55 protein-coding genes and 1 pseudogene (2 of these 56 only partly in view) are annotated in these 56,638 nt (G+C 64.1%); 47 read left to right on the top strand and 9 right to left on the bottom strand.

Annotation, left to right across the window (positions count from 1 at the left end):
- The 7 genes from E8M79_RS00530 to E8M79_RS00500 all read left to right on the top strand — a co-directional run.
- A protein-coding gene (locus E8M79_RS00530) for a Gfo/Idh/MocA family oxidoreductase (RefSeq protein ID WP_137149978.1) crosses the window boundary here: on the top strand, positions 1-995 show its 3' portion. It extends 160 nt beyond the left edge of the window; only the last 995 of its 1,155 coding nucleotides appear in the window; the start codon falls outside the window, past its left edge; it ends in the stop codon at positions 993-995.
- Between the two features lie 14 nt (positions 996-1,009).
- Positions 1,010-1,897: a sugar ABC transporter permease gene (locus E8M79_RS00525; RefSeq protein WP_137149977.1), complete on the top strand. Its 888-nt coding sequence runs from the start codon at positions 1,010-1,012 to the stop codon at positions 1,895-1,897.
- A 92-nt stretch (positions 1,898-1,989) separates the two neighbouring features.
- On the top strand, positions 1,990-2,832 hold the full coding sequence (locus E8M79_RS00520) for a carbohydrate ABC transporter permease (RefSeq protein WP_137150828.1): 843 nt from the start codon (positions 1,990-1,992) through the stop codon (positions 2,830-2,832).
- A gap of 83 nt (positions 2,833-2,915) precedes the next feature.
- Positions 2,916-4,133, top strand: a complete 1,218-nt coding sequence (locus E8M79_RS00515; protein ID WP_137149976.1) for an extracellular solute-binding protein — start codon at positions 2,916-2,918, stop codon at positions 4,131-4,133.
- Positions 4,134-4,251: 118 nt separating this feature from the next.
- Entirely contained in the window at positions 4,252-5,328 is a 1,077-nt protein-coding gene (gene ugpC, locus E8M79_RS00510; protein WP_137149975.1) for a sn-glycerol-3-phosphate ABC transporter ATP-binding protein UgpC, read from the top strand.
- A 32-nt stretch (positions 5,329-5,360) separates the two neighbouring features.
- Complete coding sequence (locus E8M79_RS00505; RefSeq protein ID WP_137149974.1) at positions 5,361-6,227, top strand: MurR/RpiR family transcriptional regulator; 867 nt, start codon at positions 5,361-5,363, stop codon at positions 6,225-6,227.
- A 115-nt stretch (positions 6,228-6,342) separates the two neighbouring features.
- On the top strand, positions 6,343-8,355 hold the full coding sequence (locus E8M79_RS00500) for a family 20 glycosylhydrolase (RefSeq protein ID WP_137149973.1): 2,013 nt from the start codon (positions 6,343-6,345) through the stop codon (positions 8,353-8,355).
- Positions 8,356-8,447: 92 nt separating this feature from the next.
- Here the strand turns inward: E8M79_RS00500 and E8M79_RS00495 are convergent, their stop codons facing one another.
- Positions 8,448-9,908, bottom strand: coding sequence for a M81 family metallopeptidase (locus E8M79_RS00495; protein ID WP_137149972.1), 1,461 nt, complete (start codon positions 9,906-9,908; stop codon positions 8,448-8,450).
- Between the two features lie 184 nt (positions 9,909-10,092).
- On the opposite strand from E8M79_RS00495, the gene E8M79_RS00490 reads away from it, so the two are divergent.
- The 16 genes from E8M79_RS00490 to E8M79_RS00415 all read left to right on the top strand — a co-directional run bounded on the left by E8M79_RS00490 (position 10,093) and on the right by E8M79_RS00415 (position 26,009).
- Positions 10,093-10,476 carry a RidA family protein gene (locus E8M79_RS00490; RefSeq protein ID WP_137149971.1) on the top strand — a complete coding sequence of 128 codons (384 nt, stop codon included), beginning with the start codon at positions 10,093-10,095 and terminating at the stop codon, positions 10,474-10,476.
- A gap of 1 nt (position 10,477) precedes the next feature.
- On the top strand, positions 10,478-11,254 hold the full coding sequence (locus E8M79_RS00485; RefSeq protein ID WP_137149970.1) for an SDR family oxidoreductase: 777 nt from the start codon (positions 10,478-10,480) through the stop codon (positions 11,252-11,254).
- The gene (locus tag E8M79_RS00480; protein ID WP_137149969.1) at positions 11,251-12,312 is read left to right on the top strand and encodes a D-TA family PLP-dependent enzyme; all 1,062 of its coding nucleotides are present in this window, start codon (positions 11,251-11,253) and stop codon (positions 12,310-12,312) included. Before E8M79_RS00485 ends, E8M79_RS00480 begins: the two co-directional genes overlap by 4 nt.
- A 30-nt stretch (positions 12,313-12,342) precedes the next feature.
- Complete coding sequence (locus tag E8M79_RS00475; RefSeq protein ID WP_137149968.1) at positions 12,343-12,912, top strand: DNA-3-methyladenine glycosylase; 570 nt, start codon at positions 12,343-12,345, stop codon at positions 12,910-12,912.
- Between the two features lie 69 nt (positions 12,913-12,981).
- Positions 12,982-14,814 carry a DNA helicase RecQ gene (recQ, locus tag E8M79_RS00470; protein ID WP_248304891.1) on the top strand — a complete coding sequence of 611 codons (1,833 nt, stop codon included), beginning with the start codon at positions 12,982-12,984 and terminating at the stop codon, positions 14,812-14,814.
- Complete coding sequence (locus E8M79_RS00465) at positions 14,811-15,809, top strand: heparan-alpha-glucosaminide N-acetyltransferase (protein WP_137149966.1); 999 nt, start codon at positions 14,811-14,813, stop codon at positions 15,807-15,809. Before recQ ends, E8M79_RS00465 begins: the two co-directional genes overlap by 4 nt.
- Before the next feature lie 154 nt (positions 15,810-15,963).
- Positions 15,964-17,820, top strand: a complete 1,857-nt coding sequence (locus E8M79_RS00460) for an ABC transporter ATP-binding protein (protein ID WP_137149965.1) — start codon at positions 15,964-15,966, stop codon at positions 17,818-17,820.
- Positions 17,817-19,715 carry an ABC transporter ATP-binding protein gene (locus E8M79_RS00455; RefSeq protein WP_137149964.1) on the top strand — a complete coding sequence of 633 codons (1,899 nt, stop codon included), beginning with the start codon at positions 17,817-17,819 and terminating at the stop codon, positions 19,713-19,715. Before E8M79_RS00460 ends, E8M79_RS00455 begins: the two co-directional genes overlap by 4 nt.
- A 194-nt stretch (positions 19,716-19,909) precedes the next feature.
- Positions 19,910-21,214, top strand: a complete 1,305-nt coding sequence (locus E8M79_RS00450; protein WP_137149963.1) for a hypothetical protein — start codon at positions 19,910-19,912, stop codon at positions 21,212-21,214.
- Positions 21,215-21,322: 108 nt separating this feature from the next.
- The gene (locus E8M79_RS00445) at positions 21,323-22,054 is read left to right on the top strand and encodes a TSUP family transporter (protein ID WP_248304890.1); all 732 of its coding nucleotides are present in this window, start codon (positions 21,323-21,325) and stop codon (positions 22,052-22,054) included.
- 32 nt (positions 22,055-22,086) lie between these two features.
- Positions 22,087-22,998 carry a LysR family transcriptional regulator gene (locus E8M79_RS00440; protein ID WP_171015647.1) on the top strand — a complete coding sequence of 304 codons (912 nt, stop codon included), beginning with the start codon at positions 22,087-22,089 and terminating at the stop codon, positions 22,996-22,998.
- A 66-nt stretch (positions 22,999-23,064) separates the two neighbouring features.
- A complete protein-coding gene (locus E8M79_RS18510) occupies positions 23,065-23,448 on the top strand; it encodes a hypothetical protein (RefSeq protein WP_137149960.1) in 384 nt (127 codons plus the stop codon).
- Positions 23,449-23,497: 49 nt separating this feature from the next.
- Entirely contained in the window at positions 23,498-24,409 is a 912-nt protein-coding gene (locus tag E8M79_RS00430; RefSeq protein WP_248304846.1) for a copper uptake system-associated protein, read from the top strand.
- Positions 24,409-24,996, top strand: a complete 588-nt coding sequence (locus E8M79_RS00425) for an SCO family protein (RefSeq protein WP_137149959.1) — start codon at positions 24,409-24,411, stop codon at positions 24,994-24,996. Before E8M79_RS00430 ends, E8M79_RS00425 begins: the two co-directional genes overlap by 1 nt.
- Before the next feature lie 132 nt (positions 24,997-25,128).
- The gene (locus tag E8M79_RS00420) at positions 25,129-25,527 is read left to right on the top strand and encodes a VOC family protein (RefSeq protein WP_137149958.1); all 399 of its coding nucleotides are present in this window, start codon (positions 25,129-25,131) and stop codon (positions 25,525-25,527) included.
- Between the two features lie 14 nt (positions 25,528-25,541).
- Complete coding sequence (locus E8M79_RS00415) at positions 25,542-26,009, top strand: GNAT family N-acetyltransferase (RefSeq protein ID WP_137149957.1); 468 nt, start codon at positions 25,542-25,544, stop codon at positions 26,007-26,009.
- Here E8M79_RS00415 and E8M79_RS00410 read toward each other — a convergent pair.
- From E8M79_RS00410 to E8M79_RS00400, 3 genes are read right to left on the bottom strand one after another with little or no spacing between them, the layout of a single operon-like run.
- The gene (locus tag E8M79_RS00410) at positions 26,006-27,541 is read right to left on the bottom strand and encodes a hypothetical protein (RefSeq protein WP_137149956.1); all 1,536 of its coding nucleotides are present in this window, start codon (positions 27,539-27,541) and stop codon (positions 26,006-26,008) included. The genes E8M79_RS00415 and E8M79_RS00410 overlap by 4 nt on opposite strands.
- A 4-nt stretch (positions 27,542-27,545) precedes the next feature.
- On the bottom strand, positions 27,546-28,484 hold the full coding sequence (locus tag E8M79_RS00405) for a DUF6384 family protein (protein ID WP_137149955.1): 939 nt from the start codon (positions 28,482-28,484) through the stop codon (positions 27,546-27,548).
- A 30-nt stretch (positions 28,485-28,514) separates the two neighbouring features.
- Entirely contained in the window at positions 28,515-29,741 is a 1,227-nt protein-coding gene (locus E8M79_RS00400; RefSeq protein WP_137149954.1) for a cell surface protein, read from the bottom strand.
- Between the two features lie 205 nt (positions 29,742-29,946).
- On the opposite strand from E8M79_RS00400, the gene E8M79_RS00395 reads away from it, so the two are divergent.
- From E8M79_RS00395 to E8M79_RS00330, 15 genes and pseudogenes are all read left to right on the top strand, one after another.
- Entirely contained in the window at positions 29,947-30,429 is a 483-nt protein-coding gene (locus E8M79_RS00395; RefSeq protein ID WP_137149953.1) for an SRPBCC domain-containing protein, read from the top strand.
- A 104-nt stretch (positions 30,430-30,533) separates the two neighbouring features.
- The gene (locus tag E8M79_RS18635) at positions 30,534-30,656 is read left to right on the top strand and encodes a hypothetical protein (RefSeq protein ID WP_282568091.1); all 123 of its coding nucleotides are present in this window, start codon (positions 30,534-30,536) and stop codon (positions 30,654-30,656) included.
- Between the two features lie 173 nt (positions 30,657-30,829).
- Positions 30,830-31,831: a BMP family ABC transporter substrate-binding protein gene (locus tag E8M79_RS00390; protein WP_137149952.1), complete on the top strand. Its 1,002-nt coding sequence runs from the start codon at positions 30,830-30,832 to the stop codon at positions 31,829-31,831.
- A gap of 22 nt (positions 31,832-31,853) precedes the next feature.
- A pseudogene (locus tag E8M79_RS00385) lies at positions 31,854-33,425 on the top strand (ABC transporter ATP-binding protein); the annotation flags it as partial.
- Between the two features lie 89 nt (positions 33,426-33,514).
- Positions 33,515-34,615 (top strand): ABC transporter permease, encoded by a 1,101-nt coding sequence (locus E8M79_RS00380; protein ID WP_137149950.1) that lies wholly within the window; start codon positions 33,515-33,517, stop codon positions 34,613-34,615.
- Complete coding sequence (locus E8M79_RS00375; RefSeq protein WP_137149949.1) at positions 34,615-35,586, top strand: ABC transporter permease; 972 nt, start codon at positions 34,615-34,617, stop codon at positions 35,584-35,586. Before E8M79_RS00380 ends, E8M79_RS00375 begins: the two co-directional genes overlap by 1 nt.
- A gap of 20 nt (positions 35,587-35,606) precedes the next feature.
- Positions 35,607-36,017 (top strand): cytidine deaminase, encoded by a 411-nt coding sequence (locus E8M79_RS00370; RefSeq protein ID WP_137149948.1) that lies wholly within the window; start codon positions 35,607-35,609, stop codon positions 36,015-36,017.
- Positions 36,014-36,808: a purine-nucleoside phosphorylase gene (locus E8M79_RS00365; protein WP_137149947.1), complete on the top strand. Its 795-nt coding sequence runs from the start codon at positions 36,014-36,016 to the stop codon at positions 36,806-36,808. Before E8M79_RS00370 ends, E8M79_RS00365 begins: the two co-directional genes overlap by 4 nt.
- A complete protein-coding gene (deoC, locus tag E8M79_RS00360) occupies positions 36,805-37,794 on the top strand; it encodes a deoxyribose-phosphate aldolase (protein WP_137149946.1) in 990 nt (329 codons plus the stop codon). Before E8M79_RS00365 ends, deoC begins: the two co-directional genes overlap by 4 nt.
- A gap of 183 nt (positions 37,795-37,977) precedes the next feature.
- Positions 37,978-40,344 (top strand): aldehyde dehydrogenase family protein, encoded by a 2,367-nt coding sequence (locus E8M79_RS00355; protein ID WP_137149945.1) that lies wholly within the window; start codon positions 37,978-37,980, stop codon positions 40,342-40,344.
- A 2-nt stretch (positions 40,345-40,346) separates the two neighbouring features.
- Positions 40,347-40,646 (top strand): hypothetical protein, encoded by a 300-nt coding sequence (locus E8M79_RS00350; protein ID WP_171015646.1) that lies wholly within the window; start codon positions 40,347-40,349, stop codon positions 40,644-40,646.
- Positions 40,647-41,981 carry a thymidine phosphorylase gene (gene deoA / locus E8M79_RS00345; RefSeq protein ID WP_137149944.1) on the top strand — a complete coding sequence of 445 codons (1,335 nt, stop codon included), beginning with the start codon at positions 40,647-40,649 and terminating at the stop codon, positions 41,979-41,981. It begins immediately after the preceding gene.
- A 3-nt stretch (positions 41,982-41,984) separates the two neighbouring features.
- Entirely contained in the window at positions 41,985-43,202 is a 1,218-nt protein-coding gene (locus E8M79_RS00340; RefSeq protein WP_137149943.1) for a phosphopentomutase, read from the top strand.
- A 15-nt stretch (positions 43,203-43,217) separates the two neighbouring features.
- Complete coding sequence (upp, locus tag E8M79_RS00335; protein WP_137149942.1) at positions 43,218-43,847, top strand: uracil phosphoribosyltransferase; 630 nt, start codon at positions 43,218-43,220, stop codon at positions 43,845-43,847.
- A gap of 92 nt (positions 43,848-43,939) precedes the next feature.
- Positions 43,940-44,335, top strand: a complete 396-nt coding sequence (locus E8M79_RS00330) for a VOC family protein (protein WP_137149941.1) — start codon at positions 43,940-43,942, stop codon at positions 44,333-44,335.
- 39 nt (positions 44,336-44,374) lie between these two features.
- Here the strand turns inward: E8M79_RS00330 and E8M79_RS00325 are convergent, their stop codons facing one another.
- From E8M79_RS00325 to E8M79_RS00310, 4 genes are all read right to left on the bottom strand, one after another.
- On the bottom strand, positions 44,375-44,995 hold the full coding sequence (locus tag E8M79_RS00325; RefSeq protein ID WP_137149940.1) for an HAD family phosphatase: 621 nt from the start codon (positions 44,993-44,995) through the stop codon (positions 44,375-44,377).
- A gap of 114 nt (positions 44,996-45,109) precedes the next feature.
- The gene (locus tag E8M79_RS00320; protein ID WP_171015645.1) at positions 45,110-45,682 is read right to left on the bottom strand and encodes a TadE/TadG family type IV pilus assembly protein; all 573 of its coding nucleotides are present in this window, start codon (positions 45,680-45,682) and stop codon (positions 45,110-45,112) included.
- Complete coding sequence (locus tag E8M79_RS00315; RefSeq protein ID WP_137149938.1) at positions 45,682-46,248, bottom strand: TadE/TadG family type IV pilus assembly protein; 567 nt, start codon at positions 46,246-46,248, stop codon at positions 45,682-45,684. Before E8M79_RS00315 ends, E8M79_RS00320 begins: the two co-directional genes overlap by 1 nt.
- Before the next feature lie 121 nt (positions 46,249-46,369).
- Positions 46,370-46,825: a pilus assembly protein N-terminal domain-containing protein gene (locus tag E8M79_RS00310; RefSeq protein ID WP_171015644.1), complete on the bottom strand. Its 456-nt coding sequence runs from the start codon at positions 46,823-46,825 to the stop codon at positions 46,370-46,372.
- Between the two features lie 392 nt (positions 46,826-47,217).
- On the opposite strand from E8M79_RS00310, the gene E8M79_RS00305 reads away from it, so the two are divergent.
- From E8M79_RS00305 to E8M79_RS00270, 8 genes are all read left to right on the top strand, one after another.
- The gene (locus tag E8M79_RS00305) at positions 47,218-47,400 is read left to right on the top strand and encodes a Flp family type IVb pilin (RefSeq protein ID WP_137149936.1); all 183 of its coding nucleotides are present in this window, start codon (positions 47,218-47,220) and stop codon (positions 47,398-47,400) included.
- Positions 47,401-47,517: 117 nt separating this feature from the next.
- On the top strand, positions 47,518-48,042 hold the full coding sequence (locus E8M79_RS00300) for a prepilin peptidase (protein WP_248304845.1): 525 nt from the start codon (positions 47,518-47,520) through the stop codon (positions 48,040-48,042).
- A gap of 167 nt (positions 48,043-48,209) precedes the next feature.
- On the top strand, positions 48,210-49,184 hold the full coding sequence (gene cpaB, locus E8M79_RS00295; protein ID WP_137149935.1) for a Flp pilus assembly protein CpaB: 975 nt from the start codon (positions 48,210-48,212) through the stop codon (positions 49,182-49,184).
- A 97-nt stretch (positions 49,185-49,281) separates the two neighbouring features.
- Positions 49,282-50,604, top strand: coding sequence for a type II and III secretion system protein family protein (locus tag E8M79_RS00290; protein ID WP_171015643.1), 1,323 nt, complete (start codon positions 49,282-49,284; stop codon positions 50,602-50,604).
- 119 nt (positions 50,605-50,723) lie between these two features.
- Positions 50,724-51,995, top strand: coding sequence for an AAA family ATPase (locus tag E8M79_RS00285; protein ID WP_137149933.1), 1,272 nt, complete (start codon positions 50,724-50,726; stop codon positions 51,993-51,995).
- A 34-nt stretch (positions 51,996-52,029) separates the two neighbouring features.
- Positions 52,030-53,523 (top strand): CpaF family protein, encoded by a 1,494-nt coding sequence (locus E8M79_RS00280; protein WP_205747849.1) that lies wholly within the window; start codon positions 52,030-52,032, stop codon positions 53,521-53,523.
- Entirely contained in the window at positions 53,524-54,501 is a 978-nt protein-coding gene (locus E8M79_RS00275) for a type II secretion system F family protein (RefSeq protein ID WP_137149932.1), read from the top strand.
- Between the two features lie 19 nt (positions 54,502-54,520).
- Positions 54,521-55,525 carry a type II secretion system F family protein gene (locus E8M79_RS00270; RefSeq protein ID WP_137149931.1) on the top strand — a complete coding sequence of 335 codons (1,005 nt, stop codon included), beginning with the start codon at positions 54,521-54,523 and terminating at the stop codon, positions 55,523-55,525.
- A 71-nt stretch (positions 55,526-55,596) separates the two neighbouring features.
- On the opposite strand, the gene E8M79_RS00265 is transcribed toward E8M79_RS00270, so the two are convergent.
- Positions 55,597-56,367 carry a tetratricopeptide repeat protein gene (locus E8M79_RS00265; protein WP_171015642.1) on the bottom strand — a complete coding sequence of 257 codons (771 nt, stop codon included), beginning with the start codon at positions 56,365-56,367 and terminating at the stop codon, positions 55,597-55,599.
- 196 nt (positions 56,368-56,563) lie between these two features.
- Here E8M79_RS00265 and E8M79_RS00260 point away from each other — a divergent pair, with 196 nt between their 5' ends.
- On the top strand, positions 56,564-56,638 hold the start of the coding sequence (locus tag E8M79_RS00260) for a leucyl aminopeptidase family protein (protein ID WP_137149929.1). 1,269 nt of this gene lie beyond the right edge of the window; only the first 75 of its 1,344 coding nucleotides appear in the window; it begins with the start codon at positions 56,564-56,566; its stop codon lies beyond the right edge, outside the window.

Below are 56,638 nucleotides of genomic sequence, written 5' to 3'. Positions count from 1 at the left end.
ACTCGCTTGAAGCCATGCTCGACAGCGAGCCTCTCGACCTGCTGATGGTGGGCTCGCCCAATCACCTCCATCTCGATCACATCCGCATTGGGCTCGAGCGCGGCCTCAAGATCTTCACCGAAAAGCCGGTGGTCACCTCGGTCGAGGACACCATGGCGCTGGCCAAGCTGATTGCTCAGTATGGGTCAGACAATGTGATGGTGGGCCTCGTGCTGCGCTATGCGCCGCTCTATGTCGATCTGCGCAAGGCCCAGGCGGAGGGTCACCTCGGCGACATCACCTCCATCGAGGCCTCCGAGCACATCCCGCCCTATCATGGCGCCTTCTTCATGCGCGACTGGCGCCGCTACGAGCGCTATTCGGGCAGTTTCATGCTCGAGAAGTGCTGCCACGATCTCGATCTCTACAATGGCGTCATGGGCTGCCGCCCGCAGTATGTGTCCAGCTTCGGCGGGCGCCGCACCTTCATTCCGGCCAATGCCCCGCAAAATGTCGGCATCAACGACATGGAAGTCTATCACCGCAAGCCCAGCGGCTGGCAGGGCAGCGACAAGGTGTTCGACAGCGATGGCGACATCATCGATTTCCAGACGGCCATGGTGCAGTACGAAAATGGCGCGGCGCTGACCTTCCACACCAATCTCAATGTCCCTGACGATTTCCGGCGCTTTGCCGTGATGGGCGCCAAGGGCATGGCCGAGGGTGACTTCATCCGCAATTTCCTGCGCGTCACCGACAGCCGCACCTCCGACCGCCTGGTCGATACCACCTACAAGATGAGCGAGCTCAGCCAGCACTATGGTGCCGACGAGCAGATGGCCGAGGATATCCTCAAGCATGTGCTGGAAGGCGTGCCGCTGCCGGTATCGGTCACCGATGCGCTCGAGGCGGGCCTGTTGGCGCTCACCATGGATCAGGCCATGCGCACCAAGACCGTCATCGACATGACCCCCATCTGGCAGCAGTTCGACAGCGCCCTCGGGCGAGCCGGCTGAAGGAGAACAGGCCCATGACCAGCAACAGAAGCGCCGTCCTTTTCGCTCTCGCACTGCTGGCTCCAGCGCTGATCTACATCCTGATCATCGTGGCCTATCCTCTGGTCGACACCATCATCCTGTCGTTCACCAATGCCGCCCTGCGCCCCACCTATGATTGGGTCGGCTGGGCCAATTACCAGCGCATCTTCACCGCCGGCAATTTCACCGAGGTGATCCTGCGCACCTTTGTGTGGACCTTCTTCTCAGTGGCCACCAAGATGATCATCGGCACGCTGGGTGCCACGCTGCTCAACGCCGCCATCCCCGGCCAGACCGTGTTCCGCATTCTCACCATGCCGCCCTGGATCGTGCCCATGGCCATCGGCATCTTCATGTGGGGCTGGATGTACAACGGCCAGTTCGGCATGATTTCCGGCCTGCTGCAGAATTTCGGCGTCATCTCCAAGCCATGGCCCATCCTGGCGCAGGGCAGCTCGGCCTTCTGGGCCACCATCGTCACCGACGTGTGGATCGGCGTGCCCATGGTCACCATCTATATGCTGGCCGCCATGCAATCGATCCCCAAGGATCTCTATGAGGCCGCCTGGACCGATGGCGCCAGCCGCGGCTACCGCTTCCGCCGCATCACGCTGCCCTTGCTGGTGCCGGCGTTGCTGACCATGAGCCTGCTCAGCATGATCGCCACTTTCAATTCCTTCGATATCATCTGGATCCTGACCCAGGGTGGTCCGTCCAACACCACCACCACCATGATCATCGACACCTACAAGACCGCCATTGGCAGCCGCAAATATGGCGAGGGCGCTGCCCGCGCCGTGGTCATCTGCATCTTCGTGTCGATCTTCTGCATCGTCTACTTCCGTGCCGTCCGGAAACTGTCGCAGGGAGAAGCCAAATGAGCCAACTGGCCCGCACCGCCGCCCCGGCCCTTGAAGCCACGCGCACGCCTGCCAAGCCGCTGGCCCGCATCAAGGCGCGCTCCACCAAGCCCATGATCGACCGCTACAAATGGTATGAAGTGGTGGCCATGTACTGCGGCATGGCCGTGTTCCTGTTCTTTGTGCTGGCGCCCTTCATCGAAGGCTTCCTGGTCTCGCTCAAGCCCTTGGCCCAGCTGTTCTCCACGCCCTACAGTTTCATCCCCAAGAACGGCTCTTTCGACTCCTACATCAACATGTGGACCTCGGTGCCGGCCCTGGGCATGCACATCTTCAATTCCTTCTTCATCTCCTCGGTGGTGACGCTGATCGTCATCGTCATCGTGGTGCCCGCGGCCTATGCCTTTGCCCGCTTCCAGTTCACCGGCTCGGCGCTGCTGCTGGGTGGCTTTCTGGCGGTCAACATGTTCTCGGGCGCCGTGCTGCTCATCCCGCTGCTGCGGCTGATGACCTCGCTGCGCCTGCTCAACACCTATTGGGCCATGATCGTGCCCGGCGCCGCCTTCCTCATCCCGTCCTCCATCTGGCTGCTGCGCACCTATATGATGCGCATTCCCCGCGAGCTGGACGAGGCCGCCTGGGTCGATGGCGCATCCCGTCTCTACACCCTGCGCCGGGTTATCCTGCCGCTGGCCATGCCGGGCATTGTGGTGGTCGCCATCATGACCTTCATCGGCGCCTATGCGCAGCAGTTCATCTTCGCGCTGACCTTCAACTCCAAGACCGAATTCATGCCGCTGCCGATCGGGCTGTTCGCCTTCTTCGGCAAGCAGGAGGTTCAGTGGAACGAGCTGATGGCAGCCTCATTTGTCGGAATCCTGCCGGTGATGATCGTGATCATCTTCCTGCAGCGCTATCTCGTCGCCGGTCTCACCGCCGGTGCCGTGAAGCAGTAAGCCTTTCGTGCATCCAGACTGGTGGCCACGGCTGCCGGTAGAGGGAAGTCGCTCTTCGGGGCGCAAATCAAGGGAGACTACCAATGAATACGACCAAAAAGCTGCTCCTGGCTTCGCTGACGGTCCTGGCCGGCAGCACCGGCCTGGCAACCGCATTGCAGGCCGCAGAAATCAGCTTCATCGTCTGTGGCGACACGGTTGATCCGCTCTACGTCGAGTACATCAAGGAGTGGGAAGCCGCTAACCCCGATTACCCCATCGTCCCCGAAGTCGTGGGCTGGGGTCAGTGCCAGGACAAGGTGACGACCCTTGCCGCCGCCGGCACCCCGGTTGGTCTGGCCTATGTCGGCTCGCGCACGCTCAAGCAGTTCGCCCTCAACGACCTCATCGTCCCCGTGCCGATGACCGACGAGGAAAAGGCTGCCTACTACAATTTCGTTCCCGAGACCGTGACCTTCGACGGCACCCAGTGGGGCGTTCCGGTGGCCTTCTCCACCAAGGCCCTGTTCTGGAACAAGGACCTGTTCAAGGCCGCCGGTCTTGATCCGGAAGTGCCGCCCAAGACCTGGGAAGAAAAGATCGCTTTCGCCAAGCAGATCACCGAAAAGACCGACGCTGCCGGCTATGGCCTGGTTGCCAAGTCCTTCGACAACACCATGCACCAGTTCCTCCATTGGGTTTACACCAATAGCGGCCAGGTCATCGATGCCGACGGCAATATCGTTCTCGACAGCCCGCAGAACCTGGCTGCCCTGACCGCCCTCAAGGACATCGTGCCCTTCTCCGAAGAAGGCCCGACCGCCTATGAGCAGAACGAAGTTCGCGCCATCTGGCTCGACGGTGGCGTTGCCATGATCGAAGCTTCCGCTGGCGCTGCCAATCGTGCTGAAGAAGCCGGCATGAACTGGGGCGTTGCCCCGCTGCCGACCGGTCCTGATGCCAAGGGTCCTGGCACCCTGCTGATCACCGACTCGCTGGCCGTCTTCAAGGGCACCGGTGTTGAGGACAAGGCGATCGAATTCGCCAAGTTCATCACCTCGCCCGAAAAGCAGTGGGCCTATGACGTCAGCCAGGGCCTGACCCCCCTGCGTCCCGTCCACTCCGACGAACTGGTTGCCGAAAAGCCCTACTGGAAGCCCTTCCTGGACGGCATTGAATTCGGTGGTCCCGAGCCCCTGCTGACCGACTATGTTGGCCTGCAGAACGTGATGATCGAAATGGTCCAGTCCGTCGTGACCGGCGCTGCCGAACCCGCCGCTGCCCTCACCAAGGCTGCTGGCGAACTCGAGCAGTACAAGTAAGTCTGACAGGCCGGGACCTCCCCCGACCACTCGGCCGCCGCTCCCAAGGGCGGCGGCCACCCCCCAACGCCTCAATGCCTGCCCGCGGGTATCAAGCCCCGCCGACCGGAGTACGACGATGTCCCAGCTCAGCCTCAAGCGCCTGGAGAAATCCTTCAACGAAGCCCGCATCATCAAGGGCATCGATCTGGATGTGTCCGAGGGCGAATTCGTGGTCTTCGTCGGCCCGTCCGGCTGCGGCAAGTCGACCCTGCTGCGCATGATTGCCGGCCTCGAAGATGTCTCGTCCGGCGAGATCGAGATCGGCGGCAAGGTGGTCAATGACCTCCCGCCCGTGCAGCGCGGCATTGCCATGGTGTTCCAGAGCTATGCGCTCTATCCGCACATGACGGTGTTTGAGAACATTGCCTTCCCCCTGCGCGTCGAGAAGCTCTCCACCGACGAGGTCAACACGCGCGTTCACGCGGCCGCCAAGGTTCTCCAGCTCGAGCCGCGCCTGCAGCATCGCCCCGGCCAGCTCTCGGGTGGTCAGCGCCAGCGCGTCGCCATCGGCCGCGCCATTGTGCGCCAGCCCAAGATTTTCCTGTTCGACGAGCCGCTGTCCAATCTGGATGCTGCGCTGCGCTCGGAGATGCGCATCGAGCTGATGGAGCTGCACAAGCGTCTTGGCTCGACCATGATCTACGTGACCCATGACCAGGTCGAGGCCATGACCATGGCCGACAAGATCGTCGTGCTCGACGCCGGCGAGATTTCCCAGGTCGGCTCGCCGCTCGAGCTCTACCACAAGCCCGACAATCTCTTCGTCGCCGGCTTCATCGGCAGCCCGAAGATGAATTTCATCAGCGCCACCGTCAAAGCCTCCGATGGCACCACCACCACGCTCGATCTGGGTGCCCTGGGCACCATTGCCCTGCCGCGCAAGGCCACGCTGCCCGTCGGCCAGACCGTGACCCTGGGCGTCCGCCCCGAGCATCTGCACCTGGGCGCCGGCGATTTCACGCTCAATGTCACGCCCAATATCGTTGAACATCTCGGCATTCACACCGTGGCCTATTCCACCCTGCCGGCGGGTGAGAACTTCATCGCCCTGTTCGAAGGGGCGCCCGACATCACCGAAGGCGTGGCCGCGCCGATCAGCTTCCGGCTCGATCAGGTCCATCTGTTCGACACCGCGGGCCTGGCGGTCTACTAACCACCGATCCGCGCGGTGGAGGAGATGTGGGCATGCTGGACATCGTTGGCCTGTTGCAGACGGAGAAGAACGAGTTCACGCGGTCTGAACGCGCGCTGACCGAAATCGTCCTGGCCGACGTCGACGCCGTCCTCAAGCTCTCCATCGTCGACCTGGCCGCCCAGGCCGAAGTCTCCCCGCCCACTGTCACCCGTTTCTGTCGCCGCCTCGGCTGCGACAGCTATGCCGATTTCAAGGTGCGCCTGGCGCAGTCCCGCTTTGTCGGTCAGCGCTATTTCGCGCCGGCCACGGGTCCGTCCAGCGTGCACGAGATTGCCCAGGGCGTCGTCAACGGCATTCAGTCGATCATCTACGAAACCTTTGATCACCTCGATTTCGCCGCCGTCGAGCGCGCGGCCGAAAGCCTGGTCAAATCCAGCTTTGTGCTGTCCTTCGGCTCGGGCGGCGCCTCGTCCATGATGGCGGGCGAGGTCGAGGCTCGCCTGTTCCGGCTCGGGCTCAAGGTGGCCTCCACCGACGATCACCAGCTGCAGATGATGCGCGCGGCGTCTGCGCCCTCGGGCACCGTCATTGTCGCCTTCTCGCTCTCGGGCAACAATGCTCAGCTCGCCAAGACCCTGGCCGTGGCCGGCGAATATGGCCTGACCCGCATCGTCATCACCCGCTCGGCCTCGCTGGTCTCGGCGCAGTCCGACATTCTCCTGCCGGTCAATTGGCACGAGAACACCGATATCCTGCGCCCCACCCCGGGCCGCTACGCCTTTCTCGCCACTGTCGACGTGCTGGCCCAGACCGTGGCAACCCGTCTCGGCCCCTCCGCCGTCGCCTCCATGCGCCGCATCAAGCACCAGCTCGTCGTCAATCGCGATGGCGAAGACGGCCAGCCCCTGGGGGACTAGCCCACCATACCTTCAGTCAGCCTTCCCGCCCCCTTGAGGGGAGGGATCGAGGGAGGGGGTCGACGAGTTTGCCCCGCAGCCCCACGCAGCCACCCATCAGCCCGAGAGACCATTCATGCCCATGTCCTTCTCCTTCGTCACCACCTGGTCTCCGGCCACCGCCGATGAGCCGCTCGGCTATGGCATTGAGCTGACCAATACCGGCGATACCCCGGTCAGCGGCTTCCAGCTCGGCTTCTCCGGCCCGGCCCGCATCGATCCCCATGCCACGCTCGAAAACGGCGTGCTGCTGCGGCGCCTCTCCAACCACAGCCTGATTGCCCCGCCCGAGGGCTTTGTGCTGGCCCCCGGCGAAACCTGGACGGCGATTGCCCGCGGCCTCTCCTATGGCCTGCGCCACTGGAGCGATGGTGCCAATGCGGCCTATGTCGTGCTTGCCGATGGCAGCATTGTCCCGCTGCCGACAGCGCCCACCCGCGGCAAGGGCAACAATGCCCCGCTGCTCAAGGGCGCTGTCCGCTTTCCCGTTCCGGCCAAGGCGCCGGTCGCCGTCTCCATCATTCCCTGGCCGCAGTCGGTCGCCACCACCGGCGCCCGCATTGCCCCGCCCGGCCTCGATCTCAAGCCGCAGGGGGATGACGCCGGTCGCGCCGCCGCCGCCTTTGCCGGTCTCGTCAACGATCTCTTCCCCGTCGAAGGCTTGGTGCGCACCGCGGCTGAAGCCGGCATGCCGGTGGCCATCACCCACAAGCCGGGCCTGGCGCCCGAGGCCTATGAACTCAGCTTTGCCGAGAACGCCGCCACCGTCGCCGCCACCACCCGCCAGGGCATGCTCTATGGGCTCATCACACTGGGGCAGATCCTGCGCGGCGCGCGCCTGCATCCGCAGACCTTTGTCTTCCCCACCGGTGGCCTGATCACCGACGCGCCCGGCTTTGCCTATCGCGGCAGCCATCTCGACGTGGCGCGCCAGTTCTACACCACCGCCGAAGTCAGCGGGTTCCTCAAGATCATGGCGTGGAACAAGCTCAACAAGTTCCATTGGCACTTAAGCGAAGACGAGGCCTGGCGCCTCGAGATTGATGCCTATCCGCAGCTCACCGAAATTGCCGCCTGGCGTGGCCACGGCAAGGCGCTGCCGCCGCTGCTCGGCTCCGGCCCACAACCGACCGGTGGCTATTACACCAAGGCGGCGGTGCGCCAGATCGTGGCGCTGGCCGATAGCCTGGGCATCGCCGTGATCCCCGAGATCGACATGCCGGGCCATTTCTATGCCGCGCTGCAGGCCATGCCCGAGCTGCGCGACCCACAAGAAACCGGTGAATACCAGTCGGTGCAGGGCTTCCCCAACAACAGCCTCAACCCGGCCCATGAGCCGGTCTATCGCTTCGTCGAGACCATTGTGGACGAAGTGCTGGAGCTGTTCCCGGCCGGCATCTTCCATCTGGGTGCCGACGAAGTGCCGCTGGCCGCCTGGTCCGGGTCGCCCTTGGCGCTCGACATGATCGAACGCCTCGGTGGCCCCGAGATGCGCCGCAAGCACGAGAAGCAGTTCAACCAGCTCGGCAACCATCACGGCGCCGACGAGATCGAGGGCTCGCCCACCGCGCTCATCCAGGCCGCCTTCATCCGCCGCGTGCACGACTATATCGCTTCCAAGGGCGCCATCACTGGCGGCTGGGAAGAGGCGGCCCATGGCGATGCCGTGGACAAGACCAAGGCTTTCGTCATCGGCTGGCGCAATGTCGAGATCAACGCGGCCCTGGCCGAACGCGGCTTTGACATCGTCGTCTCGCCCGGCCAGCGCTACTACCTCGACATGGCCAATGGCGTGCAATGGACCGAGCCGGGCGCCGGCTGGGCCGGTTGGTCCGGCCCGCAGGAGACTTATGAGTTCGAGGCCCGCGCCGGCTTCTCCGAACAGGGCCTCAAACACCTGCTCGGCATCCAGGCCTGCATCTGGAGCGAGTCCATGACCGACCGCGCCATTTTCGACCGCCTGGTCTTCCCGCGTCTCTCCGCCATCGCCGAAGCCGGCTGGACGCTGCCCGAGCGCAAGAGCTGGGATCGCTTCAAGGCGCTCGTCGGCACCATGCCCATTCTCTATGGCCACTGGGCGGCCGATTGACCATCAAAGACCCAATTGCGTGATGCAAAAAGGCCCCGTTCCAGAGCGGGGCCTTTTCTGTTGTCACCATGTCAGCACTTTGCGCCGAACCGTCAGTCCGAAAACGGTGACATGTGCATGGGCCAGATGTCCTTGCGCGCCTTGCGATAATTGGTCTCCGCAGGCCGGTTCGGATAGGGTTTTCCGGCCGAGCAATAGACGATCTCGGAGGCGATTCTGCTGAAGCTGTCATAGAAGTGGTTGGTCGATTTGATCAGCAGGATTTTGCGCGATGTCGGGTCAATCCCCATCGCGGAAAACAGTGATGGATCAAAGCTTTGCGCGCGTGTGGAGTTGAGGATCACATCGATCCCGTCAAAGCTGATCCAGGTCGCATCGCCAAAGGGTGCAAAGCTGTCGCCAAAGCGCATCTGCGCATCGCGCACCAGCCGCTTGACCGTCACCAGCCGGTCGATCGGATTGCCGGTGTTGGGCGCCGATTTGGCCCCAAAACGCAGTGGAATTTCAGCACCTTCCCCCGCCGCCATGCAGATTTGCACCGCAATGGGGTCCCAGATCGTGCCCACCGCCACGTCACTTATCCCCCGGTCCATCAGCTCTGCTAGAATGACCGTTGCATCGCCTGCCGTGCCGCCACCGGGATTGTCCCACACATCGGCGATCACCACCGGGCCCTTGGGTGCCGCCACCGCCATGTCCACGGCGGCTTTTTCGTCCACCTGGGGCACCATGAAGGTGCCACGCAGGGCAAACAACTCGCGGCCCAGCCGCTCGGCCAGCGCCGCGCCGGTCTCGGCATGGCCATCGGTGACGGCGATCACCTTGGTGCCCATTTCCGGCACGTCGCCGGCCATGAAGCCGTGGATCACCGACAGCGACAGCACATGCGGCTCGCTCTTTTCCAGCCCATAGAGCCGGTCGACAAAGCCCCGCATCGGCTGGCGCGAGGTGGGGAACACATCGATCATGCGGCAATCAAACACGCTCATCACCGGGGTGATCTCGCCCTTGAGCGCCCGCACTGCAATGGCCCAGAGATCGCGCGCCCGGTCGACAAAGTCGGTGTGGGGGAACTCTTTGAAAACAACAAAGAAATTGGCCGCCGCGACCCGCTTGGCGGTGAGGTGGCTATGCGGATCAAGCTCGGCGCAGACCAGCACATCGGGCCCCACAATGGCCCGCACGCGGCTCAACAGATCCCCCTCGGGGTCGTCATAGCCCTGCGCCACCATCGCGCCATGCAGGCCCAGCACCACGCCATCGACCGGCATCGCCGCCTGCAATTGGTGCAGAATATCGTCCCGCAGCTCTTCATAGGTCGTTCGCGCAATCAGCCCCGCCGGATCGGCCCAACTGGCGCTGCCCTCGATCAGCGTCCAGCCCAGTTCAGCGCAGACCGCGCGGCCCACGGTGATCGGCGCCGTGCACAGCGTCGGCGTTGCCGGATGCTCTCCGGGCCCGGCATGCAGCGAGGCCTCAAAGGCGCGCTTGTCGATCGCGATGGGGGAAAACGTATTGGTCTCGGTGGCCAAGGCGGCGGTAAAAACGCGCACGGGAGATCTCGCAGGAAGGGGGCATGCCAGTCAGGCGACTGCGCCGAGGTTAGCATGACGACATGGCAACGATCACGTAAGAAATTTTCACTGAAACTGAAAAACTGTCGACCTCTACCCAGTTTTCACGCCATATAATGCTCTCAAACGAAACTGGCTTTCAGAAACGACCCGGGAGTGCGTCATGTCCATCAAACGTTATGGTGCTGAAAAAACTGGCGCCGGCGGCCAGAACCTGCCCTTCGCCAGGGCCGTGGAAGCCGGCGGCTGGCTCTATGTCTCCGGCCAGGTCGCCATGAAGGACGGCGAGATCGTGCGCGGCGGCATCGTCGAAGAAACCCACCTCACCATCCAGAACATCATCGCCATCCTCACCGAGGCTGGCTACGGCCTCGAACACGTAGTGCGCTGCGGCGTCTGGCTGGACGATCCGCGCGATTTCTGGAGCTTCAATGGCGTCTACAAGAGCTATTTCGGCGAACATCCGCCGGCCCGCGCCTGCGTGCAGAGCCATATGATGGTCGACTGCAAGGTCGAGATCGAATGCGTTGCCTATAAGGGGCCGTGAGATGATCGCCTCGCCCTTCCGCCTGGACGGCAAGACCGTGCTGATCTCTGGCGCCGGCGGCGGCATTGGCCGGTCGCTGGTTGCTGCCTTCCGCGCAGCGGGCGCCAGTGTCATCGGCGCTGACCGCAGCGCCGATCTGTTGGAAGGCCTCGACCTGGCCGGCACGGTGCTGTTTGACCAGGCCGATGCCAAGGGCACGCGCAGCGCAGTCGAGCACCATCTCAAGCAGTTTGGCGCCCCCGATGCAGTGGTCTCCAATGCCGGCTTCACCCGCGCCGAAATCCTCGACCATCTCGACGACGACGTCTGGGCTTCCGAACTCGCCATCAACCTCAATGGCGCCTATGCCATGACGGACCCGCTCGTCGGCGCCATGGCGGCGCGGGGATCGGGCAGCCTGGTCTTTATCTCCTCGGTCAATGCCCTGGGCCATTATGGCAACCCCGCCTATTCGGCCGCCAAGGCCGGCCTCGTCGCCTATGCCAAGGCCATCGCGGTCGAGCGGGGCGGTCGCGGCGTGCGGGCCAATGTGATCTGCCCCGGCTCGGTGCGCACCCCCGCCTGGGACCATCGGCTTGCGGCCGACCCGACCCTGCTCGACAATGTGCTGCCGCATTATCCGCTGGGGCGCATGGTGCTGCCCATGGAAGTCGCCAATGCGGCGGTGTTCTATTGCTCCGATGCCGCTTCGGGCATAACCGGCACCGTGCTGCCGGTCGACGCTGGCCTCACGGCCGGCAATCTGGTGTTCGTTGACGAGGTCCTGAGGGGCAAATGACCGATATTTCTGCGCTCGATACCCCCGCCGTGCTGATCGACATCGACCGCGTCGAGGCCAATCTCGCCCGCACCCAGAGCTATGCCGATAGCCATGGCCTGAGGCTCCGCCCCCATATCAAGACCCACAAGCTGCCGCGCTTTGCCAAGCGGGCGATGGAACTGGGCGCCGTGGGCATCACCGCGCAGAAGCTGGGCGAGGCCGAAGTCTTCGCCGATGCCGGCATCACTGAAATCTTCCTGCCCTACAATATCATCGGCGCCGCCAAGCTGGCGCGGCTGCGGGCCCTGGCCGACCGGGTCAATATCAGCGTCACCGCCGACAGCGTCACCACGGTGGCCGGTCTGTCGGATGCTTTTGCCACGGCCAACAAGCCGCTGACGGTGCTGGTGGAATGCGACACCGGCATGGGCCGCTGCGGCGTGCAGACGCCCGAAGGCGCCGTTGCCCTGGCGCAATTGATCGCCGCCTCGCCCGGCCTGGTGTTTGGCGGGCTGATGACCTATCCGGCTGCCGGCCAGGTCGAAGCCAATGCCGCCTGGTTGGCCATGGCCAAGTCCGAGCTGATCCGCGCCGGCCTGCCGGCGGCGGTGATCTCCAATGGCGGCACGCCCGACCTCTGGCGCGCCCATGAGGTGACCGCAGCCACTGAGCATCGGCCGGGCACCTATATCTATATGGACCGCTTCCAGGTCGCCAAAGGCGTCGGTGGCTTCGCCGATTGCGCGCTGACCGTGCTGGCCACCGTGGTCAGCCGCCCCACCGAAGACCGCGCCATCATCGATGCCGGCTCCAAGGCGCTGACCAGCGACACGCTGGGCATGACCGGCTTCGGGCTGATCGAGGCCTATCCCGAGGCCGTCATCACCGGGCTCAGCGAAGAGCATGGCACCATCGATCTGTCCAAATGCGCCAACAGGCCCGTGATCGGCGAGACCCTGCGCATCATCCCCAACCACGCCTGCGTGGTCAGCAATCTGTTTGACACAGTGCACCTGATTTCGGGCGATCAATTGGTCGAGACCGTGAGCGTCGCCGCCCGAGGCCGGGTGGGGTGACGATGCCGGCGCGGACGCTATAGTGCGCCCATGCTGGCCCCGTCCTTTTTTGATCGCCCCGCCGAAGCCGTCGCGCCCGAGCTGATCGGGGCGACGCTGCTGGTCGATGGCGTCGGTGGCCTACTGGTCGAGCTGGAAGCCTATGACCAGGCCGATCCCGCCTCGCACAGTTTCCGTGGGCCGACCCCGCGCAATGCCGCCATGTTCGGCCCGCCCGGCCATGCCTATGTCTACAAGATCTATGGCATCCACTGGTGCCTCAATATCGTCTGCCAGACCGGCAGCGCCCTGTTGATCCGCGCTCTGGAGCCGACCCAGGGCCTCACCCAGATGCATGCGCGGCGCGGCGGCGTCAGCGACACCCAGCTCTGTTCGGGCCCGGGCAAATTGTGCCAGGCGCTGGCGGTGGATCGCCGGCATGATTCACTATCGCTGGTCGACCCGCCCTTTGCGCTGCAGGCGCCCTCGGCAAGGGCCATGGTCCACACCGGGCCGCGCATCGGCATCACCAAGGGTGTCGACACGCCCTGGCGCTTTGCTTTGGCGGGCTCGCGCTTTCTCAGCAAGCCCATACCAGCGGTGGAGAGGGGTCAGGGTTGATCCCATGCCGCCTTGCGGCGCACCCCGTGCCTGTGGTCCAAGAGCGGCGTGAGCACACTTGAATCGCGCATCGATCTGTTCGGCGCGGGGCCCGCGCTTCTGCCGCGCGACCCGCTGGCCGTGTTGCGCGAGGTCTTCGGCCACAAGAGCTTCCGTGGCCAGCAGGACCAGGTGGTGCGCCATCTGGTCGATGGCGGCGACGCCGTTGTGCTGTTCCCCACCGGCGCTGGCAAATCGATGTGCTACCAGATCCCCGCCATCTGCCGGCCGGGCGTGGGCATCGTCATTTCGCCGCTGATTGCCTTGATGCGCGACCAGGTCGAGGCCCTGCGCCAGGCCGGCGTCGCCGCTGCCGCGCTCAACTCCTCGCTCAATGCCGAAGAATCAGCCGAAGTGCGCCGGCAACTCCGCAATGGCGAGCTGGACCTGCTCTATGTGGCGCCCGAACGCGTGGCGACGCCCGGCTTTGCCAATATGCTGTCGGGCATCGACATTGCCCTGTTCGCCATCGACGAGGCGCATTGCGTCAGCCAATGGGGCCACGATTTCCGCCCTGAGTATCGCGAGCTGAGCAAGCTCACCGAACTCTTCCCCGGTGTGCCGCGCATTGCCCTGACTGCCACCGCCGATCCAACCACGCGCGAGGACATTATCGAGCGCCTGGGGCTCGAGACGGCCGAGGTGTTCACCACCAGTTTTGACCGCCCCAATATTTCCTATTCCATCGTCGAGCGCGACAAGGCCCGCGATCAGCTGCTGGCGTTTCTCGCCGCGCACAAGGGCAGCTCGGGCATCGTCTATTGTCTGAGCCGCGCCAAGGTGGAGGACACCGCCGAGTGGCTGTCCGCAAAGGGCATTCCCGCGCTGCCCTATCATGCCGGCATGAGCGCGGAGCGGCGCAACGCCAATCAGGACGCCTTCCTGCGCGAAGACAATATCTGCATGGTGGCCACGGTCGCCTTTGGCATGGGCATCGACAAGCCCGACGTGCGCTATGTCGCCCATATGGACCTGCCGGCCTCCATCGAGGCCTACTACCAGGAAACCGGCCGCGCCGGGCGCGACGGTCAGCCCGCCGACGCCTGGATGAGCTATGGCATGGCCGATGTGGTGCAGCGCCGCCGCATGATCGACGAGGGCAATGCCCCCGACGAGGTCAAGCGGCTCGAGCATGGCAAGCTCAATGCGCTGCTCGGCGTCTGCGAAACCGCCGAATGCCGCCGCAAGGCCATCCTCAACCACTTCGGCGAAGCCCATCCCGGCAATTGCGGCAATTGCGACACCTGCCGCTCGCCGGTGGAATCCTGGGACGGCACCGAGGCGGCCATCAAGGCGCTGGCCGCCATCTATCGCACCGGGATGCGCTTTGGCGCCGCCCATATCATCGATGTGCTGATGGGCAAGTCGACCGAAAAGGTCGAGCGCTTCGGCCACCACAACCAGAAGGTCTTTGGCGCTGGCGCTGACCTCGACGCCAAGGTCTGGCAGTCGGTGCTGCGCCAGCTCACCGCCTCTGGCCTCATCGTGGTCGACCATGCCAATCATGGTGCGCTGACGCTGGGGGAGGGGGCCCACGCCGTCTTCAAGCACGAGCGCCAGGTGATTCTGCGCAAGGACCGGCCCAAAAAGACCGTCGAGGTTCGCCGCTCGCTCGAGCGTGCTGCCAGCATACCGCCCCATGCCCTGCCGCTGTTCGAGGCGCTGCGCGAGGCGCGCACCCGCATCGCCAAGCAGCAGGGCGTGCCGCCCTATGTCATCTTCCACGACGCCACGCTGCGCGCTATGGCGCTGGCCGTGCCGCGCCATCCCCATGACATGCTGAACCTGCCCGGGGTCGGCCAGGCCAAGCTCGACCGCTATGGCGATGCCTTCCTCGCCGTCGTAGCCGAGGTCGCGGCGTGACGGACGCGACCGTGGGCGAGGTTCCTGCGCCCACACGGCCCCGCTTTGCGGTGATCGACATCGCCCGTGGCGGCGCCATCATCGCCATGATGGCCTATCATCTGTGCTGGGACCTGAGCTTTTTCCGCTTCATCGCGCCCGACGTCGGCTATGACCCCGAATGGGTGCTGTTCGCCCGCTCCATCCTGGCGGTGTTCCTGTTCCTGGTCGGCGTGGGCCTGGTGCTCGGCCATGGTCGCGGCATCCGCTGGCGGGCGTTCTGGCGGCGCTGGCTGTTCCTGCTGGCGGGCGCGCTGGCCATCACGCTGGGCACCTGGCTGGTCTTCCCGGACAGCTTTGTCTATTTCGGCGTGCTGCACGCCATCGCGCTGTTCAGCCTCCTGGCGCTGCCACTGCTGGCCGCGCCGCTGCTTGTGGTGGCGCTGGTCGCCGCCATTGTCATTGCACTGCCCTTCGTCTTCAGCGACGCGCTGTTCAACGACAAGCTGTTCTCCTGGCTCGGCTTCTGGCAGGTGCCGCCGCCGACCAATGATCTGGTGCCGGTGTTCCCCTGGTTCGGCGCGGTGCTGGTCGGCGTCATCGCTATGCGGCTGCTGCTGGCCAGCGCCTGGGCGGAGCGCTTGGCTTCCATTCGCCCCACCGGCCGCCTGCCGCGCCTTTTGGGCGCCATGGGGCGCTGGAGCCTTCTGATCTACCTGCTGCACCAGCCGATCCTCCTCGGCATCATCGCGCCGGCCGCGGCACTGCTCCATCCCGAGATCGCCATGCGGCAGAACGATTTCCTCGCCTCCTGCCAGTCGACCTGCGTCGACTCCGGCACCACGGCCGAGCTCTGCACCACCTATTGCCAGTGCGGGCTCGAAGGTGTGGAAGCCAATGATCTCTGGCATGCCATCTATTCGGGCATGGTTTCGGCCGATGAGCAGGCCAAGCTCGACGCCCGCAACCGCCAATGCTCGGCGCTGATCTATCCTGAGCTCAACGCACCGCAGTAAGCGGCCCGCAAACTTGCGTTTTTTGCTCAGAATCGGTCTTGAATGGTAGGGCGAATGGGCATTTTATAAGCACACTGCTGATTTGTCCGAACCGCTGTGACGCCTGCCGCACGGCCAGGTCGGACCCCACATTTTTTGACGTCTGGATACTGCCTTGACCCCCCACACGGCTGGCCGCGACCGTTCGCGCGGCGATGCAGGTGCACATCTGGCTGCTGCCCATGCGGGCAAGGGCCAACGTGCCCTGGTGCGGATTGCCATCTTTTCGCTGCGTCACCCCTGGCAGGCTTCGGCGGCCATTCTTGCCACCATCGTCGCCTCGGTGCTGCAGCTGCTCATTCCGCGGCTCCTGGGCCATGCGGTCGATCAGGCCCAGGGCATTCTGGCCGTCGGCGCCCCGGGGGCAGAACAGGCGCTGTTCTGGAGCGCCATGACGCTGCTGGTCGTGTCGGTGGCGCGCGGCTTCTTCACCCTGGTGCAGAACTATTATTCGGAGAGCGTCGGCCACCATGTCGGCTACGAGCTCCGGCTGGCCTTTTACGACAAGGTGCAAAAGCTCTCCTATTCCTACCACGACAAGATCCACACCGGCGACCTGATCACCGTGGGCCTGCTCGATCTGGACGGCGTGCGCATGTTCTTTGCCACCGGCCTGATCCGCGTCGTGCTGCTGTCGGTGCTGATCGGGGTCGGCGCCTATATGCTGCTGACCACCGATATCCTGCTGGGCCTCTTGGCGCTGAGCTTTGTGCCCTTCGTCGCCTGGCGCTCCTCGGTGGCGCAACTGACCCTGCGCGCCACCTGGATCGTGCTGCAGCAAAAGCTCTCCGCCCTCACCCGGGTGATGGAGGAGAACCTGGGCGGCATTCGCGTGGTTCGCGCCTTCTCCGGCCAGAAGTTCGAGCTCGACAAGTTCGATACCGCCTCGCGCGAGGCGCTGGCCCTCTCGCACGATCGCGTCGACATCCGCGTGCGCAACACCAGCGCCATGACGCTTTCCTTCTTCATCGCCATGGGCCTGGTGCTGTGGTTCGGTGGCACCAAGGTCATTGCCGGCGAGATGAGCGTGGGCACGCTGGCCAGCTTTCTCACCTTCATGACCATTCTGCAGATGCCGGTGCGCCAACTCGGGCTGATGGTCAATTCCTTCGCCCGCGCTTCCATCTGTGGCGATCGCCTGTTCGCCTTCTTCGACGAGCCGCTGGCCATCGACGACGCCCCCGGCGCCGCCGAGCTGGTGGTGACCAAGGGCACACTGCGCTTTGAGGATGTGCATTTCACCTATCCCGGCGCCACCCATCCCACGCTTGACGGCGTGAGCTTTGAGGCCCAGGCCGGCCAGACCATCGGCATCGTCGGCGCCCCCGGCGCCGGCAAGTCGACGCTAGCCCATCTCATTCCGCGCTTCTACGACATCGACGCCGGCCGCATCACCATCGACGGGCAGGATGTGAGCAAGGTGACGCTGCAGTCGCTGCGCCGCGCCGTCGCCGTGGTGCAGCAGGACAGTTTCCTCTTCACCACCACCATCGAGAACAACATCGCCTATGGCGATCCCTGGTCCAAGGAGACCAAGATCGAAAAGGCCGCCGAAAGCGCCCAGCTGCACAATTACATCATGGGCCTGCCTGCCGGTTATGACACCGTGGTGGGCGAACGCGGCGTCTCGCTCTCGGGCGGCCAGCGCCAGCGCCTCTCGATTGCGCGCAGCCTCGTGCTCAAGCCCGCCGTGATGGTCTTTGACGATTCCACGGCCGCTATCGACGCCGGCACCGAGCACCGCATCCGCAGCGCCATTCGCCGCTATGCCAAGGATCGGGTCACACTGGTGATCTCGCACCGGCTGAGCTCGCTGCTGCATGCCGATACCATTCTGTTCCTCGAAGACGGCAAGATCGTCGAACAGGGCAGCCATGAAGAGCTGCTGGCGCGGCGCGGACGCTATCGCGCGCTCTATGACCTGCAGACCCGCCCCAGCGAGGATATCGACATCGGGAGTGCCGCCCAATGAGCGTGATTGAAGACGAAGATCGCGACACCGCCGCATTCCCTGGCCAGCGGCCGCCGCGCGCCAGCGTGGGCAGCCACCGCATTGAAGAGGAAATCTTCGGCAAGGCCTATGATCCCAAGACGGTGCGCCGCATCTGGGCCTTTGTGCGCCCCTATCGGCTAAAGATCTACCTATCGGTGGCGGCGGTGCTGGTGTTTACCGCCACCCAGCTGGCCATTCCGCTGATCATCGGCCGCGCCATCGACAGCGGCATGACAGAGGGTGGCAACCTGACCAACATGCTCTGGGCCATCGGCGCCTTTGCCCTGGCGGTCCTGCTCAATTTCGGCGCCTCCTTCGTGCAGGAGACTGAAGTGGGCAAGGTGGCCGAGCATGTGCTGTTCGACATGCGCCGCGCCATGTTCGCCCAGCTGCAGCGTGTCTCGCTCAGCTTCATGGACAAGACCGAAGTGGGCCGGCTGATGAGCCGGCTGCAGGGCGACGTCAATTCCATGCAGGAGTTTCTGGAAACCTCGGTGATCTCGGTGGGCGATCTGGTGCTGCTGGTCGGCATCGTGGTGGTGCTGCTGACGCTCGATTTCCGCCTGGGCCTGTTGACCCTCTCCACCATGCCGATCCTGTTTGTCGTGCGCATCTTCTGGCTGCCGCCGGCCAAGCGCGCCTTCTGGGCGGCGCATGAAACCAATTCGATCACCAATGGCGCCATGGCCGAGGGCATCAATGGTGTGCGCACCGTGCAGAACCTGGATCGCCAGAAGGTCAATTTCGACCTGTTTGACGACAAGGCCTATGCCAATCTGCGCACCCAGCTGACCGGCTCGCGCTATGCCCAGGTCATGGTGCCCATCGTCGATAGCCTCACCGGCATTGCTATGGCGATCGTCGTGGTGGTGGGCGGCTCGCTGGTGCTCAATGGCAGCCTCGAGATCGGCGTCATCGTCGCGTTCCTGTTCTACATCCAGCGCTTCTTTGACCCCATCCGCTCGCTGACCATGCAGTATTCCATCATGCAGCGGGCCATGACCTCGGGGCGGCGCATCACCGAGGTGCTCGATATCCCCACCTCGATCACCGACAAGCCCAATGCCATCACGCTGACGCGCGACATGGATGGCTCGGTCGAGTTCCGCAATGTCAATTTCGCCTATGATCCGGACCGGCCGGTGCTGCGCAATGTCAGCTTCAAGGTCAAGCCGGGCGAGACCGTCGCGCTCGTCGGCCCCACCGGCTCGGGCAAGACCAGCGCCATGGCCCTGGTGCACCGCTTCTATGAGGTGCAGTCCGGCGCCGTCCTGGTAGGCGGGCATGACGTGCGCGACGTGACGCAGGAGTCCCTGGGCGAACAGGTCGCCATGGTGCTGCAGGAGGCTTTCCTCTTCACCGGCTCGGTGTTCGACAATATCCGCTACAACAAGACCTCGGCGACGCGCGAGGGCGTGATTGCTGCGGCCAAGGCCGTGGGGGCGCATGACTTCATCAGCCGCCTGCCGCAGGGCTATGACACCATTCTCGAGCAGCGCGGCTCCAACCTGTCCATCGGTCAGCGGCAGCTGCTCAGCTTCGCCCGCGCATTGGTGGCCGATGCCAAGATCCTTGTGCTCGACGAGGCCACGGCCAATATCGACAGCTACACCGAGCGGCAGATCCAGAAGGCCCTGCTCATCCTGCTTGAGGGCCGCACGGGCCTCGTGATCGCCCATCGCCTCGCCACCATCCGCGGCGCTGACCGCATCATCGTGCTGCAGAATGGCGAGATGATCGAGACCGGCAACCACGACGAGCTGATGGCTCAGGGCGGGCTCTATGCCAAGCTCTACAACATGAACTACGCCAGCTTCGACGATATTCCCGACGAGCTGGTGGCTCAGGCCAATGCGCGGGCATCCTCGACCTGATATCATCCGAACCGCACCGGCAGGGCCCGCAAACCGTCTCGCAGACGGACGCGGGCCATGCTAGAGCGTTTCCAGCAAAAGTGGACGCCACTTTTGCGGTTCGGAAACGTGACCAAACAAGACTCTAGAGCCGTTTCACCGATTCAGCGAAGCGGTGAAATGCTCTAGTCAGGTGTAAACCGGGAGATTTCGAGATGCGCCTTGCAGCCCTTGCCCTGATGAGCCTGTCGCTGGTGTCGCCGGCCCTGGCAGTCGACGCCATCACCTACAAGGGCACGCTGGGCAAACTCGATATCATCGCCGAACTGACCGCTCCCGGCGAGGGCGCCATGGCTGGCCGCTACAGCTACATCAACAAGGGCGCCGATATTCCGCTCACGGGCACCGACACGCCAGGCCTTCTGGCCGAGGAAGCGCCCTGCAGCGAGACCACCTGCATCCAGAACGAGGATGGCGTGGTGACCGACCCGCCGGTAGGCGCCCATTGGCAGATCGAGGCCAGCGCCGATGGCGCGACGATCACCGGTACCTGGCAGGCCGAGGGCAAGGCCGGCAAGACGCTCGATATCGTGCTGGAGCGCATCGGTCAGCGCACCCTGCCCGAGGGCACCGAGATCAGCGCCTATGGGCTCTACGACAGCGCGATCATGCTGACCTATGCCGGGCCGACGAGCTTTAACGCCGAGAGTGCGCCCTATGATTTCGCCAAGATGGACGTGCCGCTCACGGCCAGCGCCGACGAGGCCATCGAGGGTTCGAGCTTTCACTATGTGACCGACCCGCGCAGCAAGTTCGCCTTTCCGCGCATTGTCGCCCTGGCCGACGGCAGTTCGCCCGACCTGGCCAACCAGGCCTTGGCGCGCCGCCATGCCGAGGTCAATTTCTACGCCTTCGACTGTCTGTCCCAGATCTATGCCGGCTTTGGCGCCAACCAGTATAGCCTTGGCCTCGGGCCGGGCACGCTGGGCGATTATGACAGCGAACAGATCATCGTGTCCTATTTGTCGCCAAACGTGATGAGCTGGGTGCAGTCGGGCAGCACCTTCTGCGGCGGCGCCCACCCCAACAATCACAGCGACAGCTACAGTCTGGACGTGCGCACCGGCAAGACCTTCCCGATGGCCAAGGTGTTCAAGGACTGGACGGCGGTGTCGCGGACCACTGACTTTGAGAACACCACCGAGATCGACCAGGCCGCTGCCGCCGAGGCGCCGGAAGACTACTACTGGAGCGCCGGCCAGCCGCTGGTTGACTATGTTATTGCCAATCGCGTGCACGATACGGACGCGACGTTCGAAAGCGAATGCGGCATCGATGATCTGGTCGCCGGCAATCTGGTGATGCGCTTTGCGCCCGAGGAGCAGGTGATCTTTTCGATCGAGATGCTGCCGCATGTGATCTCGGCCTGCGGCGGGGACCTGCTCACCGTCAAGCTCAGCGACATCCCCGAGCTGCTCGCGCCCACCGCCGGCGACTATTTCCCCGGCCTCTCCCACTAGCTGTCACACCGTCGTCATATCCGGCACCCCGTCTTGCCGGATTGATGGTGGCGCCGACCGGCCCAGGGGTTCATGACTGCTCCGCAACAAGGAGTGGTGTGATTGGCTGTGTGGGTCGGCGTGGCGCTGGTGCTGGCGGTGTTCTTCACCTCCATGCTGTCGGGCATTTTCGGCATGGCGGGCGGGCTGGTGCTGCTGGCCGTGTTGCTGACCATCCTGCCGGTGGGCACGGCCATTGCCGTGCAGGGCGCCATCCAGATCGTCGCCAATGGCTCGCGCGCCTTCTTTTCGCGGGCCTATATCGACTGGCGCATTCTGGGCATGATCTGCCTGGGCCTGCTGACCGCGGCCATCATCCTGTTCATCATCCGCTACACGCCGGACTTGGCGACGGTGTGTATTGCCGTGGGCCTGATGCCCATATTGGTGTGGATCCCCAGGCACTGGCTGGAGCTCGACGCAAGCAAGCCGCTCCACGCCTTTGTCTGCGGCCTGTTGGGGGGCGGGCTCAACCTGGCGATTGGCGTCTCTGGACCAACGGTCGACATCTTCTTCATTCGCACCCAGATGGACCGTCGCAAGGTCATTGCCACCAAGGCGGCCACGCAAGTGCTCTCCCATGCGGCCAAGGTGGTGTTCTACTGGCAGGCCACCATGGTGCTGACGCCCTTCGAATGGGCCGCCGTTGCACTGGCCGCACCTTTCGCCATTGCCGGAACCAGCGCCGGTTACTGGTTGCTGCAGCGCCTGACCGATGTGCACTTCCGCGCGCTCACGCGCTGGCTTGTCACCGCCATCGGCATCTTCTATCTGGCGCGTGGCATATCCTTGCTGATTTGAGCGTGATCAGTATGGTGCCATCAGGAGACTGCATGACACCGTTCGACAGCGTAACCGCGCGCCTCATCCTGCTCTTGGCCGAAACCGGCTCGATCGGTCGCGCCGCCGAGCGCGAGGGCATCGCCTCGTCCGCGGTCAGCCGCCGCGTGTCGGACCTGGAAAGTCGGCTGGGCGTGGTGCTGTTTGATCGCTCGGCCCATGGCGTCAAGCTGACCACGGCCGGACAGGCCTATGCCGAAGGCTGCCGCACGGTGTTGCGCGCCATTGCCGATCTCGATGTGGTAATGGCCGATTTCGGCAGCGGCCAGCGCGGCGCCCTGCGCGTGGCCTGCACCAGCTCGGCCCTGACCGGGCGCCTGCCCGAACTCTTGGCCCGCTATGCCCAAAAACACGCCGGCATTGATCTCGACATCCAGGAGATGGGCGCGGCCAAGGCGCTGCTGGCGCTCGACGAGGGCCGGGCCGACGTCGCCATCGTCTCGGACAATTACGATTTCAGCCGCTTCGAAATCCGCCCCTTCGAGGACGACCGGGTCTGGGTGCTGGCGCCGCCAGACCATCCCCTGGCTGCCAGCATCGAGCCGCGCAAGGAAATCGCCTTCGCCACCGTGCTCGATCACGCCATCGTCGGTATCCACCATGCCGGCTCGCTCGATCGCCTGTTGGGCGATGCGGCGCGCGCCGCCGACAAGCATCTGGTCGAAACCCTGCGGGTCGAGAGCTTCCCGGCGCTGGTGCGCATGGTGGAAGCCGGCTTCGGTATCGGCTTCCTGCGGTCCACAAGCCTGCATCTGCTGGCCGGGACGGACCTGGTCTGCGCGCCGCTGGCCGAGCCCTGGGCGCTGCGCCAACTGCTGGTGGCGCGCCGCAAGTCGACGCCGCTGTCGGCCGCCATCAAGAGCTTCATCGTCCTGTGTGCCGATACCTATGTGCCCTCGGCCTAGGTGCCTGCCGCCAATTGCGACAATCCGGCCCTTTCCCCCACCCGCAAGCCAGACTATCAATGCGCCATGACAACGCGTGACAGCATAGCCAGACAGATCGGCACGGCCCTGGCCGTGCTCGCGCTCTATCTGCTTACCGTGCTGTCACCCATGCACCAGGCCCGGGCCAGCCAGCTGGCCTTTGAAGCGGTCGGCTATAGCACCACTGAACCCGGCTGGGCCCTGTGCAGCCAGACCGGCACCGGCGACCAGGACGGCGACGTCAACCTCGCCAAGTGCCCCGCGGCGGGCATTGGCAAGCCCGTGGCCGTTTCGCCGGGCCTCAATGCCTTTGTGCTCGACACGCGGACGCCGCTGGTTCTGGCCGCGCTCCCCTGGCGCGGGCCTGCCATGCTGCCCAGCGCCGCCGCCCCACCGGGCGGACCGCGCGGACCGCCGCCCCGGGCCTGACCGCCTGAGCCTCGGCTCGTCCCTTTCTTGCCCATTGTCGGAGATCATCGTGATCACTCTGTTTCGCGCCGCGCTTGCGGCCAGCCTGCTGTTTGTCGCCCCTGCCTTTGCCCATGACGGCGTTGTCCATCTCGGATCGCTGAACCTGGCGCATCCCTTCGCCCGCGCCACCCTGCCCAATGCTCCGGTGGCCGGCGGCTTCCTCGCCATCGAAAACACCGGCGCCGAGGCCGACCGCCTGGTCTCGGCGACCTCGCCGGCCGCCGCCGAGGTGCAGATCCATGAGATGGCCATGGAAGGCGAAGTCATGAAGATGCGCCAACTGTCCGATGGCCTCGAAGTCCCGGCCGGCCAGACGGTCGAGCTGGCCCCCGGTGGCTTCCACCTGATGTTCATGGGCCTCAAGCAGGCCTTTGTCGAAGGCGAGACCGTGCCGGTGACGCTGGTGTTTGAAAAGGCGGGCACTGTCGACGTTGAACTGGCCGTACAGGGCGTAGCCGCCGACGGCGCTGCCATGAACCACGATGCCATGAAGCATGACGCCGCCGGCCACGATGCCATGAACCATGGCGCGATGAACCACGACGCCATGGCCGCCCAGCCCGCTGACGATCTCGAGGCCATCACTGGCCTGCTCAAGGGCACCTTTGAAACCCCCGAAGCCCCGCTCGGCGTCGAGCCGGTGGTGATCTCGGGCGAATACGCCATTGCCGGCTGGGCCCAGGGCGAGGCCGGTGGCCGCGCGCTGCTGCGCAAGACCGCCCATGGCTGGGCCGTGCATCTGTGCGCCGGCGACGGCCTCAAGGATGCCGCCAATCTGGAGGCCATCGGCGTCCCCGCGGCTGATGCTGCAGCACTGGCCACCGCTCTTGCCGAGGCCGAAGCCAAGCTTGATCCAGCCCTGCTCGCCAAGTTCTCCAGCTTCGACGGCACGGTCATGGTCAATGAGGACCTGATCTGATGGCGCTGAAGTCCATCCGCATCTGGCTCTGGGGCGCGGTTGCCGCCCTGGGGCTGACGGCCATCACCGGGGCAATGCTGCTGCGCCAGCCTGACCAGGCCGGCTTTGGCAAGGGCGTCTATAGCCTGATCGACCAGACCGGCAAGCCCGTCGACCAGACCATGTTCGCTGGCCATCCCTCGGCGCTGTTCTTCGGCTTCACCCATTGCCCGGAGGTCTGCCCGACCACCATGGCCGAAATGGCCAGCTGGTTTGAGACCCTGGGAGCGGACGGGCAGGACCTGCGCGCCTATTTCGTCAGCATCGATCCGGAGCGCGATACGCCCCAGATCCTGGGTGACTATGTCAGCTGGGTCAGCGACCGCATCACCGGTGTCACCGGCACGCCCGAGGAGATCGCCAAGATCGCCAAGGCCTGGGGCATATACTACCAGAAGGTGCCGCTCGACGGCGCCGACTACACCATGGACCACACCGCCTCGGTGTTCCTGCTCGACGCCAAGGGCGAGTTCCAGGGCACCATCGCCTATCGCGAAGACCAGGCGACGGCGCTGCAGAAGCTGCGCAATCTGCTGGCCAAATCCTGATCGGGCGCCCGGTCCTGCCAAGGCGGGGTCGGGCGCTTTTTTGCCGGGACGGCAACAAATTCCTGCCCCGCAAGGGGTGACGCGACGCACGGCAATTGACTACCCTGCGCCCCAGCACACAGGAGCGTCGCCATGAAGCCATCGATTTCCATCATCACCATTGGCGTGGACGACCTCGAACGTGCCTTTGTGTTCTATCGCGCCCTGTTCGAGATCGATGACGAGCAGATCGGCGCCGGCGAGGACCATGTCGCCTTCTTCTTTGACGACGGTTTTTCCTTCGTGCTGTTCCCGCGCGAGCAGATCGCCCAGACCGCCGGCAAGGACGTGGCCATTGCTGGCACGCCCGGCTTCGTGCTGAGCCACCAGGCGGGCAGCCCCAATGAGGTCGATGAAATCCTGCGCAAGGTGCTCGCCGCCGGCGGCGCCATCATCACCGACGGCACCCAGTCCGAATGGGGCTATTCGGCCTATTTCGAGGACAGCGAAGGCAATGTCTGGGAACTGATGGCCCAGCCGCCCGCCAACTGAGCCGACCGCCTGCCATGACTGCGACCGCACAGACACACTGGCGCCAGGCCGGACCCGATGACGCCGCCGCCATCGCTGCGCTGGTGCGCGCCGCCTATGCCCGCTGGGTGCCGGTGATCGGCCGCGAACCCATGCCGGTGCGGGTGGACTATGCCGAGGCCCTGACGCGCCACCGCATTGATCTGCGCGAAGCCGGCGGGGCGTTGCTCGGGCTCATCGAGACGCTGCAGCATCCCGATCACCTGTGGATCGAGAACATCGCTGTCGCGCCGCAAAGCCAGGGCAGGGGCCATGGCCGCGCCCTCTTGGCGCATGCCGAGACTCTGGCGCGGGCTGACGGCTGCAAGGAGCTGCGCCTTTTGACCAATGCGGCCTTCGCCAGCAATGTGGCGCTCTACCAGAAATCCGGCTACAGCATCGACCGCAGCGAGCCGTTCCATCTGGGCGGCACCACGCTCTATCTCAGCAAGGGACTGACCTAGAACCCGCCACCGGTCTTGAAGCCGCCAGTCTTGCGGTTGCCGCTGGTGCCGCTGCGCGGGCGGGAGAAGCCGCCACCGCCGGTGCCGCCGCCCAGCCCGCCGCCAAAGCCACCGCCGGGCCGGTTGCCCGAGCCGCCGCCAATGCTGCTGTCCGGCCAGGTGAAGCCGCCGCCCTGTGGCCAGGGATTGCTGTTCTGCTGCCGGCCATTGTTGGGCAGGCCCACGCCGCCACCCCAGTCCGACGTGCCCGCGCTCCAGTTCTGGCTGCGCTGCCAGCGTTCCCAATAGCTGGCCGCCGTAATGCCGCCGCGCAGGAAGTCGTTGAGCAGATCGCCCACCAGACGGTCCTCGCGGAAGGTCGAGCGGGGATCATCAAAGCGCTGCTTCTTGAACTCCCATTGGATGTCCTCGAGCTCGCGCCGGCGAGCCGCCAGCGTCTTGAGCCGTTCCTTCTGCTCGCGGGTCTCTTCCTCTTCCTCGCGCACCCGGGCGCGGGCATCATCGATCTGGGCGACGATGGTATCGTCCTGGCTAGTGCGGGTGCGCCGCGCGTCGGCCAGCAGGGTCTGGATGTCTTCGCGGCCCAGCGCCGTGGCGAGATCGGCCAGGGCGCCCTCGAAAGCCGGGTTCTGCCCCTGCGACAGGTTGGCCAGCGACTTTGCTGCTGCGTCGCGCGCGTCCTCGCTGGCCACGATTTCAGCGTCGAGCGCATCAATGCGCTGCTGGGCCGCCATCATGGCCTCGCGCAGCGGCTTGCCGCCGGCCGCGTCGATCGCCTGGGTTTCCAGCTCATCCACCTCGGCCTCGGCAGCCTGGGCAATGGCGATCTGCCGCTCGGCATGCTCGCGCAGGCGCAGCGGGATCTCGTTGAGCATGGCAAAATTGGGCCGGGCCTTCTGGAAGCCGACCAGCCCGGCCACCAGCCCGTCGAGGTAGCGGATCAGATTGTTGGCGCGATAGTTGGAGGTGCCGTAGCCAGCCTCCCACAGATACATGAACAGCGGATCGTCGCGATAGGGCTTGCCCTTGCTGTCGCGGTCGGCCTCGGCCTGCTCGGTCTTGCGCATGGACTGGTTGGCCACTTCGCTGAGCGCAGTGGCGCTGTCGCGCTTGGCGGCAAAGGCCGGATCGCGCGCAATCGAGGCGCCCAGCCGCGCCGCCAGGGCCTTGAGTTCGGCCTGGGGCGTCTCGAACTGCTTGAGCGCTTCGGCGCGCGCGCCATTGAGCCGGGCGACGACCGCATCCTGCTCGGCCACCGCCTTTTCGGCCGCACTCAGATCCTTGGCGTGCGCCTTCAGCTGCGCCCGCGCCTTGGCCTCGGCGCTGGAAATCGCCCCGTCCAGCTCGCCCTGCACGGCGGGGTCGAGGCGGAACTGCGCCAATTGGCGGAACAGCTCGGCTTCGCCCTCGCGGATCTTGCTGATGCGTTCGGCCGAGCGCGCCAGGCGCTTGGAGATTTCGTCCTCCTCGCGGCGGATGTCGCGCATCGCCTCGTCGAGGCTGGCCAGGGCTTCGGGGCCGCGGATACTCATAGCTCTACCACCGCGTCACCGCTCCGCCGGAGACCGGCACATTGTATTCGACATCCAGGAAGCCGAAGGATTTGCGGCCGATCTCATTGTTCTCGATGATGCCATCGTCCTGCTTGTCGGCCACCACGGCGTCATAGACCGCCTCGGACACGCGCACGCCCCAGATGGCGACCGTTTCGGTCTGGCCGTTCTCTTCGTTCAGGATCGGCAGGCTCAGTACATTGCCGTCGGCATCGAGCGCTTCGACCACCAGATAGTAATTGGTGGCGTCAGTATTGATCTCGGGGAAGGTCCAGAATCCGGACTTCTCGCCCTGCCGGTTGACGATGCGCAGCGAATAGTCCTGCCGGATGCGGTCGCGCAGCGCCGTGAGGTCGGCGACGGCCTTTTCCGCCCCGGCGCGATTGCCTTCGGCAGCCAGCGCCTTTCCGCGCGTGCGGATGGCTTCGGCATCCACCACGCCCTGCTGCACCTTGGTCTCTTCGAAAATGGTCTGGTAGAGCCCGTCCATCTGCGCGGGCAGACCTTCGGCCAGCTCGAGCCGGGCCTGTTCGGCCTGGCCATGCTGATAGGGCTGCCAGACGCCGAAATAGCCAACCTGAAACACCAACAGGGCAATGACCGCCGCAGCCACCGGCCGGCCCCAGCGCTTGCGGCCCACATAGATGCGGGCCAGCGTGCGGCCCAGGCTGGGCGGGGGCGCATCATAGACGAAGCGGCTCTCGTTGAGCGCCGCCACCCCTTCGCGCAGGATGGTGTCGGGCACTTCGATGCCCTGCTGGCGATAGATGCCGCGCAACTTGTCGATCAGTTGCTGCTCCTTGGCGTCGCTGTCCAGCTCGCGCGTGGCCAGGCCCTGCTGGTGACGGAGGGTATCAACCACATCCATCGCCAGCATCACTTCGTCCAGCGGTGCAGCGGCTGGCGCTGTCACGTCACTCATGGTTGGCGTTCACCCGTCTGCGTCTTTCGCCTATTTGCCGGTCTCGAGCAGCAGCGCATTGCCTTCGGCGGCCAGCGCGGCCAGGCGCCGCTTGCCATCCTCGACGGCGTCGCGGATCTCGGCCGAATTCTTGGTCGAAGCCACGCGCATCTCATTGATGATCGTGCGGCTCTTTTCCTGGAAATTGACCACGGAATCGACCAGCTTCTTGACCGCATCGGCGCGCACGGTGGGGCCATAGCCGGCCCGCACGGCCTCCTCGGTCACCTTGTCGCCGATCTCGGACAGGGTTTCGAGGCTCTTGCTCATGCCCTCTTTCATGGCGTTGAGCGTCTCGGTGGATTCATGCAGGCCGAACATGCCGGTGAAGGACGCCGACAGCGCCGTCAGCACGGTCTCATTGGTGGAGAAGAACGAGATCGACTGCTGATAGACCCGCTCCTTGGCATTGGTGGTCTGCATCAGCCGGGCCATCACCACTTCGGAGGTGTTGTAGGAAATGGTCAGATTGTCCGACAGATCCTTGGCGATCTGGTAGCGCGCTTCCTCGTTCTGCATGGCACGCAGCTTTTCGTCGCGGTCCATTTCGAGGCGCGCCCGGTCTGCCGGCACGGTGCCGGCATAGGCCGAAACAGCGGCCGAAGCGGCTTGCAGGATGTTCTTCTTGTCATTGAGGCGCTGTTCGGCGGTCTGCAGCACCTCGAGCGCCATCACTTCGGCCTGCTTGAGGGCGCCGCGGAAATCGCGATAGGCCTCCAGGATCGTGTGCTCGCGATCAATCTGGTCCTTGGTGTCGGCAGTCACCGCCAGATAGGTGTCGCGGATCTTGTTGAAGCGCTGGGCGATGTCGCCGCGGCTGACCTTCATCCATACATTGGAGGCGCGTTCGAGCAGGTCGAGCTTGTTGTCGGCCAGCTGGTCGACCATGCCCTTGGCATCGTCGCGGATCGAATCGAAGCCCTTGGTGATCTCTTCGTAGCGCTCGCCGATCTTCATGGCGGCGATCTGTTCGCGCACCACTTCGTTGAAGGCGCTGGCCTGGCTCAGCGTGCGTCCGATCAGGATGACGCGCGTCTCGTCCAGCTCGGTGATCTGCTGCAGAAGGCCGGTAATAGGGGCTTCGCCCTGCTGTTCGGGCCAGATGCCCAGGTCGCGAATGGCGTTGACGGCCTTGTCGAGATACTGGAGCGGCCGTTCTGCCACTGCGGCAGCTGGCGCCATCTGCGTGGCTGTTGTGGTGACAACTTCATCGGCCATGTGTTCGCTCCCATTGATCAGCGCCCGCCAGGGCGCGCGTCTGTGTTACGCTAAAGATTGCTGCTGCGCTGCACCCTGACAATTGCAACGGTCTGCCCAGACAACTATTTAGCCCATATTGGTGCGAAAAAGCCGCACGTAAAGGGCAGCCGGCGCGGGGCGGCAGGTCTGTCGCCGCTAGGCCGGAAAAGCATGGAGCCTGTCGATGGATTTTGGTGGACGCTATATCATCGGGGCGCCGCGCGTGGCGGTCTGGGCCGCGCTCAACGAGACGGCCATGCTCAAGGCCGCCATCCCCGGTTGCCACCGTATCGACTGGACCGGGCCCGATACGCTGGAGCTCGAAATCAAGGTCAATCTCGGCGTGGTCCATCCCGTGTTCAAGGGTGACCTGACCCTGAGCAATATCGTCCCGGCGGAGCGCTATACGCTTTCGGGCAAGGGGCGCGGCGGCCTGCTGGGTCTGGCCGAAGGCGCAGCCGATATCGTCCTTTCCGACCATGGCGAGCAGACGCGCCTGGTGTTCAAGGCCGAGGGCGGCGCCTCCGGACAGCTGATCAAGCTGGGCAAGGCCATGATCGGCAATGCCGCGCAAAAGGTCATCGACGGCTTTTTCGAGCGCTTCGGCGCCGCCATGGGCGCCAGCGTGACGCCACTGCCGGCCGAGGCGGAGCAGGGCGCCGATTAACCTGGCCTTAACCACACCCTGATCGGCCGCAAACCGATCACAACAAAGGCTAAATCGGGGATGATTGGTCAGCCATCCCACCCGCGCATTTGAAACAAATTGTCATGACCAGCCAGACCCGCGACACCCTCGCCCTGTTCTCCATCGCTGCCGTCGCGATCTTGGTGGTGCTCTATGCCGACGTCGATCTCAGTGCGATATTCCTGCACCTGCTGGCGCGTTTCTAGCCGCGACAGGCCAGTTGTGACAAAGCCCGTGGAAATTTGACCAATCGGATAAAATTCCCCGATTCCCTCTTGCAGCCTCCGCATTTGCACGATTGTATCAATCGCTAGAGCACGCAGAGTGGGCGCCAAAGCCAGGCTTGAGCGCAGGCGTGTCACAAAGGGAGACGACCTCGATGACATTTTCTACCTTCACCAAGGCCATTGCCGGCGGCGTTGCGCTGAGCGCGATCCTTACCGGTGCCGCGCTCGCCGATCCCGCGCTGATCTATGACGGCGGCGGCAAGTTCGACAAATCCTTCAACGAAAGCGCCTACACCGGCGCCGAGAAGTACAAGGCCGAAACCGGCGGCAGCTATTCGGACCTCGAAATCACCGGCGACGCCCAGCGCGAACAGGCTATCCGCCAGTTTGCCACCAAGGGCTTCTCCCCCATTCTGGTCCCCGGCTTCTCCTGGGCAACGGCCCTGCAGACCGTGGCGCCGGAATTCCCCGATACTCATTTCGTGATCATCGACAGCGTCGTTGACCTGCCCAACGTGCGTTCGGTGGTGTTCAAGGAACAGGAGGGCTCCTACCTGGTGGGCATCCTGGCCGCCATGAAGTCGGAAACCGGCAAGATCGGCGTCGTGCCGGCCTTCAACTTCGAGCTGCTCGAGAAGTTCGCCTGCGGCTACAAGGAAGGCGCCAAGTCGGTCAATCCCGACATCGAAGTGCTCGAGACCTATGTCGGCGCTGGCTTTGAGGCCTTCAACGACCCGGCCAAGGCTTCCGAAGTGACCCGTTCGCAGCTCGACCAGGGTGTCGACGTGGTGTTCCAGGTGGCTGGCGGCGCTGGCGCCGGCGTGCTGCAGGCCGCTGCCGACGCTGGCAAGTTCGGCATCGGCGTGGACAGCAACCAGAACTACCTGCACCCCGGCAATGTGCTGACCTCGATGCTCAAGCGCGTCGACGTCGCCACCTACAATGCCTTCATGGATGAAAAGAACGGCACCTTCACCGCCGGCGTTATCACGCTGGGCCTGGCTGAAGCCGGCGTTGGCGCTGCCTTCGACGAGTTCAATGCCGACCTGATCACCCCCGAAATGAAGGCCGCCGTCGAAGCCGCCTCGGCCAAGATCGCCTCGGGCGAAATCGTCGTGCACGACTTCATGACGGACAAGGCCTGCCCGGTCTGATTGTAGACAGAACGCAGCCATAATGGCGACGCTCACCCCCAATCCGGAGCAGCGGCTGGCAACAGCCGCTGCTCTGCCCGCAGCCATCGAGCTTGATGGCATCAACAAGCATTTCGGCCCTGTCCATGCCAATCGCGACATCCACCTGACGGTGCAGCGCGGCACGGTGCACGGGATTGTCGGCGAAAACGGCGCCGGCAAGTCGACGTTGATGTCCATTCTCTATGGCTTCTACACAGCCGACAGCGGAACCATCCGCGTGGGCGGCAAGACCGTGACCATCACCGACAGTCGCCATGCGCTGGCGCTGGGTATTGGCATGGTGCACCAGCATTTCATGCTGGTGGACAATTTCACCGTCATCGAGAACATCGTGCTGGGCGCCGAGGATTCCGCGCTGCTCGGGCGCACCCTCTCCAAGGCCCGGGCGCAGCTCAAGCAGCTGGCGACCGACTACGGCCTGGAGGTTGATCCCGACGCGCTGATCGAGGACCTCTCGGTGGGTCAGCAGCAGCGCGTGGAAATCCTCAAGGCGCTCTATCGCGGCGCCGATATTCTCATTCTGGACGAGCCGACTGGCGTGTTGACTCCCGCCGAGGCCGATCACCTGTTCCGCATCCTGCGCAAGCTGCGCGATGAGGGCAAAACCATCATCCTGATCACGCACAAGCTGCGCGAGATCATGGCCATTACCGACCAGGTTTCGGTGATGCGCCAGGGCGCCATGGTCAAGACGCTGACTACCAGCGAGACGTCTCCGGGCGAACTGGCCGAACTCATGGTTGGCCGCCGCGTGCTGCTGCGCGTCGAAAAGGGCCCGGCCAACCCCGGCAAGGTCATGCTGGGCGTCGATAAGCTCGTGGTCACCGACGACATGGGCGTGCCTCGGGTCAAATCGGTGAGCTTTGAAGTGCGGGCCGGCGAGATCGTCGGCATTGCCGGCGTCGCCGGCAATGGTCAGTCCGAACTGCTCGAAGCCATTTCCGGCATGCGCGACCAGTCTTCCGGCCAGGTAATCGTCAATGGCCAGCCCGTCTCGGCCTTTGGCGACGATGGTGCGGCCCGGCTGCGCGAAGTGGGTCTCGCCCATGTGCCGGAAGACCGGCTGCGCATGGGTCTGGTGACCAATTTCTTTGAGTGGGAAAACGCCATTCTGGGCTACCAGAATGACTATGGTCAGGGCCTGGCGCTTGACGTCGGCAGGGCCAAGGCCGAGGCGCGCGAGCGCATTGCCCAGTATGACATCCGCCCGGCCAATACCGATCTCAAATCGGCAAATTTCTCCGGCGGCAACCAGCAGAAGATCGTGCTGGCGCGCGAGATGGAACGCAATCCCGACGTGCTGATCGTCGGCCAGCCCACCCGCGGCGTCGATATCGGCGCCATCGAATTCATCCACAACCAGATCATCAAGATGCGCGATGCCGGCAAGGCCATCCTGCTGGTCTCGGTGGAGCTGGACGAAATCCGCGCCCTGTCGGACCGTATCCTGGTGCTGTTTGACGGCGAGATCGTCGGCGAGGCCGATCCGGCAACCGCCGATGAGGGCGAACTGGGCCTGCTGATGGCCGGCGTCCACGACCGCCCCGATGCGCAGGGCTCGGCCCGCCTGCCCGAACATGTGACTCCGGTGGAAAAGACCCTGACCGAAATGTCACCCAAGACCGATCAGGACATCCGCTGATGAGCGCCCGCGTTCCCTTGCCCCGCTGGGTCGATATTGCCCTTTTGCCGCTGCTCAATGTGGTGCTCGCCTTCTTGATCGGCGGCATCGTGGTGGTCATGGTCGGCCAGAACCCGCTCGAAGCGGTCGGCATCATGCTTTATGGCGCTTTCGGCTATGGCAGCGGCTTCGGCTACACGCTTTATTACACCACCGATTTCATCTTTGCGGGCCTGGCCGTTTCGCTGGCCTATCATGCGGGCCTGTTCAACATCGGGCCGGAGGGCCAGGCCTATGTGGCCGGGCTCGGCGTGATCCTGGTCGCGCTGGGCCTGAATGGCCAGCCGTGGTTCCTCACCGTGCCGGCCATGGTGGTTGCCGGGGCCGTGTTCGGTGCAGCCTGGGCCTTCATCCCCGGCTATCTGCAGGCCAAGCGCGGCAGCCATATCGTCATCACCACGATCCTGTTCAACTTCATCGCCGTCTCGATGATGGGCTACATCATCTCCAAGATTTTGAAGCCCGCCAATGTCGGCTCCGACGAAAGCGCACCCATCGATGCGGTCAGCCGCGTGCCGCAGCTGCGCCTGTTCTGGGAGCTGTTCAAGAACTCGCCGGTCAATATCTCCTTCTTCCTGGCGCTGATCGCGCTGGTCGCCGTCTATTGGCTGATCTGGCACTCCAAGTTCGGCTTCGCCATGCGCGCGCTCGGCCACAACCCGACAGCGGCGCGCTATGCCGGCATTTCCAATGCCAAGGTGATCATGATCACCATGGCCCTCGCTGGTGCCCTCGCGGGCATGGTCGCGGTCAACAATGTTGGTGGCGTGCAGGGCCGGCTCATTCTCAACTTCGTCTCCGGCGCCGGCTTCGTCGGCGTCGCGGTGGCTTTCATGGGCAAGGGGCACCCCATCGGCGTGGCACTCTCGGCCCTGCTGTTCGGCGCGCTCTATCAGGGCGGCCAGGAACTGGCCTTCTCCATGCCCGGCATCACCCGCGAGATGATCGTCACCATCCAGGCTCTGGTGATCCTGTTCACCGGCGCCATGGGCGACATGCTGCGGCCGCCGCTCGAGCGCATTTTCGGGCCAAGGGCCCAGGCCAGCGCAGGGGACGCATGATGGGCTATTATACCGATCTCATCCTCATTCTGGATTCCACGGTCCGCCTGGCCATTCCGCTGATCCTGGCCTGCCTGGCCGGCCTTTATTCGGAACGCGCCGGCATTGTCGACATCGGGCTTGAGGGCAAGCTGCTCGGTTCGGCCTTTGGCGCGGCCGCAACGGCTGCTGTCACCGGCTCGGCATGGCTGGGCCTCTTGGCCGGCGTCGGCGTTGCCCTGGGCATGTCGGCCATCCATGGCATTGCCTCGATTAACCTGAAGGGCAACCAGACCATTTCGGGCGTGGCGCTGAACTTCCTTGCCGCTGGCCTCACCACCTTTCTTGGCCAGAGCTGGTTCCATCGCGGCGGCTTCACCCCGCAGTTGAGCGGCGACCAGCGTTTCGGCCCCATCACCCTGCCGTTTGCGCCCGAACTGGCCAATGTGCCTGTCATTGGCGGGCTCTATTCCGAGCTGATCTCGGGTCACAATATCCTGGCCTATGCCGCCTTTATCGCCGTGCCGGTCACGGCTTGGGTGCTGTTCTCGACACGCTTCGGCCTGCGCCTGCGCGCCGTGGGCGAAAACCCCAAGGCGCTCGATACCGCCGGCATTTCGGTCACCCGGCTGCGCTACCAGGCGCTGATCATCACGGCCGTGCTGGTGGGCGTGGGCGGCACCTATCTGTCGATTGCCCAGTCGGCGGGGTTCAACAACAACATGTCGGCCGGGCGCGGCTATATCGCGCTGGCGGCGCTGATCTTTGCCAAGTGGAAGCCCTGGCCGGCCCTGGCCACCTGCCTGCTGTTCGGCTTCCTCGATGCGCTGCAGTTCCGCCTGCAAGGTGTGCAGTTCCCCTATATCGGCGAAGTGCCGGTGCAGGCGATCCAGGTCCTGCCCTATCTGCTGACGATCATCCTGCTGGCCGGATTTATTGGCCGCGCCGTCGCGCCCAAGGCCAGCGGCATCCCCTACACCAAGGAGCGCTAGCCACGGCTGGCGTCGCACAGATGTCGAACACAGTCACCGACCAGGCCTTGTTTGAGGCCGCCGAAGCCATTCGCGCCAAGGCCTATGCGCCTTATTCCCGCTTCTCGGTGGGCGCTGCCATCCTGGCCGATGACGGCAAGATCTACTCCGGCTGCAATATCGAGAATGCTGCCTATCCGCAGGGCAATTGCGCCGAGGCCTCGGCCATCGCCGCCATGATCGCGGGCGGCGCGCGGCGTATCACCCGCATCTATGTCACCGGGCCAGGCCTTGCTCCGGTCACCCCCTGCGGCGGCTGCCGCCAGCGCATCCGCGAATTCGCCGATCTCGATGTGACCGTGATTTCTCATGGCGTGGAGGGCAAGCCGCTCTTTGCCACGCTCGAACAGCTTCTGCCGCACAGCTTCGGCCCGGAGTACCTGCCGAAATGACCAAAGCCGCCAAGACTATTCTCAAGATTGCCGGCAGCCAGCCGATTGACGCCGCCATCGTGCTCGGCTCCGGCCTGTCGGCCATCGGCGACCTGCTGGGCGACAAGCTGACCATTCCTTTTTCCGAGCTCAAGGGCTTTCCTGGTGGCGGCGTGTCCGGCCATGGGCGCGACCTGCTGATCGGCACCATGGGCGGCAAGCGCATCGCCGTGCTGACCGGCCGCGAGCACTATTACGAGCATGGCAATGCTGCCGCCATGCGGCCGGCCCTCGAGACCATGGCCGAGCTGGGCGCCAAGACCCTGCTGCTGACCAATTCGGCTGGTTCGCTCGATCCGGCCTTGCAGCCCGGCGACCTGATGATGCTGTCCGACCACATCAATTATGCCGGCATGAATCCGCTGATCGGCGAGCCGACGGACCGCCGTTTTGTGAACATGGTCAATTGCTATGACCCCGACCTGCGCGACAAGGCGCAGCGCCTGGCGGCCGGGCTCGATATCAAGCTCGGGCAGGGCATCTACCTCTGGTACTCCGGCCCCAGCTTTGAAACCGTGGCCGAAATCCAGATGGCGGTGCGCCTGGGCGCCAATGCGGTGGGCATGTCGACGGCGCCCGAGGTGATCCTGGGGCGCTTCCTGGGGATGAAAGTCTGGGCCTGTTCGTCCATCACCAATATGGGCGCGGGCCTGTCGAACGAAAACATCAGCCATGAGCACACCAAGGCCATGGCCGTGCAGGGCGCCGAGAAGCTGAAAAGGCTCATACCGGCGCTGGTGGAGGACCTATGAGCCTGCGAGTCGTCGATAACAGCCAAGCCCACACGCCGCACAAGCGCAATCCCGGCTTTCCGCTCGATCTCGACTGGGTCGAGCGCGTCCGCATGAACCGTTCGGCGCTGGAGCGCCGCGCTGGCGGCATCGGCGCACGCCGCACCGTCAAAAAGGACTATCAGCTCGCCTGGCTGCTCAAGGCCATCACGCTGATGGATCTGACCACGCTCAATGCTGACGACACCGATGGCCGCGTCGAGCGCCTCTGCGCCAAGGCCCGCCATCCGCTGCGCCACGACATTCTGGAGCGGCTTGACGTCGGTGGCCTGCGCATCCTGCCCGGCGCGGTCTGCGTCTACCACAGCTTCGTCAAGACGGCGGTGAACGCGCTTGAGGGCACCGGCATTCCGGTGGCCGCGGTGTCCACCGCCTTCCCGCATGGCCTCGCGCCGATCGAAACCAAGCTCAAGGAGATCGAGATGTCGGTCGCCGATGGGGCGCAGGAGATCGACATCGTCATTGAACGCGGCATGGTGCTGCGCCAGGATTGGCAGGGGCTCTACGACCAGATCCGCGCCTTCCGCAAGGCCTGCGGCAATGCCCATATCAAGACCATCCTGGGCACGGGCGAGTTGGCCACCCAGACCAATATCGCCAAGGCGAGCCTGGTCTGCATGCTGGCCGGCGCCGACTTCATCAAGACCTCGACCGGCAAGGAAAAGGTCAATGCCAATCTGGTCACCAGCCTGACCATGATCCGCATGATCCGCTGGTTTGCCGAAGAGACCGGCATCGAGATCGGCTATAAGCCGGCCGGCGGCATCGCCAAGGCTGCCGATGCGCTCAAATACATGGCGCTGATGAAGGAAGAGCTGGGCGTCGCCTGGTTGCAGCCGCACCTGTTCCGCTTCGGCGCATCCAGCCTGCTCACCGATATCGAGCGGCAGCTCGAACATGGCCTCACCGGGCATTACGCGGCCGACTATCGCCAACCCATGGTGTGATGAGTGTTGGGCGCCGTGCGCCCACAAAACAGTCCGGTGGACTGTTTTGAACGAAGAACGCCCGGAGAGCTATGCTCGTAGGGCCCAGATACGCCGCAGACGCGATCCTTCTCCTTTCTCCCCATGCGGGAGAAAGTGCCCGGGGGCGGATGAGGGGGGCGCCTGACGGCGCAGGAGAACCAGATGAACAAGATCGCGCAAATCTTCGAAAGTCTCGATTACGGCCCGGCCCCCGAGGGTCCCGAGCAGGCCAATGCCTGGCTCGATAGCCATGGCCGCGCCTTTGGTCATTTCATCGATGGCGCCTTCACCAAGCCGGGCAAGACCTTCGCCAGCGACAATCCTGCGACGGGCGAGACCCTGGCGCAGATCAGCCATGGCACCGCCGATGACGTCAACGCGGCGGTCAAGGCTGCGCGCACGGCCTTCAAGGGCTGGAGTGCGCTGTCGGGCTATGAGCGCGGCAAATATCTCTATGCCATCGCCCGCGCCATCCAGAAGCATGCGCGCCTGTTCGCCGTGCTTGAGACCATGGACAATGGCAAGCCGATCCGCGAAAGCCGCGATGTCGATATTCCGCTCGTCGCGCGCCATTTTTACCACCACGCCGGCTGGGCGCAGCACCTCAGCCGCGAATTCCCCGGCGCCGTGCCCTATGGCGTCTGCGGCCAGATCATTCCGTGGAACTTCCCGCTGCTCATGCTGGCCTGGAAGATCGCGCCGGCCCTCGCCGCCGGCAACACGGTGGTGCTCAAGCCCGCCGAATTCACCTCGCTGACCGCGCTGCTCTTCGCCGAGATTTGCGACCGCATTGGCCTGCCCAAGGGCGTGGTCAATATCGTCACCGGCGAGGGCGACACCGGCCAGGCCATCGTCGCCCATGATGGCATCGACAAGATCGCCTTCACCGGTTCCACCGAAGTGGGCAAGGCCATCCGTGCCGCCACTGCCGGTACGGGCAAGGGCCTCAGCCTCGAGCTGGGCGGCAAGAGCCCCTATATCGTCTTTGAAGATGCCGATATCGACAGCGCCATCGAAGGCCTGGTCGACGCCATCTGGTTCAACCAGGGCCAGGTCTGCTGCGCCGGCTCGCGCCTTTTGGTGCAGGAGAGCATTGAGGAGCGCTTCATTGCCAAGCTCAAGCTGCGCATGGCGAGCCTGCGCGTCGGCGATCCGCTCGACAAATCCATAGACATTGGCGCCCTGGTCGCCCCGGTGCAGGTCGAACGCATCCGCGACCTGATGAAGCGCGGCGTTGCCGAAGGCGCAGACATCTATGAGGCCGATGGTCAGTTGCCGGCCAAGGGCTGCTTCCTCAAGCCGGCGCTGGTCACCCATGTCTCGCCCGCCAATACGCTTGTCGCCGAGGAAATCTTCGGGCCCGTGCTGGTCGCCATGAGCTTCCGCACGCCCGAAGAGGCGGTGGCGCTGGCCAACAACACCAAATATGGCCTCGCCGCCACCATCTGGAGCGAAAACATCAATCTGGCGCTCGACATCGCCCCGCAGATCAAGGCCGGCGTGGTCTGGATCAATGGCACCAATAATTTCGACGCCGCCGTCGGCTTTGGTGGCTACAAGGAATCCGGCTATGGCCGTGAAGGCGGCCGCGAGGGCATGAGCGCCTATCTCAAGCCCGCCTGGGAAAAGGACCTCAAGCCCGCCCCCGCTGCCAAGCCCGTGGCGGCCAAGCCGGCCAATCCGCTCGACACCGGCCATCTCGATCAGACGGCCAAGATGTATGTCGGCGGCAAGCAGGCTCGCCCGGACAGCGCCTATTCCCGCGCCGTGCTCGATCCGTCCGGCAGGCTGGTCGGCGAAGTCGGCGAGGGCAATCGCAAGGACATTCGCAATGCCGTCGAGGCGGCCCGGGCAGCGCTCGGCTGGTCCACCACGGCAGCGCATAGCCGCGCGCAGATCCTCTATTTCCTGGCCGAAAACCTCGACTATCGCCGCGATGAATTTGCTGCCCGCATCAAGGCGCAAACGGGTCACGACGGCGCCGAGGAAGTCGCGCTTTCCGTCGAACGCCTCTTTGCCTTTGCCGGCTGGGCCGACAAATATGATGGCGCCGTGCACAATCCGCCGCTACGCGCCGTCGCCGCCGCCATGGTCGAGCCGCTGGGCGTGATGGGCATTGTGGCGCCGCCAAGCCGGCCGCTGCTCGGCTCGATCGCGCTGATCGCCCCGGCCCTGGCCATGGGCAATACCGTGGTGCTGGTGCCATCGGCGCAGTCGCCGCTCTCGGTCACCGACCTCTATCAGGTCATCGAAACCTCCGACGTGCCCTCTGGCGTGATCAATATCGTCACCGGCGACAGCGTGGCTCTGGCCAAGACGCTGGCCGAGCACGATGGTGTCGATGGGCTGTGGTTTGCCGGCAATGCCGAGGCCTCGGCCATGGTCGAGAAGGCCTCGATCAGCAATCTCAAGCAGACCTGGACCAGCCGCGGTCTCTACTACGACCTGGCCGACCGGCGCTTCGAGGGCGACTATTTCCTGGCCAAGGCAACGCAGGTCAAGAACGTGTGGATCCCATACGGAGCCTGAGCATGGACGACAAGCTGACGGTGGAGAACGTCGGGCAGCCCGGCAAGACCTATCGCGTCGACGCCGCCAAATACCAGGCCATGCGCAGCGCCATGCTCAAGGTCTTGCCGCAGCAGGCGCCTGGCATGGCAGTCGCCGAGGTGATCGCCGCCGTCCGACCGCATATGCCCGATGCGCTGTTTCCGGGTGGAGACACCGCCGGCTGGTGGGTCAAATGCGTCCAACTCGACCTGGAAGCCAAGCGCGTCATTGCCCGCACGCCTTCACCCGTCAGGCTCTATTGCCTGCAGTCAGGACACTGAATGGTCTTTCTCCCCCAGGAAGTCATCGCCAGAAAACGCGACGGCAAGATGCTGTCCGAGGCCGAGATCGCCGCCTTCATCGATGGATTCACCCATGGCACGGTCTCCCATGCCCAGGCCGCAGCCTTTGCCATGGCGGTCTATTTCCAGGATATGACCATGCCCGAGCGCGTGGCGCTGACCCTGGCCATGCGCGACAGCGGCGACGTGCTCGACTGGTCCGATCTCGATGGTCCGGTGGCCGACAAGCATTCCACCGGCGGCGTCGGCGACAATGTCAGCCTGATGCTGGCGCCGATCCTGGCCGCCATGGGCATCTATGTGCCGATGATCTCGGGTCGGGGCCTTGGCCACACCGGCGGCACGCTCGATAAGTTCGACGCCATTCCCGGCTACCAGACCCAGCCCGACAATGCCCTGTTCCGCCAGGTGGTGCGCCAGGCCGGCTGCGCCATCATCGGCCAGACCGCCAATCTGGCCCCGGCCGACAAGGCGCTCTATGCCATTCGCGATGTCACCGGCACGGTGGAATCCATTCCGCTGATCACCGCCTCCATTCTCTCCAAGAAATTGGCCGCAGGGTTGGGCGCGCTGGTGCTCGACGTCAAGACCGGCTCGGGCGCTTTCATGCCGACGCTCGACGCGTCGCGCGCGCTGGCCGAGAGCCTGGTGTCTGTCGCCAATGGCGCCGGCCTCAAGACCGGCGCGCTGATCACCGATATGAACGAGCCACTGGCCAGCGCTGCCGGCAATGGGCTTGAGGTGCGCAATGCCGTCGACTTCCTCACCGGTCGCCACCAGGACGCCCGGCTCAAGGAGGTGACGCTGGCGCTCTGCGCCGTGGTCGCTGAGATGACTGGCACGGCGGCTACGCTCGAGGCCGGGCGGCTGCTGGCCGAAGCCGCGCTCGACAGCGGTCGCGCCGCCGAGCGCTTCTCGGTCATGGTGCATGCCCTGGGTGGCCCGGGCGACTTCGTCGACAATATGGACGCCCATCTGGCGCCGGCGCCGATCATCCGCGACGTCTTTGCCGACTCCGAAGGCCCGGTGGCCGAGATCGATACGCGCGGCGTCGGCATGGCCGTGGTCGCCCTGGGCGGCGGACGCACCATGCCCAGCGACAGCATCGATCATCGCGTCGGCTTTGACCGTCTTGCAGGCCTGGGCACCGCGCTCGACCGCACCCGCCCCATCGCCCGCATCCATGCCCGCGACGAAGACAGCGCCAAAGATGCCGAACGGCGCCTCAAGGCCGCCTATCGCCTGGGCGGCGCCGCCACCGTCCATGCCCTGATTGCCGACAGCGTGGTGCCCCTGGCGCCACAGAAAGCCTGAACCATGCCCCGCGCCATACTCTGCATTCTCGATAGTGTCGGTATCGGCGGCGCGCCTGACGCTGCCAGCTATGGTGATGTCGGTGCCAATACCGTGGGCCATATCGCGCAATGGGCAGCGGCCGGCAAAGCCGATCGGGACGGCCTGCGCGCCGGCCCGTTGCAACTGCCCAATCTGGATGCCATGGGCATGGGGGCCGCCATTGCCCTGTCGAGCGGTGCCGTGCCGCCAGGCCTGTCCGGTACGCCCACCGGCGGACGCTTTGGCGTGGGTCGTGAGGTTAGCCGCGGCAAGGATACGCCATCGGGCCATTGGGAGATCGCCGGCGTGCCGGTGCCCTTCGATTGGGGCTATTTTCCCCAGACCGAGCCCAGTTTCCCGCCCGATCTGATCGCCGAATTCGTCAAACGCGCCAGGCTCCCCGGCATATTGGGCGACAAGCACGCCTCGGGCACCGATATCATCGCTGCCTTGGGCGAGGAGCATATCCGCACCGGCAAGCCCATCTGCTACACCTCCATCGACTCGGTGTTCCAGATCGCCGCGCATGAGAGCCATTTCGGGCTCGATCGGCTCTATGAGATCTGCCAGATCGCCTTTGAGCTTACTGCGCCGCTGATGATCGGCCGGGTGATTGCCCGGCCCTTCGTGGGCGAGAACCCAGCCAGCTTCAAGCGCACCGGCAATCGCCGCGACTTCGCCATTGCCCCGCCCGAGCCGACGCTGCTCGACCGCAATGCCACAGCCGGCCACCAGGTCTATGCCATCGGCAAGATTTCGGACATTTATGCCGGCCATGGCGTGACCCACAAGATCAAGGGCACGGGCCTGGCCCAGCTGTTCGACAAGACGCTGGACGCCATGGCGATGGCGGCCGACAACGCCTTCATCATGACCAATTTCGTCGATTTCGACAGCGAGTACGGCCATCGCCGTGACGTGCCCGGCTATGCCGCGGCGCTGGAGTTCTTCGATGCGCAACTGCCCCGGATCATCGCCGCCATGCGGCAGGACGATCTGCTGGTGCTCACGGCCGATCATGGCAATGATCCGACCTGGCCGGGGTCAGATCACACCCGCGAACAGGTGCCAATCCTGGTGTTTTCCCCAAGCCTGGCCTCTGGAGAGATTGGCATTCGCCCCACCTTCGCTGATATAGGTGAAAGCATAGCCCATTGGCTGGGCCTGGCGCCCGGACGCCACGGCAAGTCCTTTCTCTGAACCACGGGTGTTTTCATGAGCAACGTCACCGTCATCGATCACCCGCTGATCCAGCACAAGCTGACCATCATGCGCAACAAGGAGACCTCCATCGCCGGCTTCCGCCGGCTGCTGCGCGAGATCGCCCATCTGATGTGCTATGAAGTGACGCGCGATCTCGAACTCGAGATGATCCCCATCGAGACGCCGATGTCGCAGATGGATAGCCCCGCCATCAAGGGCAAGAAACTGGTGTTCGCCTCCATCCTGCGCGCCGGCAATGGCCTGCTCGATGGCATGCTCGACCTGGTGCCCGCCGCCCGCGTGGCCCATATCGGCATCTATCGCGACCATGAGACGCTTGAGCCGGTGGAATACTACTTCAAGGCCCCCAGCCAGCTCGAGGACCGCCTGATTATCGTGGTCGACCCCATGCTGGCCACCGGCAATTCGGCCACCGCTGCCATTGAAAAGCTCAAGGAACGCGGTGCCAACAACATCCGCTTCCTGTGCCTGCTGGCCGCGCCCGAGGGCATTGCCAATTTCTCGGCTGCCCATCCGGACGTGCCGGTGTTCACGGCCGCCATCGACAGCCATCTCAATGAAAAGGGCTATATCGTCCCCGGCCTGGGCGACGCCGGCGACCGCATGTACGGCACCAAGTAGCGGTCGTCCCGCGCGCGGCGCGCTCCGGACGGGCGCACGGTGCGCGGGCTGCCGCGCTATGCGCCTCCCGATCCAACAACAGGCGGAACACCATGGCCAAGTTTGTCCATTCCATGCTGCGCGTGCTCGACGAGGCGCGCTCGATCGATTTCTACACCCGCGCCTTCGGCCTGCGCATTGCCGACCGGCTGGTGTTCGCCGATTTCACGCTGATCTATCTGCTGGCCGACGGCGGCAGCTTTGAGCTCGAACTCACCATCAATCACGGCCGCACCGAGCCCTATGCGCTGGGCGACGGCTACGGCCATCTGGCCGTTGTGGTGGATGATCTCGATGCCGAGCATGCCCGGCTGTCTGACCTGGGCCTCGCGCCCGGCCGGCTCATCGACTTCAAGAACGGCGATGTGCCTGTCGGCCGGTTCTTCTTCATCACCGACCCCGATGGCTACAAGATCGAAGTTATCCAGCAGGGCGGCCGCTTCCGCTAAGCCGTCCTGCCCGAAGGTCTGGGGGTCAACCGCGCTGGCTTACTTGGCCTTGAGCGGCAGGCCCAGGGCGATCAGTTCCTTGCGCAGCATCACCGGATCCTTGAAGTGGATGCCGTGCATGCCGAACTTGCGGGCCGAGATGATATTGGGCTCGCTGTCGTCGATGAACACGCAGTTCTCGGCGGCAATGCCATAGCGCTCGCAGAACACGCGGTAGAGCCGCGGATCTGGCTTGACCAGGCCTTCCAGGCCCGAGACCACCACGCCGTCGAACTTTTCCAGGAATGGCCATTCGCCCAGGCAGCTCACCCATTTCTCCCACGAGAAATTGGTGATGGCAAAGGTCGGGATCTCCTGCTCGATCAGCTCGTCATGGATGTCGATCGTGCCCTGGATGAAGCCGCCCAGCGTTTCCTTCCAGCGCAGGTCAAACGCCTGGATCTCGCGCCAGTATTTGGGGAAGCGGGTGATCAGCTTGGCCACGCCTTCCGAGTAGATCTCGCCGGCGTCAAATTCCAGGTTCCAGTCCAGCGTGCAGATATTCTGCTGGAACCAGACCGCGTCCTCCTCGCTGTCGAACAGCTTGCGGAACAGGTACATCGGGTTCCAGTCGACGAACACGCCGCCAAGATCGAACACGGGGACGAGTGTATCGGACATAATGCTATTGCCGCATGAAAGAGGGATCGTGCGCGGCTTTTGACATGGGGCCGGTGGCGACGCAAGCCTGCCACGCGCAGGGCTGCCACGTCGATGTGCCCGCCGCGTCTTAGGCTATTTCAGCGCGATCTTCTCGCGGAAGCGCGGGATGAAGAAGTTCTGCCGATACAGCGTCACCTTGTCCTTGAACACGATGCCATAGAGCGGCGGATAGCTGTACTGGCTCTCGGCCACGATGACGTAAAGGCCCTTGGAGATCGAGACCACGTCGGCAGGCAGCGTATAGGTCGCCCCCACGGGATGTTGACCGGTGGACACCAGCGTCTGGTCCACGAAGCGCTTGGACCAGTCCACCTTGGCGGTGCCATTGCTGTCGACATAGACCTGGCTGACGATCTGTTCGAGCGGCGCAACCGGATAGGGCGTCATCATGCCGCCGGCCACCCGCACATAATCCTCCAGCGTCGACTGGGCGATTTCGCCGTCCGAGCGGGACACCAGATCGCCCACGGCGCCCGACACCGACTGCACCTTGCGGTCCATGGCGATCAAGGTGCTGCCTTCCATCATGCCAATGTAGAGCAGCAGCATGATCGGCAGGATCAGTGCGAACTCCACCGCAGCCACCCCGCTGCGCTCGCTGGCAAAGCGGCCGATCCAGCGCCGCACGGCGTCACGCGGGCGCATCAATAGGGCTCGTTTCGGAAGACGGTGGACGCTGAGAGCAGGCGCTTGCTGTCCGGCAGATTGGCCAGCGACAGCCCGCCCAGGTTCAGGATGATGGGCCATTTGTAATAGACCTGCACCAGCATGATGCTCGATCCGGTGCCGGCGGTATAATCCTCGTTGCGCGTCCAGCCACAGTTGGTTGTGCAGGCATCATCAATCGGCGCAGATATGCTGGCAGACGCAAAGTCCGAGATGGTTTTGACCTCGACATGCAGGCCGCTGCAATCGGAGAACAGGCCATAGAGCCGACTGCACACCGCGTTGCGGAAGCCGGCGGCATCGGTAATGGTGGTCTTTGCCGTACCGGTACGGACCATGCGGCTGGTGTCGGCCACGGCGCTGTCGAGGAACTGGCTGGCCAGAAACACCACCGAGGTCTCCAGGATGGCGCCCACGATCATGAAGAAGGGCAGGGCGAGCAGGCCCATCTCCACAGCAGTGGCGCCGCTCTGATCGCGGTTGAAGCCGCGCCAACGACGCGGCAGCACAGCTCGACTGATCAGCGTTGCGACGGTGATGGCCATCAATGCCCCTTTGCAAGAGCACTCAGTTTATCTGGACATGGCTAATCGAGTGTTATGGCCACCTGCGCTGCGATGGTGGATTTTAGGCTTGGTTAGCAGGGGGTTAATGCCAGGGGGGCTGTCAGTTGCCCATGTTGCTGACGATCTGCGAGGACGCCATCGCGCGGCCCGAGAAGTTCGGATCATCGCCCATGGTTATGGTGTCCTGGCAGATAGGGGCGCAGGACAATGTCGTGCGCGACTGGCCCTGATAGACCGTGGTCAGGCCCGCCTGCATCTGGATGACCTCGATCAGCGTATCGGCGATCGGATTGCCTGCGGCATCGAGCACGATCAGATTGGTCTGGCCATAGCTCTTGCCGGTCAGGATCAACGTCTGCGGATCCTGGATGGTCACATCGGCAATGCCGGGATTGCCCACGATCACTGTCGCCGCCGCGGCGTTGATGCGCAGGATGCGGGCCATGTTGACGTTCACATTGATTGGCGCGCCATCCACCGCCCAGGCGGGGGGCGCCATGAGCAGGGGGGCAATAACAAGGCCAGCGGCTGCAATGGCGACAAGGAAACGACGCATGGGAATGTTCCGGCGAGACGGGAAACGCATGCGCACCATTTTCTGCGCGAATGGTGAAGAATTGGCAAACGCTGCTTGATCGCGAAATTTTCGAATTCAGCTAGACAAAAATTGAATCAATGTGGAATAATTCAGTGAGATTGCCGAGCTGGCGCGGATTCTGAAGTATATGACGGTATTTACGAACTGATAACCATAATGTATAGTTAATTCTGTGGTTAGTATTTGCTGGTTAATTACTTGTGCTGCAGCGTGTGTGCGTTTGTTGTGCTTTTGCACTAATCTCGATTAACTCCTTGTCAATAACTTGGGCATAGCCTCGCTTTCATGTTCGATGTCTCACGTGTCGAACGATGGCGTCACCATGTGGCGTATTTTAATGGAGCCTGGGAATGAACCTCTTCACACGTTTCGCGCAGGACGAGTCCGGCGCGACTGCTATCGAGTACGGCCTGATCGCCGCTCTGATCTCTGTCGGCATCATCGTTGCCGCTTCTGCTCTGGGCAACAGCCTGAGCAACCTGTTTACCGGCATCTCCGGCAAGCTGAACAACTCGACCACCGGCAAGCTCTAATCGAGCCGCTGAGCGTCATAAAAGGCAGGGACCGCGCCAGTGGTCCCTGCCTTTCTTTTTTGTTAACCCTTCGCCAGCACTATCGCGCGCAAATGCGGCGCGACCTCTGACTTGAGAATGGACTTGGTGACTATGGGCTTTTTGGCAACCCTGGCCCTGTTCATATTTCCCTTGGGCATGGCTCTGTCGGCCGCTTCAGACCTGCTGACCATGACCATTCCCAACAAGCTCGTGCTGGCGCTGCTCGCCGGCTACTTCTTGGTTGCACTCCCTGTTGGCGTGCCGCTGGAGGAGATCGGCTTTAGCCTGCTGGTCGCCATGGCAGTGCTGCTGGTTGGATTCGTTTTCTTCGCCCGCGGCTGGATCGGTGGCGGCGACGCCAAGCTGGCTGCGGTGACCACGCTCTGGCTCGGCCTGCATCTCACTGTGCCCTATCTGGTCTATGCCGCCTTCGGTGGCGGCATCCTCACCCTGGCGATCCTGGCGCTGCGGCGCATGCCGCTGATCCCCCTGATCTCTCGCTTCCGCTGGCTTGAGCGGCTGCATGATCGCAACAGCGGCGTGCCCTATGGTATTGCCCTGGCCATGTCGGGCCTGCTGACCTATTCGAGCTCCACCATCTTTGAACGCCTGACGGCCTGAACAGGGTCGCGGCACGCCAGCACGGCTGCCGCCTTTCGCAAATCGCGAGAATTCACAACTTGTTAACCCAAGTTCAAAAGCATCGATTAACCAAACTTTGACCCTTTGAGTCCAAAGTTCCCCCGGTGGAGTTGGGCCTGTGCGCCCCAGTGTAACCGGAGTGAGTCATGAAGCCGGCCCGGATGATATTGTTGCTGGTTGCCCTCGTCGCTGGCGGGCTGGCAGCATTTCTGGTCACGCGTGGCGGCGATCCGGTCACCAATACCCAGGTGATCACCGAAGTCGTTCCCGAGAACAAGACCCAGGTGCTGGTCGCCAAGGCCCCCATCGGCATGGGCGAACGACTGTCGCCCGAGACAGTGGAGTGGTTGGACTGGCCTGAGGGCGCGCTGCGCACCGACTATGTCACCATCTCCGCCATGCCCGAGGCCCCCGCCAAGCTGGCCGGCGCGGTAGCGCGCTTTGAATTCTTCCCCGGTGAACCCATCCGCGAAGCCAAGCTGGTGCGCTCCGACCAGGGTTATCTGTCTGCGGTCCTGTCCGAGGGCATGCGCGGCGTTTCTGTCGGCGTCAGCGCCGTCTCGAGCGCGGGCGGCTTCATCGTACCCAATGACCATGTCGATGTGGTTCTGACCAGCCAGTCCGAACTGGGCTCCCGCTCGGAGGTCGTGCTGGCCAATGTGCGCATCCTGGCCATTGGCAAGCGGCTGGGGCAGGTGGGCGTCAGCGGCGGCCAGACTGAAGAGGACGTGGCGGCGGGCGCCACCCCTGCGGCAGTGACCTTTGACGATGTCGCTATCGCCACCCTTGAGCTCGACCCGGGCCAGGCTGAAACCCTGATCAACGCCTCCACGCGTGGCCAGCTTTCGTTGACCCTGCGCTCGGTCGCCGATTTTTCCGCCGACGCCACCGTCGCCCAGCAGGCCAGCAACCAGACCGTGCGCGTGTTCCGCTTCGGTCGCGAACAGAGCGTGCTCTCGGGCAATCCCAGCCAGACCGAGGCCATGACACCGTCCGCCCCGGCGCCGGTTGTAACGCCGGTGGCTGTCACGTCAAACACAACCACGAACCAATTGCCTGCGGTGTCTGCCCCCGCGTCTGATCCGGCGCCAGCCGCTCAGAATGGCAATGTGCCCATGTAGGGTGGAGAAGACCATGAACCCGTTTCTGAACATTCTCCCTCGCCGCGCTCAGCTCCGCCTGGGCGCACCGATACTCGGGCTGCTCACAGCATGCGCCATGCTGGGGACCCAGCCAGTGCTCGCCCAGGAGACCCATCTGTCGGTTACCGCTGCAGCCTATGGCGCTACGCGGCAGGTCAAGGTGGACGTCAACACCACCATGCTGGTTGACCTGCCGGCCGGAGCAGCCGAGGTGATTGTCAGCCAGCCAGCGGTGGCCGCCGCAATCATGCGCACCCGCACGCGCGCCATCGTCCAGGGCGTCGCGGGCGGCAAGACCAACATCTTCTTCCTCGACGACCAGGGCCGCACCATAGCTGTACTCGATGTGGTCGTGGATGAACCCGAATCCGGCATGGGGCGTTCGCTGGAGGCCGCGCTGGCACGCGTGATCCCGGGCTCGAATATCAAGGTTGAAGCCGTCACAGGCAGCAACACCGACAACATCACACACTTCCTGCTTACCGGCACAGTGCTCACCGCCGAGGACAAGTCGATCGCCGAACAACTGGCGTCCGACCTCTCGGGAGGAGAACCGCGCGGCAGCCTCATCCAAGTGATCGGGCCGCAGCAGGTCATGCTGCAGGTCACCGTCTCCGAGGTGAAGCGCGATGTGGCCAAGCAGTTTGGTATCAATCTGTCTGGCACGCTGAGCGTCGGCTCCACCAACCTCAGCTTCAACAATGCCACGACCACAGGCACCAATGGCGCTGCGGGCACCTTCGGCCTGGGCAATCTGCAGATCAACGCGGCTATCCGCGCGCTCGAAACCCGTGGTGCCCTGCGCATCCTGGCCCAGCCGACGTTGACCGCCATTTCCGGCCAGCCCGCAAAATTCCTCGCTGGTGGCGAATTGCCCTATGCTGTGATCGATCCCACAACCCAGCAGCGCACGGTAATCTTCAAGCCCTATGGCGTGGAGCTGGCCTTCACCCCCGTGGTCAAGTCCAATGGTACCATTGCGCTCGCGGTGGACACCTCGGTGTCTGATCCACAGACCGACGGCTCGCTGACCAAACGCCAGGCCAATACCTCGGTTGAGCTTGCAGCCGGGACCACTTTGGCCATCGGCGGCCTGCTGCAGGAAACCACCCGCCAGCAGATCAACCAGCTGCCGGGCCTGGGCAATATTCCCATCCTGGGCGCGCTGTTCCGCTCCCGCGATTTCCAGACCCAGCAGACCGAACTGGTCATTCTGGTCACGCCTTATCTGGTGCAGCCGAGCTCGGCCAATGCCATTCCCGTGCCCACGGACGGCTCGACCGTGGCCAGCGACGCCGAGGCGATTTTCCTGGGCCGGATGGAAAACATGTACGGCGTGGCCGGCAGCGGGGAAATCCGCGGCTCCATCAAGGGCTCGGTCGGCTTCGTTCTCGACTAGCTGGGGCCACGCGGCGTGGCCCGGCACGATATTGGGCATCGGAGCCCGCAGGCAGGCATCATCTGCTGCAGCGGGATCCAGGGGCGGTTTGCCGGCCCCGACGAAGGAGTTTAGGTTCGATGAGTTTTCTGACCCCTGATACCAAAAAGGCCGAAGAGCCGGCGGCTGAGATTTCGTCGGGCGCGCGGCTGATCCCGCGCATCACGATCCAGGCCTTTTGCGAGCATTCCCAGACCGCCCAGCTGGTGGAGAGCGCGATCCATGATCGCCGCATGTCCAAGGTGGCCCTGACCACCCACAATGGCGGCATCGATGGCGCGGTGGAGACCTACAAGTCCAACCCGACACCCAATCTGATCATCGTTGAGTCCACCGCCTCGCCGGAAGCCCTGCCGGGCGAACTGGAGCGCCTGGCCGAGGTCTGCGACGCCACCACGCGCGTCGTCGTGCTGGGCCATGTCAACGACGTGCTGCTCTATCGCGAGCTGATCCGCTCGGGCATCTCCGAATATATCGTGTTGCCGGCGACGGCCGGCCAGATCGTCTCGGCCATTACCGAACTGTTCGCATCCGAAAATGCCGCCCCCATCGGGCGCACGGTGGGCTTTGTGTCCGCCAAAGGCGGCGCTGGCGGCTCCACCATCGCGCACAATGTCAGCTGGGCCATCGCCACCGCCCTGCGCCAGGACAGCCTGATCCTGGATATGGACCTGGCCTTCGGCACCGCCGGGCTCAACTTCAACCAGGATCCGCCCCATGGCCTGGCCGATGCGCTGAATGTCAACCAGAAGGTCGACCAGACCATGCTGGACCGGCTGATGAGCAAGGCGGCCAACCACATCAACCTGCTCACCGCGCCGGTGATGCTCGACCGCACCTATGATTTCGAGGAACGCCAGTTCGAGCAGATCATCGAGCTGTGCCAGAATTCGATGCCGGTGGTTGTGCTCGATATTCCCCATGCCTGGAATGCCTGGGTACGCCAGACCCTGGCGACCATCGACGAGGTGGTGATCGTCGCCGAGCCTGACTTGGCCAATCTGCGCAATGCCAAGAACCTGGCGGACACCATCAAGTCGCTGCGGCCGACCGAGCGGGCGCCCTTGCTGGTGCTCAACAAGGTCGGTGTGCCGCGCCGCCCCGAGATCAATTCGGCCGAGTTTGCGACCTCGGTGGAATGCGAGCTGGCTGGACAGATCCAGTTCGATGCGGCGCTGTTCGGCACGGCGGCCAACAATGGCCAAATGATCGCCGAGGTGGCCGCCAACAACAAGATCAACGAGGTGTTCCGCGCCATTGGCATGCGCGTGACTGGTCGTCAGACCAGCCATGCCGGCCAGCGTCCGGCCAGCCTGATCAAGCTCCCCTCGTTTCTCAAGAAGCTGGCATGACCGCGCCCAGGCGGCCTGAAACGGTAGGATAACCATGTTCGGCAAACGCGTAACTTTTGGCGGCAACACACCGGGCGTTGGTGAGGCAGCGCGTCCCGTGCAGAGCCCGCCGCGCCCCGCCGCCCCAGCAGCCCCGTCGCGCCGCGCCAGCGATGCCGACGGCATGGCGGCGCGCATTCGCACGCCCGAAGACGTGGTCGATGTGCGTGCCCCCGCTGAGGCCCAGCGCGACAAGGAATACTTCCAGACCAAATCGGCGATCTTCAACGCGCTGATCGACAGCATCGACCTCAGCCAGCTCGCCACCATGGAGCAGGTGGCAGCGCGCGAGGAAATCCGCGACATCGTCGCCGAGATCATCGCGCTCAAATCCATCATCATGTCCATCTCCGAGCAGGAAGACCTGCTCGAGGACATCTGCAACGACGTGCTGGGTTATGGCCCGCTGGAGCCGCTGCTGGCGCGCGACGACATCGCCGACATCATGGTGAACGGCAGCCAGAAGTGCTACATCGAAGTGGGCGGCAAGGTGCGGCTCACCAATGTCCGCTTCCGCGACGACGCCCATCTGATGAATGTGTGCCAGCGCATCGTCAGCCAGGTCGGCCGCCGTGTGGACGAGAGCTCGCCCATCTGCGACGCCCGCCTGCCCGATGGCTCGCGCGTCAACGTCATTGCGCCGCCGCTGTCGCTCGACGGCGCCACGCTCACCATCCGAAAGTTCAAAAAGGACAAGCTGACGCTCCAGCAGCTGGTCAAATACAATTCCATTTCGCCCGAAGGCGCCGAGGTGCTCCGCATCCTGGGCCGCGTGCGTGCGAATGTGCTGATCTCGGGCGGCACCGGCTCGGGCAAGACCACGCTGCTCAACTGCCTGACCGGCTTCATCGAGAAGGATGAGCGCGTCATCACCTGCGAGGACTCCGCGGAACTTCAGCTGCAGCAGCCGCATGTGGTGCGTCTTGAAACCCGCCCGCCCAATCTGGAAGGCGAAGGCGAGATCACCATGCGTGATCTGATCAAGAACTGCCTGCGCATGCGTCCCGAACGCATCATCGTGGGCGAAGTGCGCGGACCGGAAAGCTTTGACCTGCTGCAGGCCATGAACACCGGTCACGACGGCTCCATGGGCACGCTGCACGCCAACAGCCCGCGCGAGGCCCTCAGCCGTCTGGAATCGATGATCACCATGGGTGGCTATTCGCTGCCCAGCCGCACCATCCGCGAGATGATCACCTCGTCCATCGACGTGGTGGTACAGGCTGCCCGCCTGCGCGACGGCTCGCGCCGCATCACCCACATCACCGAGGTGCTGGGCATGGAAGGCGATGTCATCGTGACGCAGGACATCTTCCTCTATGACATCATGGGGGAAGACGCCAATGGCATGCTGATCGGTCGCCACCGTTCGACCGGTATCACCAAGCCCAAGTTCGCCGAGCGCGCGCGCTACTACAACGAGGAAAGCAATCTCGTCGAGGCGCTCGAAAAGTCCAACGTCGAACAGCGCGAACTCCTGGATTCCTAAATGCTCGGTCCGCTCCTCATCGCTCTTCTGGCCATGCTGTTCGTCGGTGCGCTGGGTTTTGCCCTGGTGCCCTCGGCCATGGGCAGCGGACGGGCGGACAAGCGCCGCAAAGCCTTCCAGGGCGATGTGCGGGTCAACCGGCTCGAGGTCGATTCCACCCGCCTGCGCGATCAGCGGCGCAAGGAAGTGCAGCGCGCGCTCAAGGCGCAGTCGGACGCGCTGAACACCAAAAAGCGCATCACCCTGCCGCAACTGCTGTTCCAGGCCGGCATGACCATCAAACCCGCCGCCTTTATCCGCAACAGCATCATCTTCGGCGTCGTGCTGCTGGCCGTACTGGTCGTGGTGCAGGTGCCGATCTATTTCGCGCCCATTTTTGCTGTGGCCGGCGCCTATCTGTTGCCGCGCATGTATGTCAGCCGCAAGCGCAAGCAGTATCAGGCCCGGTTCCTGGACGAATTGCCCAACGCCGTTGAAGCCATCGTGCGCGGCGTCAAGACCGGCCTGCCGCTCAACGATTCCATTCGTGTGGTGGCCAAGGACGCCAAGGAGCCGGTGAAATCCGAATTCGGCCGCGTGCTCGATCAGCAGGCCTTCGGCATGACCATGACTGAGGCCGTCACCGTGCTCCTTGATCGTGTGCCGCTGCCCGAGGTCAATTTCTTCGTCGTCGTCATCACCGTGCAGCAGCAGGCCGGCGGCAATCTCAGCGAAGCTCTGAGCAATCTGGCCAAGGTGCTGCGCAATCGCAAGAAGATGAAGCAGAAGATCAAGGCCATGTCCTCCGAAGCCAAGGCCTCGGCCGGCATCATCGGCTCGCTGCCCTTCATCGTGGCCATTCTGGTCAGCGTGTTTTCGCCCAGCTATCTGGCGCCGTTGTTCTTTACGCCCCTGGGCAACCTGTTTCTGGGTGGCGCCGGGATCATGCTGGCCACTGGCGTGTTCATCATGAGCAAGATGGTCAAATTCGACTTCTAGCCGGAAAGGAGCGCCTGCCATGAACCTGATCGAACTGCTCACAAGCCGGGAATTCCTGATCGCTGTGCTGGCGGCCGTCTCGGCTGCGGCCGTGGTGTTTACCTTTGGCTCGAGCTTTATCGTCAAGTCGCAGATGCAGGACCGCATCAAGCGGGTGGCGCTGGAGCGCGAAAAGCTGCGCGCCGAGGAAATGGCGCGCCTGCGCGGTGGCAATGCGGTGGCGGCCCAGGGGCGCGGCATCCGGCGCGGCACAGAAACCAAGACCTATATGCGCAACATCGTGGAGCGCTTCGACCTGCGCAAAGCCTTCCAGGACGACGCCACGGTGGACAAGCTGGCCATGGCTGGCTTTCGCGGGCAGGGGCACCTCACCACATTCCTGTTCATGCGCCTGGCGACGCCGATCGGCGTCTTCCTGGCTTCGGCCTTCTATCTGCTGGTCATGGCCCCGGCTGATCGCCCGCTCTATCTCAACCTCACCTATGCCGTTGGCCTGGGCCTGGTGGGGTCCTTCCTTCCCAATCTGATGCTCAAGAACAGCATCACCAAGCGCCAGTTTTCGATCCGCCGCGCCTGGCCCGATTGCCTGGACCTGCTGCTGCTGTGCGTGGAGGCCGGCATGTCGGTGGAACACGCCTTCAAGCGCGTGGCCAAGGAGATTGGCGCCCAGAGCGCTGAACTGGCCGAGGAGCTGACGCTGACCACGGCCGAGCTGGCGTTTCTGGAAGACCGCAGCCGGGCCTATGACAATTTCTCGCGCCGCTCCGGGCTCGATGGCGTCAAATCGGTGATGACTGCGCTGATCCAGGCCGACCGCTACGGCACCTCGGTGGGCCAGGCCCTGCGTGTGATGGCTGAAGAAGGCCGCGAGCAGCGCATGATGGAGGCCGAGAAGAAGGCCGCCGCCCTGCCGCCCAAGCTGACCGTGCCGCTGATCGTGTTCTTCCTGCCAGTGCTGTTCATCGTCATCATCTCGCCAGCCATGATCCAGGTCTTCGGGCCAGGCGGCGTGATGAACCGCTAGGCGGACACGCCAACAACAAAAGAGGCGCTGCTTTCGGGCAGCGCCTTTTCTTTGTGCGGTGTTGAGGAGGGCTAGCCCTTGGCGATCACATCCCAGCGGTTCTGCTGGGTCAGCAGCGCCTTTACATAGGCCATGTTGTTTTCCACCTGCTCGGGTGGCAGCTCGGCGGCATAGATGGCCCGGCATTCATCGAACCGGCCCTGCAGGCCCACGATCAGCGCCAGGTTCTGCCGGATCTGGCTGGTCGCGCCACGCATCTGCACGGCGCGGCGCAGATGCTGCTCGGCTGCCACCAGCTCATTGGTCATGGCATAGCTCAGCCCGATATTGGCCTCGACCGACGCCTCGCCCGGCGCGATGGTCAGCGCCTGGGCATAGATCTGGCGGGCCTCGTCATTGCGGCCCATCTGGTCGAGCGTGGCGCCCTTGACCAGCAGCGCATTCCAGTCCGGCACATCGGGCCGGATCACATTGTCGAGCACCGACAGCGACTGCTCGAAGCGGCCATCAGCGGTGAGCGCCTTGGCATAGGCCACCGCGATATCGACATCCTTGGGATAATAGCTGATGCCCACTTCGAGCACCGCCACGGCCTGGCCGCTCTGGCCGGCGGCACGCAGGGCAGCCGCGAAATGGATCAGGGTAACCTTGTCCTTGGGATTGGCCTTGTAGCGTGCACCCAATTCGGCAACGGTCTGCAGGCCCTGGCCGGCCGAGACGCCGGAGTAGTCGGGCGAGGGCATGCTGCCCCGGTTGGAGGCGCAGGCGCTGAGCGCCAGCGCCGCGACACTTGCCAGCAGCAGGCTGCGCATCCAGGTGTGTCGGGCTTTGGGCAAAGTCACGGTCAACTCCCAGGGCGCGAGCATGGCGGGCAGGTCAGTGCTCCGACGGTCGCGCGACAGACTTTTGGGTCATCGACCCCATGGCTTTGGAATAAATCATTAACCCTAACACCGCGTTAAAGCCCGCTGCACCGCAGTTGCCGGGCCGCAGGGGGCTCGCTACAAGCGGGGGCACGCCAGCCATCCGGAGAGTCCCATGTCCGCCGCCTTGCCCATCATCTGTGTGCCCGAAAATGGCGTCGCGAGCGCCGGGCTGACGCCGCAGCAGATG

It is taken from the genome of Devosia sp. FKR38 (assembly GCF_005222805.1).
Taxonomy (GTDB): domain Bacteria; phylum Pseudomonadota; class Alphaproteobacteria; order Rhizobiales; family Devosiaceae; genus Devosia.
Note: the sequence above shows the minus strand (reverse complement) of the source record. Positions and strands in the feature narration are given on the sequence as shown.

What these genes read in the sequence shown, in the direction of transcription:
- E8M79_RS00490 (WP_137149971.1), top strand. Translation starts at nt 10,093, where the DNA reads ATGTCCATCAAACGTTATGGTGCTGAAAAAACTGGCGCCGGCGGCCAG.
- E8M79_RS00315 (WP_137149938.1), bottom strand. Translation starts at nt 46,248, where the DNA reads ATGGCCATCACCGTCGCAACGCTGATCAGTCGAGCTGTGCTGCCGCGT.
- E8M79_RS00480 (WP_137149969.1), top strand. Translation starts at nt 11,251, where the DNA reads ATGACCGATATTTCTGCGCTCGATACCCCCGCCGTGCTGATCGACATC.
- E8M79_RS00290 (WP_171015643.1), top strand. Translation starts at nt 49,282, where the DNA reads ATGCTGGGGACCCAGCCAGTGCTCGCCCAGGAGACCCATCTGTCGGTT.
- E8M79_RS00410 (WP_137149956.1), bottom strand. Translation starts at nt 27,541, where the DNA reads ATGAGTATCCGCGGCCCCGAAGCCCTGGCCAGCCTCGACGAGGCGATG.
- cpaB (WP_137149935.1), top strand. Translation starts at nt 48,210, where the DNA reads ATGAAGCCGGCCCGGATGATATTGTTGCTGGTTGCCCTCGTCGCTGGC.
- E8M79_RS00440 (WP_171015647.1), top strand. Translation starts at nt 22,087, where the DNA reads ATGACACCGTTCGACAGCGTAACCGCGCGCCTCATCCTGCTCTTGGCC.
- E8M79_RS00355 (WP_137149945.1), top strand. Translation starts at nt 37,978, where the DNA reads ATGAACAAGATCGCGCAAATCTTCGAAAGTCTCGATTACGGCCCGGCC.
- E8M79_RS00520 (WP_137150828.1), top strand. Translation starts at nt 1,990, where the DNA reads ATGATCGACCGCTACAAATGGTATGAAGTGGTGGCCATGTACTGCGGC.
- deoC (WP_137149946.1), top strand. Translation starts at nt 36,805, where the DNA reads ATGAGCCTGCGAGTCGTCGATAACAGCCAAGCCCACACGCCGCACAAG.
- E8M79_RS00305 (WP_137149936.1), top strand. Translation starts at nt 47,218, where the DNA reads ATGAACCTCTTCACACGTTTCGCGCAGGACGAGTCCGGCGCGACTGCT.
- E8M79_RS00395 (WP_137149953.1), top strand. Translation starts at nt 29,947, where the DNA reads ATGGATTTTGGTGGACGCTATATCATCGGGGCGCCGCGCGTGGCGGTC.
- E8M79_RS00475 (WP_137149968.1), top strand. Translation starts at nt 12,343, where the DNA reads ATGCTGGCCCCGTCCTTTTTTGATCGCCCCGCCGAAGCCGTCGCGCCC.
- ugpC (WP_137149975.1), top strand. Translation starts at nt 4,252, where the DNA reads ATGTCCCAGCTCAGCCTCAAGCGCCTGGAGAAATCCTTCAACGAAGCC.
- E8M79_RS00330 (WP_137149941.1), top strand. Translation starts at nt 43,940, where the DNA reads ATGGCCAAGTTTGTCCATTCCATGCTGCGCGTGCTCGACGAGGCGCGC.
- E8M79_RS00270 (WP_137149931.1), top strand. Translation starts at nt 54,521, where the DNA reads ATGAACCTGATCGAACTGCTCACAAGCCGGGAATTCCTGATCGCTGTG.
- E8M79_RS00380 (WP_137149950.1), top strand. Translation starts at nt 33,515, where the DNA reads ATGAGCGCCCGCGTTCCCTTGCCCCGCTGGGTCGATATTGCCCTTTTG.
- E8M79_RS00455 (WP_137149964.1), top strand. Translation starts at nt 17,817, where the DNA reads ATGAGCGTGATTGAAGACGAAGATCGCGACACCGCCGCATTCCCTGGC.
- E8M79_RS00320 (WP_171015645.1), bottom strand. Translation starts at nt 45,682, where the DNA reads ATGCGCCCGCGTGACGCCGTGCGGCGCTGGATCGGCCGCTTTGCCAGC.
- E8M79_RS00450 (WP_137149963.1), top strand. Translation starts at nt 19,910, where the DNA reads ATGCGCCTTGCAGCCCTTGCCCTGATGAGCCTGTCGCTGGTGTCGCCG.
- E8M79_RS00420 (WP_137149958.1), top strand. Translation starts at nt 25,129, where the DNA reads ATGAAGCCATCGATTTCCATCATCACCATTGGCGTGGACGACCTCGAA.
- E8M79_RS00415 (WP_137149957.1), top strand. Translation starts at nt 25,542, where the DNA reads ATGACTGCGACCGCACAGACACACTGGCGCCAGGCCGGACCCGATGAC.
- E8M79_RS00310 (WP_171015644.1), bottom strand. Translation starts at nt 46,825, where the DNA reads ATGCGTCGTTTCCTTGTCGCCATTGCAGCCGCTGGCCTTGTTATTGCC.
- E8M79_RS00425 (WP_137149959.1), top strand. Translation starts at nt 24,409, where the DNA reads ATGGCGCTGAAGTCCATCCGCATCTGGCTCTGGGGCGCGGTTGCCGCC.
- E8M79_RS00325 (WP_137149940.1), bottom strand. Translation starts at nt 44,995, where the DNA reads ATGTCCGATACACTCGTCCCCGTGTTCGATCTTGGCGGCGTGTTCGTC.
- E8M79_RS18510 (WP_137149960.1), top strand. Translation starts at nt 23,065, where the DNA reads ATGACAACGCGTGACAGCATAGCCAGACAGATCGGCACGGCCCTGGCC.
- E8M79_RS00340 (WP_137149943.1), top strand. Translation starts at nt 41,985, where the DNA reads ATGCCCCGCGCCATACTCTGCATTCTCGATAGTGTCGGTATCGGCGGC.
- E8M79_RS00350 (WP_171015646.1), top strand. Translation starts at nt 40,347, where the DNA reads ATGGACGACAAGCTGACGGTGGAGAACGTCGGGCAGCCCGGCAAGACC.
- E8M79_RS00390 (WP_137149952.1), top strand. Translation starts at nt 30,830, where the DNA reads ATGACATTTTCTACCTTCACCAAGGCCATTGCCGGCGGCGTTGCGCTG.
- E8M79_RS00485 (WP_137149970.1), top strand. Translation starts at nt 10,478, where the DNA reads ATGATCGCCTCGCCCTTCCGCCTGGACGGCAAGACCGTGCTGATCTCT.
- E8M79_RS00300 (WP_248304845.1), top strand. Translation starts at nt 47,518, where the DNA reads ATGGACTTGGTGACTATGGGCTTTTTGGCAACCCTGGCCCTGTTCATA.
- E8M79_RS00375 (WP_137149949.1), top strand. Translation starts at nt 34,615, where the DNA reads ATGGGCTATTATACCGATCTCATCCTCATTCTGGATTCCACGGTCCGC.
- E8M79_RS00500 (WP_137149973.1), top strand. Translation starts at nt 6,343, where the DNA reads ATGCCCATGTCCTTCTCCTTCGTCACCACCTGGTCTCCGGCCACCGCC.
- E8M79_RS18635 (WP_282568091.1), top strand. Translation starts at nt 30,534, where the DNA reads ATGACCAGCCAGACCCGCGACACCCTCGCCCTGTTCTCCATCGCTGCC.
- E8M79_RS00400 (WP_137149954.1), bottom strand. Translation starts at nt 29,741, where the DNA reads ATGGCCGATGAAGTTGTCACCACAACAGCCACGCAGATGGCGCCAGCT.
- upp (WP_137149942.1), top strand. Translation starts at nt 43,218, where the DNA reads ATGAGCAACGTCACCGTCATCGATCACCCGCTGATCCAGCACAAGCTG.
- E8M79_RS00275 (WP_137149932.1), top strand. Translation starts at nt 53,524, where the DNA reads ATGCTCGGTCCGCTCCTCATCGCTCTTCTGGCCATGCTGTTCGTCGGT.
- E8M79_RS00525 (WP_137149977.1), top strand. Translation starts at nt 1,010, where the DNA reads ATGACCAGCAACAGAAGCGCCGTCCTTTTCGCTCTCGCACTGCTGGCT.
- E8M79_RS00405 (WP_137149955.1), bottom strand. Translation starts at nt 28,484, where the DNA reads ATGAGTGACGTGACAGCGCCAGCCGCTGCACCGCTGGACGAAGTGATG.
- E8M79_RS00280 (WP_205747849.1), top strand. Translation starts at nt 52,030, where the DNA reads ATGTTCGGCAAACGCGTAACTTTTGGCGGCAACACACCGGGCGTTGGT.
- E8M79_RS00515 (WP_137149976.1), top strand. Translation starts at nt 2,916, where the DNA reads ATGAATACGACCAAAAAGCTGCTCCTGGCTTCGCTGACGGTCCTGGCC.
- E8M79_RS00505 (WP_137149974.1), top strand. Translation starts at nt 5,361, where the DNA reads ATGCTGGACATCGTTGGCCTGTTGCAGACGGAGAAGAACGAGTTCACG.
- E8M79_RS00370 (WP_137149948.1), top strand. Translation starts at nt 35,607, where the DNA reads ATGTCGAACACAGTCACCGACCAGGCCTTGTTTGAGGCCGCCGAAGCC.
- E8M79_RS00365 (WP_137149947.1), top strand. Translation starts at nt 36,014, where the DNA reads ATGACCAAAGCCGCCAAGACTATTCTCAAGATTGCCGGCAGCCAGCCG.
- E8M79_RS00285 (WP_137149933.1), top strand. Translation starts at nt 50,724, where the DNA reads ATGAGTTTTCTGACCCCTGATACCAAAAAGGCCGAAGAGCCGGCGGCT.
- deoA (WP_137149944.1), top strand. Translation starts at nt 40,647, where the DNA reads ATGGTCTTTCTCCCCCAGGAAGTCATCGCCAGAAAACGCGACGGCAAG.